The organism is Pseudomonas fluorescens NCIMB 11764, from assembly GCF_000293885.2.
In the GTDB taxonomy this organism is placed as follows: Bacteria; Pseudomonadota; Gammaproteobacteria; order Pseudomonadales; family Pseudomonadaceae; genus Aquipseudomonas; species Aquipseudomonas fluorescens_B.
On sequence record NZ_CP010945.1, the window covers coordinates 2,524,198 to 2,580,231 of the forward strand.

The following is a 56,034-nucleotide window of genomic DNA, read 5'->3' on the forward strand; positions in this document are numbered from 1 at the left end:
CGCCGAAGTCAGTGAATTGAAAAAAGGCATGGAGACCGTTGAAGAGCGGGCTCGCCATGAGCTGGGCATGGTCAAGGACGGTGAAACCCTTTACCAGTTGGCTCAATGAATTCCCCGTTACCGGCCTTCTGGGCCGTGATTCCTGCCGCGGGCGTCGGTGCCCGTATGGCCGCGGACCGTCCCAAGCAATACTTGCAACTGGGCGGGCGCACTATTCTCGAACACAGCCTTGGTTGTTTCCTTGATCATCCTTCCCTGAAGGGGTTGGTGGTCAGTCTTGCTGTGGATGATCCTTATTGGCCGAATCTGGCGTGCGCTGGCGATTCGCGTATACAGCGGGTTGACGGCGGCGCCGAGCGTTCCGGGTCGGTGCTCAACGCCTTGCTGCATTTGCATGCGCAGGGTGCTGACGATGAGGATTGGGTGTTGGTGCACGATGCTGCACGGCCCAATCTGAGTCGTGATGATCTGGACAAGTTGCTGGTTGAACTGGCTGACGACCCGGTCGGCGGACTGCTGGCGGTTCCGGCTCGCGATACCCTGAAGCGGGTCGACAAACTCGGGCGTGTCGTTGAAACCGTGGATCGCAGTGTGATCTGGCAGGCTTACACGCCGCAGATGTTTCGCCTGGGTGCGCTGCATCGGGCATTGGCTGACAGCCTGGTGGCTGACGCGGTTATCACCGACGAGGCTTCGGCCATGGAATGGGCCGGGCTGGCGCCACGCTTGATAGAAGGGCGTGCCGATAATCTCAAGGTCACCCGGCCTGAAGACCTCGACTGGCTGCGGCAGCGCTGGGCTAATCGTCGCTAAAAGATCGCAGCCTGCGGCAGTTCCAACAGCAGACCGCATTTCCAATGCAGGAGCTGCGGCAGGCTGCGCTCTTTTGATCTTAAATTCGATACTCCGGCCGCTCGGCCAACCCTTCCTTCAAATAATCCACCAACTTGCGAACCTTCGGCGACAGGTGTCGTTGCTGTGGATAAAGCGCCCACACCGCAGTGTTCGGCGGTTGGTGGGCATCCAGCAGCGAAATCAGTTCGCCGCTTTTCAGGTATTCCAGCACGTAGTAATCCGGCAACTGACACAACCCGACACCCTGTAACGCCGCATCCAGCACCGCTTGCCCACTGTTGCAGCGCCAGTTTCCCTGTACGCGCTGGGAAAATTCCCGCCCGTTCTGTTCCAGTTGCCAGAGATCCGAGCTGCCAATGAGGCAGTTGTGGCGGCTCAGTTCCGACAAGCTGTGTGGGCGTCCGTACCGTTTCAGGTAGGAAGGCGACGCGCACAGATACATGCGCCGCGGCGCCAATCGCGCTGCCACCAGCCGCGAGTCCTGAAGGCGGCCGAGGCGGATCGCCAGGTCCAGGCCTTCATGCACCAGGTCCAGTTGCCGGTTGCTCAGTTCGATATCGATTCGAAGTTGCGGATAAATCCCCATGAATCGCGTTACCAGCGGCACGATGAACCGTTCGCCGTATGCCACGGCGCAGGTCATGCGCAGCATGCCTTTGGGTTCGCTGGTCAGGTCGCCGACCGCTCTTAGCGCTTCTTCACGACCGTCCTGCAAACGCTGGCAATGCTGCAAAAAGGTCTGGCCCGCTTCGGTCAGCGTGACGCGACGGGTGCTGCGGTACAGCAGTCGCGTCTGAAGGCGCTCTTCGAGGCGTACTATCTGTCGACTGATGTGGGAAGAAGAAACCCCAAGCCGTTCTGCGGCAGCCGTGAACTGGCTGCACTCGGCCACGGCGACGAATTCGTCGATACCTTCCCAACGGTTCTCGGACATCGAGGATTATCCCTGTATGGCAATAATGTTTTGCTTTTGCCCTGATTATTCATCGTAAAGCGCTGTATTACACTCCCTGTCTCGTTTTTATTCACTGGAGAATCCACATGATCAAGTCGCGCGCTGCCGTTGCCTTCGAGGCCAAGAAACCCCTCGAGATCGTTGAAGTCGATGTCGCCATGCCCAAGGCCGGTGAAGTTTTGCTGCGTGTGGTTGCCTCCGGTGTCTGCCATACCGATGCGTACACACTGTCGGGCGCTGATCCGGAAGGTATCTTCCCGTCGATCCTCGGTCACGAAGGTGGCGCGGTGGTTGAAGCCGTCGGCGAGGGCGTGACCTCCGTGGCGGTCGGCGATCACGTCATTCCGCTGTACACCCCGGAATGCCGCCAGTGCAAATTCTGCCTGTCGGGCAAGACCAACCTGTGTCAGGCGATTCGTGCGACCCAGGGCAAAGGTCTGATGCCAGATGGCACTACGCGTTTTTCCTACAAGGGTCAGCCGATTTTCCACTACATGGGCACCTCGACGTTCTCCGAGTACACCGTGTTGCCGGAAATCTCCGTCGCCAAAATTCCTAAAGAAGCACCGCTGGAAAAAGTCTGTCTGCTGGGTTGCGGCGTCACCACCGGCATCGGTGCGGTGCTCAATACTGCCAAGGTAAAACCGGGTGATACCGTGGCCATTTTCGGCCTCGGCGGCATCGGTCTGTCGGCGGTGATCGGCGCAGTAAAAGCCAAGGCGGCGCGGATCATTGCCATCGACATCAACCCGGCCAAATTCGAGATCGCCAAGCAGCTCGGTGCAACCGACTGCGTGAACCCGAAAGACTTCGACCGCCCGATCCAGGAAGTCATCGTCGACATGACCGATGGCGGCGTCGACTTTTCCTTCGAATGCATCGGCAACGTCCAATTGATGCGCGCCGCACTTGAGTGCTGCCACAAAGGTTGGGGCGAGTCGGTGATCATCGGCGTGGCCGGTGCAGGCCAGGAAATTTCGACCCGTCCGTTCCAGTTGGTCACCGGTCGCGTCTGGCGCGGTTCGGCGTTCGGCGGTGTGCGCGGTCGCACCGAATTGCCAAGCTATGTCGAAATGGCTGAATCCGGCGAAATCCCGCTGGATACGTTCATCACCCACACCATGGGCCTGGAAGATATCAACAAGGCTTTCGACCTGATGCATGAAGGAAAAAGCATCCGTTCCGTCATCCATTTCTGAGGTCCGCCATGAGCCTGGAAAATATCTCCTGTCAGAAAAGCTTCGGCGGCTGGCATAAGCGTTATCGGCACCGCTCCGATGTGCTGGGCTGCGACATGGTGTTCGCTGTGTACCTGCCGCCACAAGCGGAGCAGGGCGGCAAACTGCCGGTGCTGTACTGGTTGTCCGGCCTGACCTGCACCGACGAGAACTTCATGCAAAAGGCCGGCGCCCTGCGCATGGCCGCGGAGCTCGGGCTGATCATCGTTGCGCCGGACACCAGCCCACGCGGTCCTGATGTGCCGGGTGACCCGGATGGCGCCTGGGACTTCGGTCTCGGCGCCGGGTTTTATCTGAACGCCACGCAGGAGCCGTGGTCGCGCCACTATCGGATGCATGACTATGTCGTGCAGGAATTGCCGGCATTGGTCGAGGCTCATTTCCCTGCTTCGGACAAGCGCGGCATCAGCGGTCATTCCATGGGCGGCCACGGCGCTCTTGTCTGCGCATTGCGCAATCCGGGTCGGTATCAGTCGGTGTCGGCGTTTTCGCCAATCAACAATCCGATGGACTGCCCTTGGGGCCAGAAGGCCTTTTCCCGTTACCTGGGGGAAGAGCGTTCGAAATGGCGCGAATGGGATGCCTGCGCGTTGATCGCCGAGGCCGAGGAGAAGCTGCCGCTATTGGTCGACCAAGGGGATCGTGATGATTTCCTGGCTACCCAGCTCAAGCCAGAAGCCTTGCTACAAGCAACCAGGCTGGCCGGTCATCCGCTGACGTTGCGCCTGCAACCCGGCTACGACCACAGCTATTTCTTCATTGCCAGCTTCATCGACGACCACTTGCAACATCACGGACGCGCCCTAGGCGTCTAATGCAGGTAGAATCACGCCCTGACAAAAATCGGGGCGTTTTTCTATGCGTATTGGCCACGGCTATGATGTGCACCGTTTCGCTGATGGCGATTTCATTACTCTGGGCGGCGTGCGCATTGCACACGGCTTCGGGCTGCTCGCTCACTCCGACGGTGACGTCCTGCTGCACGCCTTGAGCGATGCCTTGCTCGGCGCCGCTGCGCTGGGTGATATCGGCAAGCACTTCCCGGACACCGACCCAAAATTCAAGGGCGCCGACAGCCGTGTGCTGTTGCGTCACGTCGTCGCACTGGTCCACGCCAAAGGCTGGAAAGTCGGCAACGTCGATAACACCATCGTCGCCCAGGCGCCGAAAATGGCCCCGCATATCGAATCGATGCGCGCGCTGATTGCCGCGGATCTTCAAGTTGAGTTGGATCAAGTGAACGTGAAAGCTACCACCACCGAAAAGCTCGGCTTTGTCGGTCGCGAAGAAGGTATCGCCGTGCATTCCGTTGCCTTGTTGCTGCGCGCATGAACGACCTGCAATTGCTCGGCCCGCGTGCCTACGGTGAAGCCCTCGGCACCGCAGTGTTGAAAGCCACGGCGGAAGACTTCCAGGTCGATGAAGTGCTCGACATCCCGCTCAGTGGCGATGGCGAACATTTGTGGATCTGGGTGGAAAAGCGCGGCCTGAACACCGAAGAAGCGGCACGGCGAATTGCCAAGGCAGCGGGTGTGCCATTGCGCACCGTCAGTTACGCCGGTCTCAAGGATCGTCAGGCGCTGACGCGCCAGTGGTTCAGCGTGCAGCTGCCGGGCAAGGCTGATCCTGATTTGTCGTCGGCGGAAAACGAGACGCTGAAAATCCTCAAGACCGGTCGACATAAACGCAAGCTGCAGCGCGGTGCTCATTCGGCCAACGGTTTCACCTTGCGCCTGACCCAATTCGCGGGCGACAAAGCGGCCATCGAAGCGCGCCTGCAACTGATCGCCAAACAAGGTATCCCCAATTATTTCGGCGCCCAGCGGTTCGGGTTCGATGGCGGCAACGTGGTCGATGCCCGTGGCTGGGCCGCGCGCAAGGCCTTGCCGGAACAGCGCAACGTCCGTTCGCGCTTGCTCTCCACTGCCCGTAGTTTTCTGTTCAACCAAGTGCTGGCGGCGCGTGTCGCCGATGGTACGTGGCAGCGGGCTCAAGTCGGAGATCTGCTGGCGTTCACCGACAGCCGAAGCTTCTTCCCGGCCGGTGAAGCCGAGTGCAGCGACCCGCGACTGGCGATTCTCGACCTGCACCCGACCGGCCCGCAGTGGGGCGAAGGTGACTCGCCGGCGATGGGCGCAGTCCATGAACTGGAGCAGGCAATCGCCGCGCGCGAAGCGGATCTGCGCGATTGGTTGATTAACGCCGGTATGAGCCACGAACGTCGCATCCTGCGACTGCCCATTGGTGGGTTGACGTGGCATTATCCCGAGCCTGACATTCTGCAACTGGAATTCGTCCTGCCGGCCGGATGCTTCGCTACCGTATTGGTGCGTGAGCTCGTTGATCTGGTGCCGGTGGGGCAGACGGACAGCCCATGCGTATTCTGATTTCTAACGACGATGGGGTAGCCGCACCCGGTCTCGCCGCGCTTTATGCTGCGCTGGCGGATTACACCGAATGCGTGGTTATCGCCCCGGACCAGGACAAAAGCGGCGCCAGCAGTTCGCTGACGCTCGACCGTCCCTTGCACCCGCAAACCTTGGCCAACGGCTTTATCAGCCTCAACGGCACACCGACCGATTGCGTGCACCTGGGCCTCAACGGCTTGCTGGAGCGCGAACCGGACATGGTGGTTTCCGGTATAAACCTGGGCGCCAACCTGGGGGACGATGTGTTGTATTCCGGCACCGTGGCCGCGGCCCTTGAAGGGCGTTTCCTGGCGCGTCCTTCGTTCGCCTTTTCGTTGGTCTCGCGGCAAGTCGAGAACCTTCCCACAGCCGCTTACTACGCGCGCAAACTGGTGGAAGCCTACGCCGACCTTGACCTGCCACCGCGTACGGTACTGAACGTGAACATTCCCAATTTGCCGCTGGACCACATTCGCGGAATCCAGCTGACTCGCCTCGGTCATCGCGCCCGCGCGGCGGCACCGATGAAAGTGGTCGACCCGCGTGGCAAGTCCGGTTACTGGATCGCTGCGGCGGGCGATGCCGAAGACGGCGGTCCGGGCACCGATTTCCATGCGGTGATGCAAGGCTATGTGTCCATCACGCCACTGCAACTGGATCGCACCTTCAATGATGCCTTCCGAAGCCTCGATGGCTGGCTGGAGGGATTGCGCTAATGGCTCGTGAACAAGACCCGATGCATCGCGGCATCGGGATGACTTCGCAACGCACCCGCGAGCGTCTGATTCAGCGGTTGTATGAAGAGGGCATTTCCAACGCCAAGGTGCTGGAAGTGATCCGCCGAACGCCGCGTCACCTGTTCGTCGACGAGGCACTGGCGCACCGTGCCTATGAAGACACGGCGTTGCCGATCGGCAACAACCAGACGATCTCCCAGCCTTACATGGTGGCCCGCATGAGCGAGCTGCTGCTGGAAGCGGGTCCGCTGGACAAGGTGATGGAAATCGGCACGGGGTCGGGTTATCAGACTGCAATCCTGTCGCAATTGGTCGAGCGGGTTTTTTCCGTCGAGCGCATCAAGGTTTTGCAGGACCGGGCCAAGGAACGTCTGGTCGACCTCAACCTGCGCAACGTGGTCTTTCGTTGGGGCGATGGTTGGGAAGGCTGGCCGGCGCTGGCACCGTACAACGGCATCATCGTGACGGCGGTGGCGACCGATGTGCCCCAGGCATTACTCGACCAGTTGGCACCCGGAGGGCGACTGGTGATACCGGTCGGGTCGGGTGAGGTTCAGCAGTTGATGCTGATCATCCGTGAAGAACACGGGTTTTCCAGGCGTGTTCTGGGGGCGGTGCGTTTCGTTCCACTGCTCAACGGGCCACTGGCCTGAGCATTTGTTTCGTCCCGGTGAATTCTCTTCGATTGCCCCTGTCTTACAGCGGCGTCGATCAGTTAAACGGGATTCATCGTCAGGTAGCAAACGTGTGCTTCGCTTCATTAAAGGTAAAGCCTGCACCGCTCGTTATACTGACGACACTTCATGCCGGGAGCACGGCAATTCCACATTTCAGCCACCACAAAGGGAGCGGCGGGTGAGTCTCACAGTCATTGCGCAGCGAATGGGTATAACGAGCTTTCAGCGCCTGGTGACTGGCCTTGTCTTAAGCACCTTGCTGGTCGGTTGTTCCAGCACCAAATCGGGCGCGGTGCGCGTCGTCGATCGCAACAACGCCGTCGCCCAGCGTCCGGCAGTAACCACGGGCCAATACGTGGTTCGACCTAAAGACACGCTGTTCTCGATCGCCTTTCGCTACGGCTGGGACTACAAAGCCCTCGCGGCGCGCAACAACATTCCTACGCCGTACACGATACATCCGGGTCAGACGATCCGCTTTGACGGTCGCACCGGTTCAACGCCGACGGCGGTGGTCAGCCCGGCCGATTCGGCGCCTTCTTCGTCGAGTAAAACCACTGTAATCCGGCGCCAGCCAAATGGCGCAACTACGACGACAACGGTGGTTGCACCGTCCGTCGCCAACAAGCCAGCACCCGCTCCGATGCCTCCCGCAGGCCCGGCCCCGACCGGCTGGGGATGGCCTTCTAATGGCATCCTGATTGGAAAATTCTCTTCAAACGGTAGTTTGAATAAAGGAATTGATATCGCCGGAGATTTGGGACAGCCTGTTTTAGCTGCGTCTGATGGGACGGTGGTATACGCCGGGAGTGGCTTAAGGGGCTACGGCGAATTAGTCATCATCAAACACAGCGATACCTACGTCAGTGCCTACGGTCACAACCGCAGGCTGTTGGTTCGGGAGGGGCAGCAGGTCAAGGTCGGACAGACAATTGCCGAAATGGGGTCAACGGGTACAGACCGGGTGAAACTGCATTTTGAGATTCGCCGACAAGGTAAACCTGTAGATCCGCTGCAGTTCCTGCCACGTCGTTGATTTGTTACCAGCCTGTTCCGTCACGTAGAGGGAACAGGCTCCAGCGTTGCCAGGGATAAAGGCGCCGCTCGAGCTTGAGGTCGAACTCACCAAAGGACTATAACAATGGCTCTCAGTAAAGAAGTGCCGGAGTTTGACATCGACGATGAGGTTCTCCTGATGGAGACCGGCATCGGTACGGATTCGATGTCGAATGATGAAGGGGCTGCTCCACCTTCCGTTCGTGCCAAATCCAAACACTCCGCCTCGTTAAAGCAGCACAAATACATTGACTACACGCGTGCACTCGATGCTACGCAGCTGTACCTCAATGAAATCGGCTTTTCCCCTCTGCTGTCCCCCGAAGAAGAAGTTCACTTTGCACGCTTGTCGCAAAGTGGCGATCCGGCCGGGCGCAAACGCATGATTGAAAGCAACCTGCGGCTGGTGGTGAAAATCGCCCGACGCTATGTCAATCGTGGCCTGTCGCTGCTGGACCTGATCGAAGAGGGCAACCTCGGGCTGATCCGGGCGGTAGAGAAGTTCGACCCCGAACGTGGCTTCCGCTTTTCGACCTACGCAACCTGGTGGATTCGTCAAACCATCGAGCGCGCGATCATGAATCAGACCCGGACCATCCGGTTGCCGATCCATGTGGTCAAAGAACTCAACGTGTACCTGAGGGCCGCACGGGAGCTGACGCAAAAACTCGATCACGAACCCTCACCCGAAGAAATCGCCAACCTGCTGGAAAAACCGGTGGGAGAGGTCAAGCGCATGCTCGGCCTGAACGAGCGGGTATCTTCGGTCGACGTCTCGCTGGGTCCGGATTCGGATAAAACCCTGCTGGACACCCTAACCGATGACCGTCCAACCGATCCGTGTGAACTGTTGCAGGATGACGACCTGTCTCAGAGCATCGATCAATGGCTCTCGGAACTGACCGACAAGCAGCGCGAGGTGGTGATACGCCGCTTCGGTCTGCGCGGTCATGAGAGCAGCACGCTGGAAGATGTGGGCCTGGAAATTGGCCTGACCCGTGAGCGCGTCAGACAGATCCAGGTGGAAGGCCTGAAGCGTCTGCGGGAGATTCTGGAGAAAAATGGCTTGTCGAGCGAGTCGCTTTTCCAATAAGCACAGCGCTTGACCAAGTAGCAAAAAACCCCGACTGGTTCGGGGTTTTTTGTGTCTGTAAATCCTGCCGGTCATTCCGCGGCTGTCTGCCTGAGCACAGTGCTGTTCAATCGCGGGTCGGCCCATCGAACGTCGCTTCTGCAATAGAAATGTCATGTTCCTTAACTGGGAACGCCATATTCGCCAAGTAATGTGCTCGTCAATGAGATCGATCTCAAGCGAGTGACAATGACTGATTTAATTGAAGTTGCACGGCTGGCAGGCGTTTCGCGGGCGACCGCGGCCCGGACCTTTTCCTCCCCGGAAGTGGTGCGCCCGGCGACCCGAGAGCAAGTCATGGCGGCGGCGCGTCAACTGGGTTTTCGGCCCAATCGGCTTGGCCGGCAGTTGCGCCTGCAAACCACCAACCTGATCGGGGTCGTGGTGCCCAATCTGCTCAATCCGGTATTCGCTGAGCAAATCCAGGCGATGGAGCGTGCCGCACGTTCACGAGGTTACAACCTGTTGCTGGCGACTACCGACTACAGCAGTGAGCGCGAAAGCTCGGTGGTCGAGGAGTTGTTGCGACAGCGGGTCGACGGTCTTGTTCTCACGGTGACGGACGCCGAGAGCAACCGCGTGTTGCAGAGCCTTGCCAGCGAAGACACCCCGTTTGTGTTGGCCTATCACCAGCCGGGTCATCCGGATTACAGCACCGTGTCGGTCGATAACCGCGCCGGCATGGCGATGGCCACCCGGTATCTGCTCGACGCCGGGCACTCCCGGATCGGCATGGTCGCGGGCCCCGCGCTGCAGTCCGACCGTGCTCGTCTGCGGTATGCCGGGTATTGCGACGCGATGCGCGAGGCCGGCCTCGACAGTTTGCCCGTGATTGAAATGCCTGCTCACACCGAGGCGGAATTCGCCGCCATCGAACCTCTGCTGCGAGGCCCCCAGGCGATCAGCGCGGTGGTCTGCTCCAACGATTTGCTCGCCATCAGCCTGATCGCGCAATTACGGCGCAACGGTTGGTGCGTTCCCGGGCAACTTTCAATCATTGGTTTCGACGGCATCGCCCTTGGCGCTCAGATGCACCCGACGCTATGCAGCGTCGTTCAACCTATTTCGGAACTGGCCTGCACGGTGATCGAGCAACTGTTGGCACAGATCGCCGGTGCAGCGCCGAATTCCCATTGTCTGTCTTGCCATATCAGGCCGGGCGACAGTATCCAACCCTACGAAATCATACCTGGAGATGTCTGATGTTCCCTTTGCGTAAAACACTGGCGACATTGTTGCTCTGCGGATTGGCCAACCTGAGCCAGGCCGCTGACACTGCGATTTGCTACAACTGCCCGCCGGAATGGGCGGACTGGGGCACGCAGCTCAAGGAAATTGCCAACGCGACCGGCGTGCAGGTGCCGCTGGACAACAAGAATTCAGGTCAGGCCCTGGCGCAGTTGGTCGCCGAACAAGCCGCTCCAGTGGCTGACGTGGTGTATTACGGCGTCACCTTCGGTTTGCAGGCTCAAAAAGCCGGCGTGGTCGACACGTATAAACCCAAGGGTTGGGACCAGATTCCCGCTGGCCTGAAGGACCCGGACGGTCACTGGTTCGCGATTCATTCCGGCACGTTAGGCATCATGGTCAACGTCGACGCACTGGGCGGATTGCCGGTGCCGCAAGGCTGGAACGATCTGCTCAAGCCCGAATACAAAGGCATGGTCGGCTACCTCGACCCCTCAAGCGCTTTTGTCGGTTATGTCTCTGCCGTAGCGATCAACCGGGCCATGGGCGGCAGCCTGGATAACTTCGCGCCTGCCATCGATTATTTCCAGAAGCTGGCGAAAAATACGCCGATCGTGCCCAAGCAGACGGCGTACGCCCGAGTGCTGTCAGGCGAACTGCCGATTCTGGTCGATTACGACTTCAACGCTTATCGCGCGCGCTATAAGGACAACGCCAACGTCGCCTTCGTCATTCCCAAGGAAGGTAGCATCAGCGTGCCTTACGTGATGAGCCTGGTGGGCAACGCCCCGCATCGCGACAATGCGCAGAAGGTGTTGGATTTCGTCCTGTCCGATCAAGGCCAGGCACTCTGGGCCAAGGCTTATCTGCGCCCTGTGCGCGCGATAAAAATGCCCGCCGAGGTGGCCGCGCAGTTCTTGCCGGATAGCGATTATGCCCGGGCGGGTGTGGTCGATTACCAGGAAATGGCCGCGGTCCAGGAAGCCTTTTCGGCACGCTACTTGAAAGAGGTCAAGTAAGTGACGACCTCGTTCTTGAAAGTTCGGGAGGTCCGGTCGGGGCGCGCCATTTTTCCGCGCTGGCGCCCGACCGCTGCTTGGGCGCTGGCGCCGGCCGCAGCCCTGTTGTTCGCGTTCTGGCTGCTACCGCTGGCGCACCTGATTGTTCTGGGCGGGCAGGGACGAGATGGCAGTGCAAGCGGTTACTGGCAGGTGCTGAGTAGCGCGCAATACCTGAGTAGCCTGGCGCAAACCTGCCTGCTTGCGCTCGTGGTGACCCTGGCGGCGCTCGTGGTGGGCGGTATCACTGGCGTGTTCCTCGCTCGTCAGCACTTTTTCGGACGCTCGACACTGGTGGCTTTGCTGACCTTTCCACTGGCGTTTCCTGGTGTGGTCGTCGGCTTCCTGGTGATTCTGCTGGCGGGGCGCCAGGGATTGTTCAGTGCCCTGGGCGTCACGCTGGCGGGGGAGCGCTGGGTCTTTGCCTACTCGTTGGCGGGCTTGTGTGTTGGCTACCTGTACTTCTCGATTCCGAGGGTGATCCTGACGGTGATGGCCGCTTGCGAAAGCCTGGATCGCAGCCTTGAGGAAGCCGCCCACTCGCTGGGAGCGGGTTCCTGGCGAGTGGTCATGGACGTCATTATTCCCGGTTTGGCGCCGGCCCTGGTTTCCTGCGCGGCTATCTGCTTTGCGACCTCCATGGGCGCGTTCGGCACGGCGTTCACCCTGGGCACGCGCCTCAACGTAACCCCGGTCGCGATTTATAACGTATTTACCAACTACGCCAATTTTGCCGTGGCCGCAGCGCTGTCGGTGGTGCTTGGCGCGGTGACCTGGATCGCGCTCCTGCTGGGCCGGCGACTGGTCACTCCATCGAGGACAATCTTGTGAAGCGTTCCACACTGTTTGTCGGGCAACTGGTCTTCACCTTGCTGGTGTGCGCCTTCATGTTGGTGCCGGTATTGATGTCGCTGATGGCCGGATTGACGCGCAATTATTTTCAGGGGCTGTCCAGCGGCCTGACGTTCGATTGGCTGGTGCAGGTCTGGCTCGCTTACTCATCCACGGTCTGGTTGTCCCTGCAATTGGCGCTAGCCTGTGCGCTCTGCGTCAGTGTGCTTGGCGTGCCGGCGGCGTATGCGCTGGTGCGAATGAACAACCGCTTCAGCCGCGGGTTCGAGGAACTGATGGTGTTGCCAGTGGCGATGCCGGGACTGGCCAGTGCTTTGGCCTTGCTGCTTACCTACGGCCAGTTCGGTGGGTTTCGCAGCAGCTGGTTATTCATCCTTGTAGGTCATGTGTTGTTCACTCTGCCATTTCTGGTGCGTCCGGTCATGGCGGTGATGCAACGCCAGCATCTGCCGGTATTGGAAGAGGCTGCGGCGAGCCTTGGCGCGGGACCGTTGCGGCGATTCTTCGGCGTGGTGATACCCAACTGCCGAGCAGGGATTCTCGCCGGGGTGCTGATGGTCGTCACGTTGTCGCTGGGCGAGTTCAACCTGACCTGGATGCTGCACACGCCGATGACCAAAACGTTGCCGGTGGGCCTGGCTGACAGTTATGCCTCGGCACGACTGGAGGTCGCCAGTGCTTACACACTTCTATTTCTACTGATGATCGTGCCGCTGCTTATTGCGTTGCAGGCTATCAGTGCCCGTCTGTCCCGCGGAGAAAGTCGATGAGCGGAATCACCATTCGCCTGGAAGGGTGCCGCAAGGCATTTTCCGATGGCACCGTTGCTGTACATGATCTGAACCTGACCATTGAAGCCGGGGAAACGCTGGCGATTCTCGGCCCTTCGGGTTGCGGTAAAACCACCACCCTGCGCCTCATCGCCGGCCTGGAACGGCCGGATGTGGGCCATGTTTTTTTCGCTGACAAGGATGTCACGCGCTTACCGATCGAGCGTCGTGATGTGGGTATGGTGTTTCAAAATTATGCCTTGTTTCCGAATCTGGACGTGGCCGCCAACATTGTTTACGGCCTGAAAATTCGCGGCCTTTCACCCGCCGAGCGCAACAAGCGGTGCTCGGAGTTGCTGGAGCTGGTGGGGCTGCAAGGTCACGAAAAACGCAGTGTTCACGAATTGTCCGGGGGGCAGCGTCAGCGAGTCGCCCTGGCTCGGGCCCTGGCACCCAGACCCAAAGTGCTGCTGCTCGACGAACCTCTGGCGGCGCTGGACGCACAATTGCGTGAACGCCTGCGCAGCGAGCTGGATCAGTTGCTCCGCGGATTGGGGGTGACCTCGGTATTTGTCACCCATGATCAGGGCGAGGCGATGGCGCTGGGCGATCGCATTCTGGTCATGGAGCGCGGTCGGGTCGCGCAATTGGGCACTCCACGGGAAATCTATCGGCAGCCGGCCAACACGTTTGTCGCCAGTTTCGTCGGCAATCTCAACGCTTTTCCGGTGATCGAGCACACGCCCTCGGGCTTGAAAGTCAGCGGCGGTGAATTGCCGTGGAGGGGCGCGCATCCCCCTTCCACCGTATATTGCCGCCCTGAACACTTACGGGTGATGCCCGGCGGCGGTCATCTGTCCGGGCGCCTGGTAGGGCAATTTTTCCAGGGGGCACAAAGCCGCTTGTTGGTCGATGTCGGCGCTGCACAGCCGCTGATGGTGGACAGCGCAGACGGCGTGATCCACGACTTTGGCGCGCTGATTGCTCTGGGCATCGAGCCGCAGCAGCTGTTCACCCTGCAACCGTAATGTTCTGGTCATTAGTGAGTGAATTTTGAATCGTTCGTTTCTCATTGCGCAGCTCAGTGATCTGCACCTGAAAGCTGATCACAAGCTGACCTACGGTGTCGTTGATACCACTGGCGCGCTGCGTCGTGCGGTCGATCAATTGAATGCCAGTCATCCGCGCCCGGATATTGTGGTGATCAGCGGCGATTTGGTGGACTTCGGCCGTCCTGATGAATATGCCGTGCTGCGTTCCGAACTGGAGCGGCTGCACATGCCTTGCTACCTGGTGCCTGGCAACCACGACATTCGCGAGCATTTGCAGGCGGCCTTTACAGATCACGCCTATTTGCCGACATCGACGGGTGCTCCGCTGGACTGGGTGGTGGAGCAGCATCCGGTGCGCCTTATCGGTTTGGATACGACCATTCCCGATGCCCATGGTGGCCGTGTGCTGGACAGTCAATTGCGTTGGCTCGACGAACAATTGGCACGTCGCCCCGACGTCCCGACGCTGTTGATCCTGCATCACCCGCCGTTCATCAGCGGTATTGGCCACATGGATCGTGAACCGTTTATCAACGCCTTGGCGCTGGAGCGGGTCATTGCCCGGCACCCGCAGGTGGAGCGCTTGCTGTGCGGGCATTTACATCGATCAATGCAGCGGCGTTTCGGCGGCAGTCTGAGTTGCGTATGCCCGGGGACCTCACATCAGATCGTGCTGGATCTGCAGCCCACGGCGCCGGCGCATTTCAATCTTGAACCACCCGGTTATCTGCTGCATCGCTGGGATGCACAGGCGCTGACGACCCACAACGTCGTTGTTGGCGAGTATCCCGGCCCGTATCCGTTTTATGACGCTCATGGACTGATCGACTGAAACAAAGGGACTTTCAAGGCGCTTTCCTGACAGGGTTCTTCGGAGGTTTTTAACCACTATTACTTCTGCTGATTCGCAAGTTTTTTGAAGACTATTTAATGCATCGGCCAATCCTTTGATTGGCGGGGTGCTTCCTGCTGCCATTTTAATAGACCCGGAACAGAGTTCCGCGCTGGAGTTCGTCCTGATGAAAACCACGTTAAAAGTACTGAGTTGTTTGACCGGCGTTCTGGGTGTTGCCATGAGTCCGTTGGCGAGTGCTGAATTTATCAAAGACAGCAAAGCCAACTTGAATTTGCGTAACTTCTATTTCAACAACGATAACCGCGACGGTGCCGCCGCTCCTTCGAAGACCGAAGAGTGGGGGCAAGCCTTCATGCTCAATTATCAATCCGGATTTACCGATGGAACCGTGGGATTCGGTCTGGACGCCATAGGCCTGCTGGGTTTGAAGCTCGACAGCGGCGCGGGGCGCCATGTCGGCGGGTCAATGTTTCCCAACGATGGCGACAAAGCGGCAGATCAATGGAGCCGTATGGGCGCGACGGCCAAGATGCGTTTCTCCAAAACCGAACTGCGCTACGGGACCTTGCAGCCCAAGTTGCCCATTCTGGTTTCCAACGACGGGCGTCTCCTGCCTCAAACTTTTGAAGGCGGACAAGTCACTAGCAATGAAATCGACAATCTGACCCTCACCGCCGGTCAACTGGAGCACGCCACCGGGCGTGCTTCCAGTGATCGCGCGGGGCTGGCCGTTGCGGGCGCCACTCAGGAAAGTAATAAATTCAGCTTTGCCGGTGGCGACTACAAACTGACCAAGGATCTGACCGCCCAGTATTACTACGCCAATCTTGAAGACTATTACAATCAGCACTTCGTTGGGTTACTGCATGTTTTGCCCCTGGACGAATACGGTTCATTGAAAACCGACTTGCGTTATTTCAAGACCACCTCCGACGGTAAAAACAGCACCGTGGCCGGTCGCGCCGGTGGCTATAAAATGGGCGGCTACAGCAAAGACCGTAGTGGTGAAATCGACAACGATACCTGGAGCGCGGCGTTCATTTATTCATTGGGCGGGCATGCGATTACCGCGGGCTATCAAAGCGTTTCCGACGACAGCAACTTTGCACAGCTGAATCAGGGTGGGCTGGTGGGCAAAGGTGAAGGCGGCGCGAGTCTTTATCTCTATACCGACCGTACCATTCAAACATTCATCCAGGCCGGTGAGCGCACCGCATTCGCACAATACGCATATGACTTTTCCGCGCTGGGCGTTCCTGGGTTGAAGGCGTCCGTGATGTACCTCAAAGGCGACAATATCAAGACTGTCAGCGGCAATGATGCCAGCGAATGGGAGCGCGATATCTCGCTGGACTATGTGATTCAGAGTGGCGCACTGAAAAATGTGGGGTTTGGCTGGCGTAACGGCATGGCCCGAAGCGATATCGCTCGCGATCAGGATCAGAATCGTCTGATCGTGAGCTATACGATTCCATTGATGTAGGTATGGAGGCGTGTAAGCGATAGAGCATAACGGTTGGTGACCTTCCTAAAGCGTTGTAGGTCTTGGCTTACTCTTCCGTAAGTGTTCGTTGTGTTTACACCCGGCCAAAGTGCCCAAGGGAGGCGGGTATGAGACCTGCCTCCCCGATTTAACGGGGTGTTGGTCAACGTTAACGCTACACGGCCACGTTTTTTTCGCCGCGGGTCCCGATTGCGTTACGCCATTAACCCTCTAGTATCGGTGCTGTGTCGACGGACAGACACGCCCTTCAAGGATGAGGGGAAAGGACATTGCAGGACGCGATTCATCAGGACGATGAAAAGGAACACAGGGAATAGGGAAAAAATGTGGGCGGGTCAAACCGCCCCTTTTTTTGCCTGCAGAAAAGCAAAAAAGGCCCGCAAGGGGCCTTTTCGGGAACGCGGGGGAAATCAGCGTTCGAGATCTTTGATCTTGCCTTTGACGCCATCCCACTCTTCGGCATCGGGCAGCGATTCTTTCTTCTCGGTGATGTTGGGCCAGATTTCGGCCAGCTCAACGTTCAGCTGAATGAATTCCTGCATCTCTTCCGGGACTTCATCTTCAGAGAAGATGGCCACGGCAGGGCATTCTGGTTCGCACAGTGCGCAGTCGATGCACTCATCCGGGTGAATCACCAGGAAGTTCGGGCCTTCGTAAAAGCAGTCCACCGGACAGACTTCTACGCAGTCGGTGTACTTGCACTTGATGCAGTTGTCGGTGACGACGAAGGTCATTTCTAATTTTCTCCTCAGGCGGCGGCAGCGGAGCCCCTTCACGTTGGGGTCGCCAGGTTTGGGAGCGATAGTCTGCAGGCCAGGCTATTGGCCTGCAGCATCCCAAACCGCGCGAGATTCTAACAGCTTGCAGGCAAGTGCGTTAGATCCGTGTCTTTAGTGTATAGAGCATTTCGAGCGCGCGACGCGGCGTCAGGTCATCCAGATCCAGTTTGGCCAGTTCATCGAGCACCGGATGGGGCAGGCTGGCGAACATGTCGCTCTGTTGCGGCGCGGCCGTTTTGCCTTTGGCAGCCTTGGGCACTTCATGGGGCAGCGCGGTGGCTTCCAGGCGACCCAGGTGCTCGCGAGCGCGCACGATCACTTCACTCGGCACGCCGGCCAGCTGCGCAACGGCCAGGCCATAGCTCTGGCTGGCAGGCCCGGGCAGCACATGGTGCAGGAACACGATGCGCTCGTTGTGCTCGGTGGCATTGAGGTGCACGTTGGCCACCAGCGGTTGCGCTTCCGGTAGCACCGTCAGTTCGAAGTAGTGGGTGGCGAACAGCGTGTAAGCCCGCAGGTGCGCCAGGCGTTCGGCCGCAGCCCACGCCAGGGAAAGACCGTCGAAGGTGCTGGTGCCGCGACCGACTTCGTCCATCAGCACCAGGCTGCGCTCGGTGGCATTGTGCAGAATGTTGGCGGTTTCGCTCATTTCGACCATGAAGGTCGAACGTCCACCGGCCAGGTCATCGCTGGAACCGATCCGGGTGAAGATGCGGTCCACCAGCGACAGTTCGCAACTGGCCGCCGGCACGAAACTGCCGATGTGTGCCAGCAACACGATCAGTGCGGTCTGGCGCATGTAGGTGGATTTACCGCCCATGTTCGGACCGGTGATCACCAGCATGCGGGTATTGTCGTCGAGGCTCAGGTCGTTGGCCACGAACGGCGTGGTCAGCACTTGCTCGACCACCGGGTGACGGCCCTGGCTGATGCGCATGCAGGGCTCGTCGACGAAGCGCGGGCAATTCAGATCGAGATTCAATGCGCGTTCGGCGAGGTTGCTCAGTACATCCAGTTCGGCCAATGCCGCGGCGGTGTCTTGCAGCGGTGGCAACTGGGCGATCAGGTCTTCGAGCAGCGCTTCGTAAAGCATCTTTTCGCGAGCCAGGGCGCGGCTCTTGGCCGACAGTGCCTTGTCCTCGAACGCCTTGAGTTCCGGCGTGATAAAACGCTCTGCGCCCTTCAGCGTCTGGCGACGAATGTAGTCGGCCGGCGCCGATTCGGCCTGCTTGCTCGGCAACTCGATGAAGTAACCGTGAATGCGGTTGTAACCGACTTTCAGGTGCGACAGGCCGGTGCGGGCCTTTTCGCGTGCTTCCAGATCGATCAGGAACTGTCCGGCGTTTTCGCTCAGCGATTGCAGGTCGTCGAGCTCGCTGTCGTAACCGGTTTTCAACACGCCGCCATCGCGGATCACCGCAGGCGGGTTGTCGATGATGGCTTTTTCCAGCAGTGCCGCCAGTTCCGGGTAGGTGCTGGTGGTCTTGGCCAGTTGAATGATGTGCGGCGCTTCCAGCTCGGTCATCGCCACTTGCAACTCAGGCAGTGCACCGAGTGCATCGCGCAGACGAGCGAGGTCGCGAGGACGGGCGTTACGCAGACCGATCCGCGCCAGAATCCGCTCGATGTCACCGATTTCCTTGAGCTGCGGTTGCAGCTTTTCGAAACGGTAGCCGTCGAGCAGGCAAGTGATCGAGGTCTGGCGTGACAGCAAAACCTTCAGGTCGCGCAACGGCCGGTTCAACCAGCGGGTCAGCAGGCGACTGCCCATCGCGGTCTGGCAGCGATCAACCACCGATTGCAGCGTATTGTCGCGACCACCGGCGAGGTTGGTATCGAGTTCCAGGTTGCGGCGGCTCGCGCCATCCAGCACCACGGTGTCGTCCAGGCGTTCATGCCGCAGGCTGCGCAAATGGGGCAGGGCGGTGCGCTGGGTTTCCTTGGCGTAGCTGAGCAGGCAACCGGCGGCGCCGATGGCCAGGGTCAGGTTCTCGCAACCGAAACCTTTCAGGTCCTGGGTCGAGAATTGCTGGCAGAGACTTTTCAGCGCCGAGTCACGCTCGAAATCCCACGGCGCACGGCGACGTACCCCACGGCGTTTTTCCGCCGGCAAATCCTTCGGCCAGTCATCCGGGATCATCAGCTCCACCGGATTGACCCGCTCCAGTTCCGCCAGCAGGTTTTCCCAGCCCTTGATCTCCAGCACAGTGAAGTTGCCGCTGGTGATGTCCAGCACTGCCAGTCCGAACAGGCGCTCGTCACCCAGTACCGCCGCGATCAGGTTATCCCGACGCTCATCCAGCAGCGCTTCATCACTGACCGTACCCGGCGTGATGATCCGCACCACCTGGCGATCCACTGGCCCCTTGCTGGTCGCCGGATCGCCGACCTGCTCACAGATCACCACCGATTCGCCAAGCTTCACCAGTTTCGCCAGGTAACCTTCCGCGGCATGGTAAGGAATCCCGCACATCGGAATCGCCTGACCGGCCGACTGCCCACGGGCGGTCAGGGTGATGTCCAGCAACTTGGCGGCCTTCTTCGCGTCTTCATAGAAGATCTCGTAGAAGTCACCCATGCGGTAGAACATAAGCTGGTCGGGGTGCTGGTTCTTCAGGCGCCAGTACTGCTGCATCATTGGCGTGTGAGAGGACAGATCGGTGAGTGCTTTATTCATCGGATATCAGGCAAATTCGTTGAAAGGTGTAGGGCAAAGGAGGGACATCGGCCCGGCTTTTCCGCGATGGGCGCAAGGTTAACATGGGCGGTCCACCCGACGCAGGCATGAAAGCGGCGGGATACCTGTCTGCCGTCCATACACAATTTATGCGCTGTTTATGCAATTCTGCATTTGCCTACGAAAAAAAGATCAAGCACTATGCGCGTTATGCAAAAACGCAATGTTTCTACCGTATTAAGAGCGCTGCTCGATCAGCACGGGATCTCCCCCACGGAGCTTCACCGTCGCACGGGCGTGCCTCAATCCACTCTCTCGCGCATCCTCAGCGGGAAGATCGTCGATCCTTCGGACAAACACATTTCGAAGATCGCCGAATACTTCGCCGTGAGCACCGACCAGTTGCGGGGCCGTGCGGATGTCGCGCCTACCGTCAATTCCAGTCGCGATGAACTGCATTCGGAACTCAAGGACATAAGCCTGTGGGATGACGATACGCCCGTCGATGACGACGAGGTGTCCGTCCCCTTTCTTCGCGAGGTTGAATTGGCTGCTGGATCAGGAAGATTCGTCATCGAAGAAAGCGAGCGCTCTAGCCTGCGCTTCGGCAAACGCAGCCTGCGCCACAACGGTGTGCAGTTCGACCAGGCCAAATGCGTGACGGTGCGTGGCAACAGTATGTTGCCGGTACTGCGCGACGGCGCCACCGTGGGGGTCAATGCCGGCAAATGCGGGATTGGCGACATCGTCGATGGCGACCTGTATGCCATCAACCATAACGGCCAGTTGCGGGTTAAACAGCTTTATCGCCTGCCGACGGGAATTCGCCTGCGCAGCTTCAATCGCGATGAGCATCCGGACGAGGACTACACCTTCCAGGAGATCCAGGAAGAACAGATTGTCATCCTCGGCCACGTCTTCTGGTGGGGCATGTACGCCCGTTAACCTCATCGCTGTCAGATAAAACCCGCCACTGCGCGGGTTTTTTTTCGCCTGCTGAAAACCGTCAACGCCTTTGTCTGTGGGGCTTTCATGCGTAAATGCATTTAAAGCGCATAAATAAATGCATTTGTGCATTGACTGTATATGCATCCATGCATATTCTTTGTCTCAAGCCGCTCAACAAAGCAGCTCGAAACGAAGTTCTTTAGTTCCACCACAAAGGCAGCGATGAACCGGCCTCAACGGTTCAGAGGGTTGGCAACTGACCCGGGTGTGCAGCGTAAAGCACCAGAAGCAGTTATCCGGCGGGCAGGGACCGCGGTCGGAAAAACAATCTGAATGGACCCGTACCGCGCCAGTAGCGCCGAAAGGTCAACGCGAAGGATCGCATTACTGAAAAGCCCGGTTAGCGCCGCAATGCTGTTCACTTAAGCGCGCTCTTGGATCGTGCATACCTTTGTGGCGAGCGAGCTTGCTCGCGCTGGGCTGCGTAGCGGCCCCAAAAATCTGACAACTATTGCCGAGTTTTGTGAGTGCTACGCACTCAAGCGGGAGCAAGCTCCCTCGCCACAAGTTTCCTTTGATTCAAGACACTCTTAAGTGAACAACATTGCGGCAGCGCCGGGCTTTTTGAAATGCCTACCTCGTACGAGGCTTATAAACCTCAACGACAGAAAGGATTCGACAGAAGCCAGGAGGCCTCTCGATGTTGAAAGATTACAGATGTGGACAGTGCAAACGACTGCTCGCCCGGGTGGGTGAGTACACCGAGCTCCAGATCAAATGCTCCCGATGCGGAACATTGAATCATGTGAAGGCCGCGAGCCTTGAGCGATCGCCGTTGAGCGACATGAACGCGCAATTCAGCGCACAAAATCATTCGACTCAATAGGTGAACAACATGGCAGGACGCACACGTATTCCATTTCAAGGCAGCGGCACCTCGATTCTCCCAGCCTACCAAACCATGACGCCGGGTCAGTTCCTTCTGTCCCCAAATGGCCGGTTCAAGCTATTGCTTCAGGCTGACGGTAATTTGGTGCTGCTGGATAACGGCGCGGTGGCATGGGTCGCTAACGAGGCTCAGCCTTACAGTTCAACCATTCCCTTGCGTAACAATGAGGCGACGCAATTCTTCATTCAGTACGGCGCCTTTCTTTATGACCCGGCCCGAGCGCGTGCCTGGTTGTCGAACAACAGCACGTTTACCAGTGAAGATCAGTGGAACCGGACCCACCTGATTCTGCAGGACGACGGCAACATCGTGCTGGTTGACTCTCAGGCAATCTGGAGCGGCACCCCGTCGATTCCGCCGATTGCCGGTTCTAACGCTTCGGTGGTCATCAGTGGTCCCGCCGAGCTTGCCAGGGGCATGCCGTATTTTTCCGGTGATAGCGCGCTGATTTTCCAGGGTGACGGGAACGTAGTGGTCTACGGTCCGAACTGGAGCGTTCGCTGGGCCAGCTATACGCAGAACAAGGGGGCGGTCAAAGCCGTCATGCAGGCGGATGGCAACTTCGTTGTGTATGCCGCCAACGATGTGCCTTTGTGGAACTCCGGCACAGCGGGTCATTCCGGCGTCGTGCTGCGACTGCAACCGAATGGCGGCTTTTCCGTCGTGAAAGAGACGCCTGTCTGGGCTCGATTCGGGTACAAGCCGACCTACCGTCCAATCCGCCTGATCGATGGCTCTTCCTTCAAAACCTTTGATATCTGGACCTGGGCTGTCTGAGCCGCAGGGCGCTATGCGCCACTGCGTTGCTCAAATAAAGCAGCGACTGCATCCAGCTCGGCCTTCGCAGGGCTGGATGTGCTTGCCAGTAGAAAGCACATCACTCATCAATCACCCCGCAGGAGGCGTGACATGACAAACGAGCAACAAGCGTTGCTGGACATGCCGATCTGGCTGGTCATCGTGCTCGCCGTGATGGGCGGGGTGTCTGGCGAAATGTGGCGTGCCGACAAGGAGGGCGCCCGGGGCTGGTCATTGCTGCGGCGCCTGGCCTTGCGTTCCGGGGCGTGCATGATCTGCGGGGTCTCGGCCATCATGCTGCTGTACGCCGCCGGCATGTCGATCTGGGCGGCTGGCGCGTTCGGTTGCCTCACGGCAATGGCCGGCGCCGACGTCGCCATCGGCCTTTATGAGCGCTGGGCAGCCAAGCGGATCGGCGTGTGCGAAGTACCGCCGCGTGATTCCCGCCCGGATCAATAAAACCAATCCCCGTTGCCGTTCTGGCAACGCCGACACGCTGCATCCCCCGCGCAGCCGAACGCTTCAATCTTTGAACTGGAAACCCCCTATGTCCCTCGACATCGATAAGCCGTCGCGGCTGTTGTTTGCCATTGCCGAAGCGCTGCGCTCGGCTGACCCGGGTTTGAACGTCGGAGCTCGTCAGGACTTCGACGGCACGTTCGATCAGGCGTGGATCCTGATCGCCCTCGAACGCAATGCAAGCGGCGAGCGCGCACAGGACGGACGCATCGCTCATGTCCTGACGTTCTCGCTGCAAATCGTTGTTTCCCCAACGCTGGATAACCCTGGGTTGGCCGCTTGCGATCTGGCAGCCGTCCTCAAGGGATGGGTGACGGATAACCGATGGGGGCTGCCAGGTAGCCAATGCGATTTGCCCGTGAACATCGATGCCTTGCCGTCGACGCTCATCAGCGGTTCGCAGGAGTACCTCGCCTGGACCCTTTCCTTCACCCAGACGATTTACCTCGGCGCATTACTGCTGGACGACCCGCTGGGCATCCCGAAATTCGCCAAAACCTGGGAAGTCTCGAACATCGACGACCCGGACCAATACACCGCACTCGAGGGCTGAGCCATGTTCGATGCGCTTTTACGTCAGCAGCTCGGCCCCATCATCGAGCGCCTGGCCGAGATGGAGGCTGAACTTGAAGACTTGCACCGGCGAACCGACAGCTTGTGTCGCATCGGCGTGTGCCAGGAAGTCGATGCGGCCAGTAACACGTGCCGGGTCAGTCATGGTGAGTTACTGAGCCCGGCCATCCGTTTTTTCAACCCCAGCGCCGGGGCGCAAAGCGAGTCGCGGATCCCCTCGGTCGGCGAGCAATGCCTGCTGCTGAACCATGGCGGCGGCGAGGGCGGCGCTCAGTCCGTGGCGTTGTTCGGGCTTAACGGCAATCAGTTTCCACCCGCTTCGACACAGGCGTCGCTGACGCGTCGCCTCTATCTGGATGGCACTGAAAGCGGTTACGACGATGCCCGTCACGTCTTGCACTGGAAGAACGGCCCGGCGGCGTTCAGTGGCTCTCGCGAAGCGCTCGAGTTGAATCTCGGCCCGGCGAGGCTTGCGATTACGCCTGAGGCCATCGAACTGCAACTGGGCGCGGTCGGCTTGCGACTCGACGCTTCCGGTGTGCACCTGAGCGGCCCGGTGGTGGATCACCAGGGACGCGTCATCAGTACCGCATAAAGAGTTTCCCATGATCGGAATCGATAGAAACACCGGGGCGGCGGTCGACGACTGGCCGCAATTCGTGCAGCGCGCCACCCGGGCGCTGACCACGCCGTTGGGCACCCGTCAGAAGCGTCCTTTGTATGGCTCGCTGATCCCGGATCTGCTCGGCCGCAACCTTGGCGACGACCTGCTGATCCTTGCCCAGAGTCATGCGGCGCAGGCGTTCTACAACGAACAGAACGGCATCGGTGATTTTCAGCCGCAGGTCATTGTCGCCGGCCGGCGAGGCGCCGGGCTGGTGTTGCGATTCGCCGGCATCTGGAAAAACCGCAACCAGACCTTCGAGGTGGTGACATGAGCATGTTGATCCCTGGCCAGAACCAGTTGGCCGAACCGTCGATCGTCACCGTCGACGCGTTCGAAGACCTGCTCGCCGAGTTCAAGACGTTTGTCGTCGAGTACGTCGGCGCCCGGTCTCCCGAGACGGCGGCGAAACTCAAGGCCAGTCTTGAAAACGAAAGCGAGTTACTGACCCTGGCGCTTGAGGCGTTTTGTGTGCGCCTGCAAATCCACGAACGGAAATACAACGCCCGCATCAAGCAGATGCTGGCCTGGTGGGCGACCGGCAGCAATCTGGATGCCCGTCTCGCGGACATGGGCCTTGAGCGTCAGTTGCTCGACCCGGGCGATCCGGCAGCGTACCCGCCGGTAGCGCCCGTGTATGAAAGCGACGATGACGCCCGGTTGCGTTACTACCTGGCGCCGCACGCACCGGCCGCCGGTTCGCGCATGCAGTATCGCCGCGAGGTGTTCACCCTCGGCGAGCGTCCTGCGGTGAAGGTGGAAAGCGCGGCGGCGGGCGAGGTGACGGTCACGTACACCTTCGATCCGGACGGCCATGCGGCGCAGGTCAAGGATGGCAACGGACGTCGCACGGCACCGGGCGAGGTGATGGTCACGGTGCTGGCACGGGAAGGCGATGGCACCGCGTCAGAGGAACTGCTCGAAGGTGTGCGCGAACACTTCGCCCGACCTGATGTGCGACCGGAAACGGATCGGGTCACGGTGCAGGGCGCCCACATCAAGAACTACAAAATCCGCGTCGTCGCGAGGATCAACGCCGGCCCTGATTCGGGGCTGACCAAGGTCGCCGCACAACAGCAACTGCAAGCGTATGCCCAGAGTTGTCATCGGCTGGAAGGGCGGGTCGACCCGAGCTGGATCGACTACACGCTGCACAACGCTGGCGCGGTTCAGCTCGAGATTCTCGAACCGGTCGAACCGATTGTCACGACCGCCTTCGAAGCGCCTTGGTGCACGGGGGTCGAGGTCGAGGTGCTCACGCTATGAGTGACCCAAAACCTCGTCCGAGCCTGTTGCCGTCCAACAGCTCAGCGCTGGAAAAAGCCCTGGACCTCGGTTTCGGCACGTTGCTTGATCGCATCACGCCGCCGTTTCCCGAGCTGATGAACCCGACGGTGACGCCCTTGGCGTTTCTGCCGTATCTCGCCGCCGATCGAGGTGTCAGTGAATGGAGCTCCGAGGCGGCCGAGGCGGAAAAGCGCCTGACGGTCGAACTCGCCTGGCCCACGGCGCGGCAGGCCGGGACGCGACTGGCGCTGGAAAACGCCGCGAAAGGATTGCGCTTGATGCCTGAAGTGCGGGCCTGGTACGAGCAGACGCCACCGGGCCAGCCCTACAGCTTTTCCGTCAGGGCGTTTACCGAGCAACCCTACAGCGAAGAAATCGACGCCCGTCTCGACCGACGCCTGGCGGACGCCAAAAGCGAACGCGACATCCTGTCGGTGTCCGTTGGGTTGAGCGCATTCGGCAGTCACGTCATCGGCGCGGCGACGGTGTGCGGCGAACTCACCACGGTGTATCCGATTGTCATCGAAGGGCTCGAAGCCTCGGGTCAGGCCTTCATGGCTGCCGGGATCTACGCCGTTGAAACATCCACTATTTATCCTCAGGGGGCCTGAATGGCTGACTATTACACCCTGCTCACGAATGCAGGGATTGCCTACGAAACCGCCTGCAAGGCGGCGGGCGTGCCGATCAAGTTGTCACAGATTTCGGTCGGTGACGGCGGCGGCACGGTCTACAACCCGGCGGCGACCGCCACTGCGCTTAAACGAGAAGTGTGGCGCGGGCCACTGAATGCGCTGTTCCAGGACGAGAAGAATCCGAGCTGGTTGTTGGCCGAAGTGACCATCCCGCCAGAAGAGGGCGGTTGGTATGTGCGCGAAGCGGGGCTCTGGACTGACACCGGGATTTTGTACGCCATCGTCAAATACCCGGAGTCGTTCAAGCCGGTGCTGGCGACGTCGGGCTCGGGGAAAGAGTTCTACATTCGCTCGATTTTCGAGACCAGCAATGCGTCGAACGTCACGCTGCTGATCGACGACACCGTGGTCAAGGCGACACGGGCCTGGGTGATGGGGTATCTCGCCGATGAACTGGCGAAGCTGGATGGCAAACAGTCGGTGCGCGTGGTCTCCACCGGGAACATCGTACTAAGCGGAGCGCAGCAGATTGATGGTGTCGCGGTGGTGGCGGGTCAGCGGGTGCTGGTGGCGGCGCAAACGGCGGCGAAGGATAACGGCATTTACGTTGCTGCCAATGGTGACTGGGTGCGTTCGGTTGACTCGAACACCAGCGCCAAGGTGACGCCGGGTCTGAGCGTGATGGTTGAAGAGGGCACGGCGAACGGCGATTCGCTTTGGCACCTGGTCACGAATGGTCCGATCACGCTGGGCACTACGGCGCTGAGCTTTGAAATGCTGGCGGGTAGGACGGGGATTCAGGCGGGGACTTACAAGAGTCTGACGGTTGATAAATATGGCCGTGCTACTGCGGGTGACAACCCCACAACCGTGGCGGGTTACGGATTGACCGATGTTTACACCAAAGCACAGGTCGAGGCATTTGCATTGGGTGTCGCGGGGGACCGGGTTGGCGAGGTCACGCACTTTGCAATGGTCACGCCGCCTGCCGGCTTTTTGAAGCGCAATGGGGCGGCGGTATCGCGCACGACCTATGCCGCACTGTTCGCCAGAATAGGCACTTATTACGGCGTGGGGGATGGTGCAACCACGTTCAATTTGCCGGATTCCCGGGCTCATTTCGATCGAGGATTCGATGACGGGCGAAACGTCGACCCGGGTCGCGTTTTCGGTAGTGTCCAGGCGAGTCAGAACGCCGCCCACGTGCATACCGCCAGTGCGGCGGTCGCCGGCGCCCATACACACGGTGTCTGGATCAATCTGGATCGGGGGCCAGGTACCGAAGGCAATGCTGTGTGGGGTGACGAGCCTTGGTACGGGTCAGCAGGAACCACCACCAGCTCAAACGGAGATCACACTCACGCGATCACTATTGCCAGTTCCGGTGGCACTGAAGCCCGGCCACTCAACACGGCGTATCTCGCCTGCATTAAATATTGATCAGATCCCTATTGGAGTTTTTGAGAATGTCAGACGAACGCATTGCCTCGAAAGGCGAGGTGTCCTGGTGGCTCGCTGATGAGGTCACGCCACCGACCATCTGCAATGTGCACCCCATTACTGGAGAGTTCATCGGCATAGGAGTGGCGGACCCCAGCCCATTGGAACCTTTTACCTGGTTGATTCCCGCGCATGCCTATCAATGTGAGCCACCTGCAGCGCAGGCTGGTCACGCGGCCGTCAAGTTGGCAGGCGAGGACTGGAAGCTGGTTGCGGACCACCGCGGATTGCGGGTCTACAGCACCGAGACCGGAGAGTCTCAAGTCTGGGAGCGGTTGGGCGACTTGCCTGAAGGTTTTACGCTTGAAGCTCCGGAGACCCGTTTCGACAAATGGCAGGACGATCACTGGATCGTCGATGAGGCAGCGACCGTACGCGCTTTGAAGAGTAAGGCCGCCAAGAAGAAAACGCTGTTGACGCAATTCAGCGCAAACATGATTTCCACTTTGCAGAACGCGTTGGACCTGGAGATCGCCAATGAACGCGAGATTGCAGATCTCAAGTTCTGGAAAATCTACGGCGTCGAGCTGAATCGTGTCGATGTCGTTGGGCAGGCACCGCAGGACAGCGAATGGCCGACCAGCCCCAATGAAGCCTTGGCGGCTGCCTGGCTTGTGTCTCAGGGATTTGATGATCCCCCTCTGGAAACCTTCATTACTTCCGATTAACGCCCCGCACCGCCGGGGCGTTTTCTTTCCCGCAATACAACACCCGACAGCCCCTTCCCCAAGGGGCTTTTTCGTTCAAGGAGAAACAGAAATGGCAGAACGCCAAACGTACACCGTGCTCCTCCCATTCCCCACCGGGGGTGGTCACTGGTCGAGCATCGGCCAGGAATTGCAACTGCTCGATGTGGAGGCCAGTGCGTTGCGCAGCGCTGGTCGTCTGGAGCTGAAAAATACCGCGGTTGCCGAGTCGGCCGCATCCTCCACCCCGGCCAAGAAGGCCGCTGCCAAGAAGGCTGAATAACCATGGCTGAGGTTCTGAACTTCGAGCACAACGGCATTACCGTCAATGCCACCGAATCCCCCGAGGCCATGGGTGGCCTGGGCGACAACGTCATCGGTCTGATCGGCACCGCGCCGAAGGCGGATCCGTTGATTCCACGCAATGCGCCGTTTCGCATCAACAGCTTCACCACCCAGGCGCTGCTCGATCCGACGGGCACCGAGGCGGGCACGCTGTATCACGCGGTCTTCCAGATCCTGAAAGTGGTCAAGGTGCCGGTCTACGTGGTCATCGTCGAAGAGGGCGCGACCCCGGCGGACACGCTGAATAACGTCATCGGCGGCATCGATCCGCTGACCGGTCGCAAGCTCGGCCTCGCGGCGTTGGGCAGCGTGCCTGAGGACCTGACCATCATCGGCGCGCCGGGCTTCACCAGCACCAAAGCCGTGGCCGGTGAGTTCGCGTCTTTCGGCAAGCGCATCAAGGCCCGTGTGGTGCTCGACGGCAAGGACGCCGCGGTCGCCGACCAAGTGACTTACAGCCAGGAACTGGGCGGCGCGGAGCTGGGTTTCGACCGCTGCCTGCTGGTGCACAACATGCCGTCGGTGTACTCCAAGGCCGCCAAGAAAAACGTGTTCCTGTCGCCGTCGAGCCTAGCCATCGCAGCGCTGGCCAAGGTCAAGCAATGGGAAAGCCCGGGCAATCAGGTGACCTTTGCCGAGGACGTTTCGCGGGTCGTGGAATACAACATCCTCGACACCTCCACCGAGGGCGATCTGCTCAACCGCTACGGCATCAGCTACTACGCCCGCACCATCCTCGGCGGCTTCTCGCTGCTGGGTAACCGCTCGATCACCGGCAAGTTCATCAGCTACGTCGGCCTCGAAGATGCGATCAGCCGCAAGCTGGTCAAGGCCGGCCAGAAAGCCATGGCCAAGAACCTGACCAAGTCGTTCATGGACCAGGAGGTCAAGCGCATCAATGACTGGCTGCAAACCCTGGTCGCCGACGAAACCATTCCAGGCGGCAGCGTGTACCTGCACCCGGAATTGAACAGCGTCGAGAAGTACAAGAACGGCACCTGGTACGTGGTCATCGACTACGGCCGCTACGCGCCGAACGAACACATGGTTTATCAACTCAATGCCCGCGATGAAATCATCGAGCAGTTCCTGGAGGACGTTCTCTAATGTTTACCAACCGCGTAAGACAGGCCATCGCGGCCACCCTGCAAGGCCTGCCGTTGTCGGCGACGGTGGAAGAGTTCACCCCGCCGAAGATCGAGTTCGAGATGGAGAACATGACCGGCGGGCGCTTCATCGGCGAGGAAATGGCCAAGAGCGGCAAAGCCCTCACCGCCACGCTCAAGCTGCAAGGCGTGGGCGCAGAAGTCATGCTCGCCCTGGGTGTGAAACTGGGCGACGACATTTTGCTGAACGTCCGTGAGGCCGGTCAGGATCAGGATGGCAACACCTGGTTCACCTACCACACCGTCGGCGGCAAGTTGAAGTCCCTGGCCGAGACGGCGCTCAAAATGAATGACAAACCGACCACCACGCTTGAGCTCTCCTGCCGCACCTACAACCGTCTGGAAAACGGCATCCCGGTGATCGACATCGACGTGCGCACCCAGAAGTTCGTGCTCAACGGCGTCGACATTCTCGGCGACGCCCGCCGCGCAGTGCTGATCCCTTGAACCTGTGGGAGCGAGCCCACCCCGGTTCGCTCCCACAAGGTTTGCTCGTCTCATGATTCACCAAGGAATTCATTTCATGTCCTGGACACCTCCTGTTCACGCCTTGTTGTCGCCGATCGCGGCCGACGATCAGTCGTCGATCGAGCAGATTCAGCTCAAACCGTTGTACTACGCCGCACAGAAAGAAGCCCTGACCCGTGCCGGCGACGATGAGGACGATCAGTTCTTCGAACTGGCGCTGCTGGCCACCGGCCTGTCGGTCAAGGAACTCGATCAACTCAAGCGCCCGGACTACGTGAGCATCGCGCAATACGTGCACGAGATGTCGACGTTGCCGACGTCGCATTTCCTTGAGCAAGCGGACGAGGGTGAACCACCGTCGGCCGATCCCGACGACGTGACCTTGTTGCAACCGCTCGCCGTGGCGGGTCGAACCCTCACCACGCTGACTCTGGAAATGCCGGTGCTGCGCGCGACCAAAGCGATGAAAAAACTCAAGACGCCCAAGGAACGCGCCGAGTTCATCACCGCCCATTGCACCGGGCTGATGATTCCCGATCTGGCCCTGCTGACCGTGCCCGACTGGACACAGCTTCAGGTACGCATCGATGATTTTTTAAACAAACCGGCGGCCTTCTTTCGGAGCGCGACATCGAAGTAATCCTCGATGTGGTGCCGCTCATTTACCCGGTAAGTGAAGCGGACATTCTGGAGTGGGACGTCGGCAAGGCATTGCGCCGCTACGACATCGCGATCACTCGCCTTGGCGTGAAACAGGAGTAGAGCGGGATGGCAGACAGTCAATATTCGCTGGCCAGTGCGGCGATCAATAGCATGGGGTCGCCGGCAATGGGCGGCGGGTCAGCAACCCTCGGGCTGGCCGGTTTCATCGCCCCGCTGGCGCAGCTCAACCAGGCACTGAACACGGTCAGCCTGGACATACGCTTACTGACGGCAGGGCAGAACAAGCTGGGTGAAGCGCTGACGTCGCTGACAGCGGTAGTGTCTTCAGCACGCTCGGCATTCAAACGGCTCGGAGTGGGACCTGCCGCTGACAGCCCATCGCCATCGAACCTCGATGGCATGGCGGCGACTGAAACGCCCGATCAATTGGGCGCCCCCAACCTGAATGTCGATGGGGCAGGCCTGCGCTCCACTCTGCGCAGCAGTGGCGAGGCCGGTGTGGTGGCGGTGACGGCGCCCGAGCGGACGGCTGCAATCGCCGCCACGCCTCAGAACCCCGTTGTGCGCAAGGACGCGTCCGATAAAGCCGCCACTGCGACGTCAACGGTCGAAAGCAATGGCTCGACAGGGCAGACCGTCAAAGACGAAGGGCGCAATTCGACACCCGGCAGGGACGTGCTGGATGCGAGTCTCAGTCGCCTGGGGCGCGCAGTAACGCCAGACATGTCCGGCCCGCTGACGTCTCTTTCTGCTCAGGTCGACAAGCTCAGTTCGGTTGCCGAGCAACATCCCGTAATTGCCACAGGGCTGGCGGCTGTTGCGGTCACGCTCTCTTCCATCGCGTCCGTCGTGGGTGCCGCCGTCGCCACCGAAGCGTTGACCAACGTTGCCAAGAAAATCCTGAAGCGAACGGCGCCACGCCTGCCCTGGGGCCTGGGGGATCTGATCGGCGAGGACAATCGCGGCGCCGACCAGGACAACAAGCCTCCTCCACCGAAAAAGAGGACGGAAAGCAGCCTGGGTTACACGGGTGATCAGGCACGCAAGAAACGCAGGAACGCAAAACCGGACAAAGCCAAGGGGCAGGGCAATCCGAAGGGTCAATCGCAATTTGATGTCACTGTGCAGCCTCGGGTCGATAGACCGGCGGTGGCCCCGATTCTGGCTCAGGCTCAAACTCTGGCTCCAGCTCCAGCTCCAGCTCCAGCTCAGCGTCTGGTGCAATTTGCTGGCTCCAGTCCGGCCAGCCCGTTGCTCGGCAAAGCCGCCAAGGTCGGCTCCTTCCTCCCTAAAAGAGCACCAGGGCTGAACTTGCTCAGCGCCGGGGTCGATATCGCACAAGGTGTCGCCACTGGAGACACCAAAGCCGTCGCGTCCTCTGCCGGGATGGTGGCCGGTTCTTATGCGGGCGCAGCGCTCGGTACGATGATATTTCCAGGCGTGGGCACGGCCATCGGCGGCTTTCTCGGCGGCATCGCCGGATCCTGGCTGGGCGAAAAACTGGCCACACCTTCCGACCAGCTCGGTGCCCCTGATCAAGTCAGCAAAGACCTGACCAGCGCCTCGACACAGACACAAACACAGCAGATCAATTATTCACCGTCCATCCAGGTCACCTGCACGGGGGCGGATAACTCCGAGCACATCCGAACAATCGTGGCGCAGCAACTGCAGACGCAGTTCCACGGTGAATTTGTCCCCCTGATAACCACTAACGCCCTCGCCACTCGACGAGGTGCGGCCCTGACCGATGGAGGTCTGTAATGCGCCAGCAAATGGCATTGGGCAGTTTCATTTTCGGCCTGTCCCGTCACTTCGCGTACAGCGGCATCGTGCACAGCTCGGACGGAGGCTGGGTGGAGCTGGACATTGTGACCGGCAAGCCGAAATCCAGTCAGACCGGGCAAAAGGCCCAGACATTGAGGATTACGGGGACGTCGATGTACGCGGTGGCCATGGACCGGCTCAATGAGCTGCGCACGCTACAGGAACAGCGAAAACCGGTGCCGTTGGTGGATGGCATCGGACGCAGCTGGGGGCTTTGGCGAATCAACACGGTGACGGAAACCCAGAGCATGATCATCGATGACGGCACGGCGATGGTCGTCAGTTGGGCAGTAGACCTGTCGGAGTTCATCCATGCGTAGAGTTCGAAGTCTGGCCGGTGATTCGGTGAACCTGTTGCTGTACCGCGAACTGGGTCGCTGTGACGATGCCGTCGAAGAAGCACTGTGGCGGCTCAACCCCACACTGGCGGAACCGGGGCCGGTATTGCCTGCGGGCGTCTGGGTGGTACTGCCGGAAATTGACGCAAAACCCGTTGTGACCACGCCGGTTACCGCGTGGGATTAAGGAGGCTCCATGGCATTGGGTTTCACGCCAGCGGTATACATTTATGGGGCCAATGAGGCCCTGATCAATAAGCGCCTGATCAGCTGGGAGCACATCGATGCCGCCGGTATCGAGTCCGATCAATTGACCTTGACGCTCGACCTGGAAGGGCTCGAAGGCCTGCCGATCCTGGGCGGCAAGGTGGGCTTGCGGGTTGGTTACGTGGAGTCCGGGTGGGTGGACAAGGGCCAGTTCATGGTGTCTCGCCTGACACCGACGCTGTTCCCGCTTCGCTTGACACTGGTGGCCACCGCGGCGCCGTTCAGTGTCGCGGACAAGACCGGGTTCCTGCTGCGTCGATCCGCCAGTCACGGCCCGACCACCCTGGGTGCGCTGTTTCGCGAGATAGCTTCCCGGCACGGCTTTTCGCCACGTGTGGCTCCCCAACTGGCACTGAAAAAAATCGATCACATCGATCAGTCCAACGAAAGCGACATGGCGTTCCTGACACGCCTTGCCCTCAGGCATCACGCAATCGCCAAACCGGTGAATGAACTGTATGTGCTGGCGCTTCCCGGTCAGATCAAGTCGCTGTCGGGCAAGGTGTTGCCCGAGGTGAAATTGTCGGTGACCACGGACAATCGTCCAGGCGATCGCGCCTTCATCTCCGCCACGCTCGATGACACTGCCCGGGCGAAAAACCAGGGCTGCAAGACGAGTTGGTGGGACGCGGCGGCCGGGATGGTGCGGGTGGTTGAAACCGGTAGCGCGCCGTTCAAGGTCATCGGCCGGCTTTGTCAGAATGAAGAAGAGGCCAGGGACGTCGGTGAGGGTGAGGTGCGCAAATTGTTGCGTGAAAAACTCAAGGTAAAAATCGCCTGTCCTGGCAATCCGGCCCTGTCCGCCGAGGGCGTTTTGCTGCTGGACCCTTCCTGGCCGGATTTCATGCGCGGTTACTGGTCAATCGACAAGGTCACTGCCAGCGGCGACAAATTTCAAAGCTATCGCTGCGTGATCGACGCGACCTGCCTGGACGCCACCCAATAACGCATTGGCGCGGTCTGGCTAATCAAATGGCGAAGGGAACACGACTCATGCCGCTGACGGTTCTGCAATTACAGCAAATACTTCCAGACGCCCGCAGCCAAGCGGGCGTTTTCATTTCCGCCCTCAATGGCGCCATGGATGGCCATTCCATAAACACGCCCAAACGCCGCGCCGCTTTCCTTGCGCAAGTGGGTCACGAATCGGGGCAGTTGCAGTATGTGCGCGAACTCGGCAGTGACCGGTATCTGAGCAAATACGACACCGGCCTGTTAGCCGCTCGTTTGGGTAATACAGCAGCGCTCGACGGCGACGGTCAAAAGTACCGCGGTCGTGGCTTGATTCAGATCACTGGCCGCCACAACTATCAACAGTGCAGTGTCGGTGTATTCGGCGACGAGCGACTGCTCCAATGGCCGGAACTGCTGGAGCTACCGCAATGGGCCGCTGAATCTGCCGCCTGGTTCTGGGCACAAAACGGCCTCAACGAACTGGCTGATCGTGACCAGTTCAACAGCATCACCCGCCGGATCAATGGTGGGCTGAACGGGCTGCAAGACCGTTTGCAACTGTGGGCGCGGGCGAGGGCGGTGTTATGCCAGCCTTCGGTTTGATCCCTTTATCGTGGCGGGTTGCTGGAATTGTTGTGTTACTGGCCGTGTTGGCCGGTGGCTCGGCGGCGGTGGCCTGGCGATTTCAGGATGGACGTTACGGGCGCCAACTGGCGGAGCTCGACAGGCAGCACGCGGCGACGCTCAACCAGCTAACCCTGGCGGCCGCCGCCCGGCAACAGGCCGAGCAGGACAAGCGCCTGGCGCTGGAGCAACGGCTGTCGGTCAGCGAACACACCCATTATCGAGCGCTTAGCGATGCCCAACGTGATCAAGGTCGCTTGCGCGACCGTCTTGCCACTGCTGATGTGCGGCTGTCAGTCCTCCTCGATGCCAGCGACACTGCCACTGGCTGCGCAGTGCCAACCGCCTCCGGCACCGGCGGCGTGGATCATGGCCCCCTACGCGCCCGACTTGACCCGGCGCATGCTCAACGAATTATCGCCATCACCGACACCGGCGACCGTGCACTGATTGCCTTGCAGGCGTGTCAGGCCTATATCCGGGCGCTGCGGCGCTAACATTTTGATCGATCCTGTAACTTGCAAGCGCGATCCGCTCGTGTACGGTAGTTCCCATTCCGCTCGCTCAGGAGATGACCGTGAAAGAAATCACCCAACTGGCCGCTGAACTTGGCAGGCGCCTTCAGGTTCTCAATGCTCACGTCACGGCGGCCGAGTCCTGTACCGGCGGTGGGATTTCCGAGGCCATCACGCGCATTCCCGGGAGTTCGGCATGGTTCGAGGCGGGTTATGTCACGTACTCCAACCGTCAGAAAACCGAGCAATTGAATGTCCCAGCCGAGTTGTTTGCGACGGTGGGGGCGGTCAGTCGCGAGGTGGTCGAGGCCATGGTGCGAGGTGCGCAGGAAAAAAGCCGGGCGTCTTTTGCCGTGGCGGTCAGCGGTGTAGCAGGGCCGGACGGTGGTTCGCCGAACAAGCCGGTAGGCACGGTCTGGCTGGCGTGGGGGGTGGGTGAGCGGGTCTTCAGCGAGGTGCAGCACTTCCCCGGTAACCGCGACGAGGTCCGCCGACAAACGGTGAAGGCCGCGCTAGAGGGGCTGCTGCGCCATGCCTCTGGAGAAATCTCAAATCAGGGGTAGGCGATACTGAATCGCTGTGGAATAATACTGTCTACTTATACAGGTGTTGGCCGTCAGGCCTTATTGATTACGTGAGGACTTTAATGGACGACAACAAGAAGAAAGCCTTGGCTGCGGCCCTGGGTCAGATCGAACGTCAATTCGGCAAGGGTGCCGTAATGCGTATGGGCGATCAGGACCGTCAGGCGATCCCGGCTATCTCCACGGGCTCTCTGGGGCTGGACATCGCGCTCGGCATTGGCGGTCTGCCAAAAGGCCGTATCGTTGAAATCTACGGTCCTGAATCCTCCGGTAAAACCACACTGACCCTGTCGGTGATCGCCCAGGCTCAGAAAGCCGGCGCGACCTGCGCATTCGTCGACGCCGAACACGCTCTCGACCCTGAGTACGCCGGCAAACTCGGCGTCAACGTCGACGACCTGCTGGTTTCCCAGCCGGACACTGGCGAGCAGGCCCTGGAAATCACCGACATGCTGGTGCGTTCCAACGCGGTTGACGTGATCATCGTCGACTCCGTGGCTGCCCTGGTACCCAAGGCTGAAATCGAAGGCGAAATGGGTGACATGCACGTGGGCCTGCAAGCCCGTCTGATGTCCCAGGCGCTGCGTAAAATCACCGGTAACATCAAGAACGCCAACTGCCTGGTGATCTTCATCAACCAGATCCGTATGAAAATCGGCGTGATGTTCGGCAGCCCGGAAACCACCACCGGTGGTAACGCGCTGAAGTTCTATGCGTCGGTTCGTCTGGACATCCGCCGTACTGGCGCGGTGAAAGAAGGTGATGAAGTCGTCGGTAGTGAAACCCGCGTCAAGGTTGTGAAGAATAAGGTCGCTTCGCCGTTCCGCCAGGCCGAGTTCCAGATTCTTTACGGCAAGGGCATCTACCTCAACGGTGAGATGATCGACCTGGGTGTTCTGCACGGTTTCGTAGAGAAGTCCGGTGCCTGGTATGCCTACGAAGGCACCAAGATCGGTCAGGGCAAGGCCAACTCGGCCAAGTTCCTGGCGGACAACCCGGAAATCGCCGCGAAACTTGAGAAGCAGCTGCGCGACAAACTGCTGACTCCAGCGCCGGACGTCAAAGCATCGCCAGTCAAAGAGACTGAAGATGACCTGGCTGACGCTGATATCTGATTGATCCGATGACCGCCGTACTCGATACACTCGTCGCAGTGCGGCGAACCGCAATGGACCTGCTCGCACGCCGCGAGCATGGTCGAGTCGAGCTGACGCGTAAACTGCGTCAGCGCGGCGCCCTCCCTGAAATGATCGACACTGCACTCGACCGCTTGACGGAAGAAGGCCTGCTGTCCGAATCCCGTTACCTCGAAAGCTTCGTTTCCTACCGTGCCCGTTCCGGCTATGGCCCTTTGCGTATCCGCGAAGAGTTGAGCCAGCGTGGCCTGCAACGCAGCGACATCGAACTCGCGTTACGTGAGAGCGGTATCAATTGGCAGGAACAACTGGAAGACACCTGGCGGCGCAAGTTTTCCGGGCATTTACCGATCGACGCCCGGGAACGTGCCAAACAAGGGCGGTTCCTGAGTTATCGGGGCTATTCCATGGAAATGATCAGCCGCTTGTTCAGCGGCCGAGGGATGGACGATTGACTGAAACGGCTCGCTATTTCGATAGCGGGCCGTTTTTTTTGCCTCACGTAACCTTCGAGGGTTCCCGCGTGCGTTGTTGTGCCTGAGGTTTGGGCTGCGCCCAGTTTTCCGGCAGGTTGATGTAATCCACCAGTTCCCGCAGGCGTCCATGGTCACGCGCGTTGAAGGTAAAGGCCAGGCGTGCAAGGTGGCTGAACTGCGGCTCGTCGTGCTCCTCACCGCTGTAGACATGCTGATGGAAGTGATCGCTCAGGCACAGGTCGGCGAAGGCGTGCTGCATGTGTTCCAGCGCATCGTCACTGAGCTGGTGATTCATGCGGATCACGAACTGATGCTTGAGCCAGCGGCTGGAGTGGAAGTTGCTGTAGAACTGATTGATCTGTTCCACCGCCTCTTCGGCGCTATAGACCAGACTCACCAGCTTCATGTCGGTGGGCAGGATGTAGCGGTTTTCCTCCAGTTGATGGTGAATGAAGTCCAGGGCTCCTTGCCAGAACTTGCCTCCCGGAGCGTCCAGCAGTACCACCGGCACCAGCGGGCTTTTACCGGTCTGGATCAGCGTCAGCACTTCAAGTGCCTCGTCCAGAGTACCGAAACCGCCGGGGCACAGGACCAGCGCATCGGCTTCCTTGACGAAGAACAGCTTGCGGGTAAAGAAGAAGTGGAACGGCAGCAGGTTGGCGGTGCCGTTCACAGTGGGATTGGCATGTTGCTCGAAGGGCAGGGTGATGTTGAACCCCAGGCTGTGTTCCAGGCCGGCACCTTCGTGGGCGGCCGCCATGATGCCGCCGCCGGCACCGGTGATCACCATCAGGTCCGAGCGCGCCAGTGCCGCGCCGAGTTCTCGGGCCAGACCGTATAACGGGTGTTCTATCGGCGTTCGGGCCGAGCCGAACACAGTAACTTTACGCCGCCCCCGGAACTGTTCGAGCACGCGGAAGGCATGTTCCAGTTCGCGCAGGGCTTGCAGGGTGATCTTGGCATTCCAGCGATTGTGATCTTCCTGGGCCATGCGCAGCACGGTCAGGATCATGTCTCGGTAGATCGGGATGTTCGGGCTGTTGGGCGAAACCAGGTTGAGTTGTTCTTCGACCTTGCTGGTGAGGTCGTGGCCGCTTTCTTCGAAATGACGGCTCAGGAGGTCATTCGGTTGGTAAGGCATCAACTTCTCCTTCCATACAGGCTCTGTTGTTCCTTTGGATGAAGGAAACATTCGCATCAAACATCGCAAACCAGGCAGCCCCTTTTCTGCCCTGAAAAGTGAACGGGAATACTATGAATCTAGACCCTCGCGGTGATTTGCGCTGGCCTGATCATTGCGCTGCAAAGTCTTTCCTGGCAACCGCTTAATGACGATTTGCAAGGTGATTTCACCGCTCGTCTGAACGCACGCCGAGTGAGCTGTACTCTGATTTACTGAATAACAGGCGTGACATGACAACTTTGCGTCAATGGCAGGGCGCACGATACAAGCGGTTCAAGGATTTTGTCGCTCAAGCAAGGGCGAAGTGCAAGGAGGCGGGATGCTATGGCCAGAGTCATTCTGGAGATCGATACGCAACTGTATCGATTATTGAAGTCATCGGCCGAGACCAATCATTTGAGTCTTGAAGAGGAGTGCTGCCGGCGTCTGGAGGGAGCCGACCGGCGCTCACGCTATTTGCAGGCGCTTCTGGCAGAACTGCGCGCCGAGGATGAACAGCGGCGCGCCAATTCCCATTCCCCTTGAATTACTTTTTCTTCGCCGGTGTCGCTTTCGGGCAATCCGATTCCTGATAGCTGGCGGAGCCGACCGAGCGGTTGGTCTTCACCTCGGTGAAGTCGTAACGCATGACCGCGCCCTTGGCCATCAGTTTGCGGAACGACGGGTTGTTGCACACAGAGGCGCCCAGTTGGAAATACACGGCTTTGGGGTCAGCGCGCATCTTGTTGGCATGGCTGCTTTGCACGCTCAAGTGGTTGATCAACACATTGCCTTCGGCGGTGTAGCCCTGATCGAGAATGTCTTCGTTGATCGCCCGTGGCGTGCCGACGCTGCTTTGGGCGGCGACGTTGCGCAGCTCTCTGTTGAGATTCTGCTCACTCAAGGACGCAGCCTGAGCGTTGAAGGACGACGCCAGCAGAATGGCAGCGGTGGGAACGATAAGGCGCAACATGAAACTCTCCTGGTTCAGTGACTGGTGCTTCGACCCGTCACATGACTGTGCGTTCAGTGGTGACGAATTATAGGGGAGCCTGTCTGGACGGTACAGGCTTGCGCCGGCCGCTCTGGTAAACTGCCGGCCTTTATGGCCCCCTGAGTGTTATTCGTGCCGAGTTTTCCTGTCTGCCGGTGTTTCCTGCGATGAACCACGCCCCCAACGCCGTAGCCCGCTTGCGTGATCAGCGCGAAGAGGAGGGCATCAAGCCGATTCAGGCCCGTGGCTGGCGGGCACCCCGTTGCCGTGCCTGTCGCGTGATCGAGAGCCATTGCCTGTGCGCGTGGCGTCCGCAGGTCGAGACCCGCTCTGGCGTGTGCCTGATCATGACCAACAAGGAAGTGTTCAAACCGAGCAACACGGGGTGGCTGATCGCTGACGTGGTGCGCGACAACCATGCGTTCATCTGGTCGCGTACGGAAACCGATCCGCAGTTGCTGGCATTGCTCGCCGACCCGCAATGGCAACCGTATCTGGTCTTTCCCGGCGAGTACGTTGCGCCCGAACGAGTGACGAACACGGTCGAAGTCGATAGCGCCAAGCGGCCGCTGTTCATTCTGCTGGACGCGACCTGGACCGAAGCCCGGAAGATATTCCGCAAAAGTCCTTATTTCGATGCGCTGCCGATCCTGAGCCTGTTGCCCGAGAAGCTTTCACGTTATCGGCTGCGCCGGTCGACCCGCAGCGAGCATTTGTGCACGGCCGAAGTGGCGGCGTTGTGCCTCGATCTGGCGGGAGATGGCGCTGCCGCGTCGGCACTGGACGCTTATTTCGATGTGTTCAGCCAGCATTACCTCGATGCCAAACGCCAGCTGGAAATGGACGTCACGACACCGGCACATGCCGAGCTGATGCCTTTCGTGCAGAAAACGGCTGCTGTCTCGGCCTGATTGTCGCCCATACTGCAAAGAACTGTACCGGCCAGACACCTTGACCACCCCGGTTTCGCTGGGCATGCTTGGCGCCGATTAGGGCGCGGCCAAAGTTTGATACGCCGTTTCTTTACGTGAATTGCCACGTGATTGGCGTTGAACGTGCCCTGTTGGTGCAGCTCCGTGGCTGTACCTCGAGTTGTTAGAAAAACAGGATCATTTGAAAAATGGCCACATACGAAATCCTGATTGCCGATGACCACCCTCTTTTTCGTAGCGCCCTGCATCAGGCGTTGACCCTTGGCCTTGGCCCGGACGTCCGTCTGGTGGAAGTGGCTAGCATTGCCGAGCTGGAAACCCGTCTGGACGAAAAGTCCGACTGGGATCTGGTGCTGCTGGACCTGAACATGCCGGGAGCCTACGGTTTTTCCGGGCTGGTGCTGTTGCGCGGTCAGTACCCGCAAATTCCAGTGGTGATGGTGTCGGCCCAGGAAGAGGCCTCGATCATGGTCAAGTCCCGTGAGTTCGGGGCCAGCGGTTTCATTCCCAAATCGAGTGACCTGAGCGTTATCCAGAAAGCCGTACGTGCGGTGCTGGATGGCGATGTGTTCTGGCCGCCCCAGGCGTTTGAAGCAGTCAGCGTTTCCGACGAAGCCAAGGCCGCCAGCGAAGGCCTTGCCAGCCTGACGCCGCAGCAGTTCCGGGTGTTGACCATGGTCTGCGAAGGTTTGTTGAACAAGCAGATTGCCTACGAACTGAGCGTGTCCGAAGCAACAATCAAGGCACACGTCACGGCGATTTTCCGTAAGCTGAATGTGCGCACCCGGACCCAGGCGGCGTTGCTCCTGCAACAACTTGAGTCAATTTCAAGCCACTAAAGGTTGGCCCCTTCACGCTTTTTTGACTTCGGTTGATCTAGCTTTCCCACTCCTTTTTTGGTCAGTTGCCACTTTATGTCCCCTTTCAAAGGCCAGACCGGCCTGAAACGCATCCTCAACGCTTCCGGTTACTCCCTGGACGGCCTGCGCGCAGCCTTCACCGGCGAAGCGGCTTTTCGGCAACTGGTGTTGCTCAATGTCATCCTGATCCCGATTTCGTTCTTTTTGAACGTCAGCCGCGTCGAGCAGGCGCTGTTGATTGCCGTCTGTTTGTTGGCATTGATCGTCGAGTTGCTCAACTCTGCGGTGGAAGCGGCCATTGACCGCATCTCCCTTGAGCTTCACCCGCTGTCCAAGAACGCCAAGGACATGGGCAGCGCCGCCCAGTTCGTAGCGTTGACCATGATCGGGCTGGTGTGGGCGGTGATCCTGCTTTAAGCGATGGTGGGCAGCACGATCTCGTCGCTGCGCTGCACCCCGGCGGTGAAGGCGCGGCACAGGTCGAGGAATTCGCGCATCGCTGACGTCTGATATTTCTGTTTGTGCCAGATGAAGTAGAACTGCCGCGCCAGGTCCAGGTCCGGTGTCTCCACCGGCACCAGGCTGCCGCGGCGGAATGCATCGCGCAGGGCCAGCCGTGAAATGCAGCCAATGCCCAATCCCGACTCTACCGCGCGCTTGATCGCTTCAGTGTGTTCCAGCTCCAGGCGGATATTCAACGCGCTGCGATGGTGACGCATGGCCTGATCAAAGGTCAGCCGCGTACCAGAGCCCTGTTCCCGCAGGATCCACGCCTCATGGCTCAGTTCTTCCATGGTCGCCGTGCCGCGAATGGCCAGCGGGTGCTGGGGCGCGCAGAACACCACCAGCTCATCCTCGACCCAACTCTGTACTTCGATGTCCGGATGGCTGCAGTCGCCTTCGATTAGACCCAGATCAATTTCATAGTGGGCAACTTGCTGCACGATGTTGGCAGTGTTTTGCACGTGCAGCTTCACCTGGCTTTCCGGGTGGAGTTGCATGAAGCTGCCGATCAGCAGCGTGGCGAGGTAATTACCGATGGTCAGCGTCGCGCCGACAGCCAAAGAGCCGAAGCCGGACTTGCCGTTGAGCAGGTCTTCGATTTCCTTGGACTGGTCGAGCAGCGCCACCGCTTGCGGCAACAGCTGTTTGCCGAGGGCGTTGAGACTCAACCGTTTGCCCGCGCGATCGAACAGCTGACAGCTCGACTGGCGTTCCAGTTCGGTGATGGAGGTGCTCGCCGCCGATTGCGACAGGTTGAGCAAGCCCGCAGCACGGGATACGCTTTCCTGCTGGGCGACGGCGACGAAGACTTGAAGTTGACGGAGAGTAAATCGCATATCTATATAACCGATAACCCTTATCTTAATAATCCATTTAACAGATATTGTCGCTGCCATTAGAATGCTATGCAATTGCGCACATCATAGGCGCAGGCAAAATCTCCAGGAGTCCCACGTACATGAGCAACATGAACCACGAGCGTGTCCTCAGTGTTCACCACTGGAACGACACTCTGTTCAGCTTCAAGTGCACCCGCGATCCGGGCCTGCGCTTCGAGAACGGTCAGTTCGTGATGATCGGCCTGCAACAGCCCAACGGCCGGCCGCTCATGCGCGCCTACTCGATTGCCAGCCCGAACTGGGAAGAGCATCTCGAGTTCTTCAGCATCAAGGTGCCTGATGGCCCGTTGACTTCCCAGTTGCAGCATCTGAAGGAAGGCGACGAGATCATCATCAGCAAGAAGCCTACCGGCACGCTGGTGCTGGATGACTTGAAGCCTGGCAAACATTTGTACCTGCTCAGCACCGGTACCGGCCTGGCGCCGTTCATGAGCGTCATCCAGGACCCGGAAACGTACGAGCGTTTCGAAAAAGTGATCCTGTGCCACGGCGTACGTTACGTCAACGAAGTCGCTTACCGCGAATTCATCACCGAGCACTTGCCGCAGAACGAGTTCTTCGGCGAGGCCCTGCGTGACAAGTTGATCTACTACCCGACCGTGACCCGTGAGCCGTTCGAGAACGAAGGTCGCCTGACCGACCTGATGCGCAGCGGCAAGCTGTTCAGCGACATCGGTCTGCCACCGATCAACCCGCAGGACGACCGTGCCATGCTGTGCGGCAGCCCGAGCATGCTCGACGAGACCAGCGAAGTGTTGAACAGCTTCGGCCTGAAAGTTTCGCCGCGGATGCGCGAGCCGGGTGATTACCTGATCGAGCGTGCGTTCGTCGAGAAGTAAGCACAACGCCTGACGGCTTTGCTTTCCCTGTGGGAGCGAGCCTGCTCGCGATAGCGGTGTATCAGTCAGCATTATTGCCGACTGCCACACCGCTATCGCGAGCAGGCTCGCTCCCACAGTGGTTTCTGGCGTTCAGGTTTTTGCGGGAATGACTTCCAGGACGCGGATGACGCCCGCCTCGGGATAATGCCAGCGCACATCCAGATCCCAGAACTGCGCTCCATATTCCCGCTCAGGCGCAGGCGTCTGATACGCCGGCCGTGGATCTTGCGCTAGGCACTGTTCAATCAACTCCACCAGCGGCTCTTCAAGACGCTGAGCGTGGCCATGAGCCTGCTGCAGCGCCGAGTCCGTCCACTGCACGGCAATCAACGGCGGCGCAGCGCTGGCGATGCTGTTGGAGGCTGTGTCGATGATGTCGGCGTAAGGCACGTAGGGTTTTATGTCGAGAATCGGCGTGCCGTCGAGCAGGTCGATGCCGGATATCCACAGGCGATTGGCTTCGACCTTGTCCAGCTTCACCACGGATTGGCCTATGCCATTGGGTCGGTGCGTCGCGCGGGTGGCGAACACGCCCATGGACTTGTTGCCGCCGAGGCGAGGAGGGCGGACTTTAAGGCGGGGTTTTTCTTCCAGGGCCTGGTGGAACAGAAACAGCAGCCAGATATGACTCACTTGCTCCAGGCCTTGCACCGCATCGCCCTGATCGAACGGCGCCACCAGTTCCAGCACGCCGCGAGCGGCCGGGGCCAGTTGTGGCTGGCGCGGGATGGCGAACTTCTCCTTGAAGCAGGAGCGAACGAAGCCGATGGGGGAAACGCTGTAGGTCATGGTTTGCGATCGAGGCGGGAATGAGGGCGAACATGATAGCCCATGCGCACCCTGTGGCGAGGGAGCTTGCTCCCGCTGGGGCGCGAAGCGCCCCCAACCACCTTCACTGGTTTTATCCAGGGGAAACTCGGTGCTGTAGGCGGTTGCTTCGCAACCGAGCGGGAGCACGCTCCCTCGCCACAAAAGCGGGTATCAGAGACTGAACCCACCATCCAGCGGAATAATATTCCCGGTCATATAAGCCCCGGCCGTACTCGCCAGACTGATCGCCAACGCCGCCATCTCTTCCTCGCGCCCCCAGCGCTTCATCGGAATCAGCGCCGTATCGTCCGCCAGCGCCTGTTCATCGTTGCCTATGTGCTGCGTCATCTTGCTCGGAAAACGTCCCGGCGCGATCACGTTGACGTTGATGTGCTGGCTCACCAGCTCCCGCGCCAGAATCCGCGACAATTGGTGCAAGGCCGCTTTGCTCGGCCCATAGGCATACGCCTGTTCGCCGAAGGAAGAAATTCCCGCCACCGAGCCGATGTTGATGATCCGCGCCGGATTGGCTTCTGAACCGGCCTTGCGCAACAGCGGCAAGAACTGCTGGATACAGTTGAACACCGACGTCACGTTGAGCTGCATGACCTTTTCCCAGCCCTTGACCGGGTAGCTTTCCAGGGGCGCGCCCCAGGTGGTGCCAGCGTTGTTCACCAGAATATCCAGATGGTTGATCTGTTCGCCCAGTCGCGTGGCGAGCTGAAGCACACCTTCTTCGGTGGCCAGATTGGCCGCCACGCCGTGGCAGTGACCGAGGGCACTCAGCTCCTCGGCGGTTTGCAGGCAGGCTTCGGCGTCCCGCGAGCAGACGTACACGGTGGCGCCGGCCTCGACATAGGCCTTTGCGATCATTTTGCCGATACCACGGGTGCCGCCGGTCACCAGAGCGGTGCGGCCTTGCAGGGAAAAGTACGGGTGCATGGCGAATCCTGAGAGCTGAGGGTCAATACACCCTAGTCGTCAGCCGCCCGAAGCGGAGCCACTATTTTTGCGAGGAATGAAGCTCTATACAGCCTTGTAGGCGCTGCCGAAGGCTGCGATCTTTTGATCTTGATTTCGAAAATCAAAAGATCGCAGCCTTCGGCAGCGCCTACACAGAAGATCCGCGGGGCGCGCTTACTGCGGGCGAACGCGCAGGGTCAGGCCCTTGAGGAAGTTGCGCAGCAACTGGTCGCCGCACGGGCGATAGTTGGTGTGGCCGAACTTGCGGAACAGCGCGCTCAGTTCTGGCTTGGAGACCGGGAACTCGGCGGCCTTGAGGATCGCGTGCATGTCGTCTTCTTTCAGTTCGAAGGCCACGCGCAGTTTCTTCAGGATGATGTTGTTGGTCACCGGCACTTCGATCGGCTGCGGCGGACGGCTTTCGTCCTTGCCGCGCTTGAAGATCACCAGACCGTCGAGGAAATGCGCCATGACTTCGTCCGGGCAGCGTACGAAACCTTCTTCGTCTTCTTCTTTCTTGTCGAGGTAGGTCAACAGGTCTTCCAGGGACACGTCCATGCCGCCGAGCTTGATGATCTCGATGACTTTCTTGTCGCTGATGTCGAGCATGTAGCGCACGCTGCGCAGTACGTCGTTATGAATCATGGTGTGCAATCCTGATATTCAGCAGTGGGCGCCGCACAAGCCGCGGCGCCGAAATGTATGGCGGCGTGAAAAGCCTTAGAACTTCTCTTTGCCGGACAGGTAGCGCCATTGACCCAACGGCACTTTGCCGATGGACACGCCGCCGATGCGGATGCGGCGGATGGCGACGACCTTCAGGCCGACGGCCTGGCAGAACAGGGCGATCACGCCCGGTTGTGGGTTCTTCATCGCAAAACGCAGGCGGTTTTCGTTCTGCCAGCTGGCTTTGACCGGCGGCAGTTCCTTGCCCTTGTAGGTCAGGCCGTGGTTCAGGCGGTTGAGGCCGTGGGCCACCATGTCGCCTTCAACCTCGACCACATACTCTTGCTCGATTTTCGCGGAGTCGGCGGTGAGCTTGCGCAGGATCTTCCAGTCCTGGGTGAACACCAGCAGCCCGCTGGCGTTGGCCTGCAGGTCAGTGCTGGCGGTCAGGCGCAGGAAATGGCCCTTGAGCGGACGTTTGCTGAAGCGGTGTTCCTCGCTCAGGGTGTCGGCGCTGATGGTCGCCATGGCGGTGTCCGCGTCCATGCCGGCCGGCACGTTGAACAGGATGGTCACCGGCTCCGGCGCGGTGGCCTTGGCCTCCGGGTCGAGCTCGACTTTCTGGGTGTCGACCTTGAACTGCGGCTCGTCGATGACTTCGCCGTCCACGGTGACCCAGCCGCCCTCGATGAACAGCTCAGCCTCCCGACGGGAACAGCCGACGAGTTCGATGAGGCGTTTGGAGAGACGAATCGGGTCAGTCATGACAGGGCCGTAACAAAAAAGGGGTGAGCATTGTACCTGCTGGGCGCCGGTTAATCCCGGCTCCATTTCAGTACGGTTGAATTTCCTGTGGGAGCTGGCCTGCCCGCGATTCAGACGCTACGGTTTGTCGGATACACCGAGGTGATGCAATCGCTGGCAGGCCAGCTCCCACTGGGGTTCTATGGTGTCAGCCATTGCGCGTCCGTTGTTGCGCCTGGCGCAGCCGCATGTGCAACAGCGGATAAGGCTGGCCCATGCCGTCGACCTCCGAGCGGCCGATCACCTCGAACCCTTGTTTGAAGTAGAACCCCAGCGCCTGCGGGTTCTGCTCGTTGACGTCCAGTTCATCGGCGTTCAGGTGTTCCATGGCGTAACGCAGCAACTGTTTGCCCAGGCCCTGGCCGCGATGAGCGGGGTCGATGAAGAGCATTTCGATCTTGCCCGCCGCGACGCCGGCGAACCCGGTGATGCGCTGGCGCGCGTCCTTGGTGCAGATCAGCATGACCGCGTCGAGGTAGCGGGTCAGCACCAGGTTCTTCAACAGTTCGATGTAGCTGTCCGGCAGAAAGTCATGGGTGGCGCGCACCGAGGCCTCCCAGACTTGCGTCAGTTCCTGATAATCGCTCTGTTTCGGTGTGTGAATGACCGAATGTTGGCGCATGGCCGAATGCCCCTTTTCACCGATGGTTGTGCGAGTCCTTTCTTCCACAAAACGATAGACGTAAAAAAGCCCCGCATCTCGTCAAGAGAGCAGGGCTTTTCGTATTTTTTGCGTTTAGATCTGTTCAGCCCACAGGTCGTATTCGTCGGCGTCGGTCACTTTGCACCAGACCTTGTCACCTGGCTTGAGGTTGCTGCCGTTGTCGATGAACACGTTGCCGTCGATTTCCGGGGCATCGAAGAAGCAGCGGCCAACGGCGCCTTGCTCGTCGACTTCATCGACCAGCACTTCGATTTCACGGCCGACGCGCATTTGCAGACGCGCCGAGCTGATGGCCTGCTGGTGCGCCATGAAGCGGTCCCAGCGGTCTTGCTTGACGTCGTCCGGAACGATGGCCGCGTCCAGCAGATTGGCCGGTGCGCCTTCGACCGGCGAGTACTGGAAGCAGCCGACGCGGTCGAGCTGGGCTTCGGTCAGCCAGTTCAGCAGGTACTGGAAGTCTTCTTCGGTTTCGCCGGGGAAACCGACGATGAAGGTCGAACGGATGATCAGGTCCGGGCAGATCTCGCGCCAGTTCTTGATGCGCGCCAGGGTCTTGTCTTCGAACGCCGGGCGTTTCATGGCTTTCAGGACTTTCGGGCTGGCGTGCTGGAACGGGATGTCCAGGTACGGCAGGATCTTGCCGGCAGCCATCAGCGGGATCAGCTCGTCGACGTGCGGGTACGGGTAGACGTAGTGCAAGCGCACCCAGACGCCGAGGGTGCTCAGGGCTTCGCAGAGTTCGGTCATGCGGGTTTTCACCGGCGCACCATTCCAGAAACCGGTGCGGTATTTCACGTCGACGCCGTAGGCGCTGGTGTCCTGCGAGATCACCAACAGCTCTTTGACGCCGGCCTTGACCAGGCGCTGGGCCTCGTCGAGCACGTCACCGACCGGACGGCTGACCAGTTTGCCGCGCATCGACGGGATGATGCAGAAGCTGCAGCTGTGGTTGCAGCCTTCGGAAATCTTCAGGTACGCGTAGTGGCGCGGGGTCAGCTTGATGCCTTGCGGCGGTACCAGGTCGATCAGCGGGTTGTGATCCTGACGCGGCGGCACGACGTCGTGCACGGCATTGACCACTTGCTCGTACTGCTGCGGACCGGTCACGGCCAGCACGCTTGGGTGCACGTTGCGGATAGTGCCTTCTTCGACACCCATGCAGCCGGTCACGATGACCTTGCCGTTTTCCTTGATGGCTTCGCCGATCACTTCCAGGGATTCGGCCTTGGCCGAGTCGATGAAGCCGCAGGTGTTGACCACCACGACATCGGCGTCCTGGTAGGTGGACACAACGTCATAACCTTCCATGCGCAGCTGGGTAAGGATGCGCTCGGAGTCGACCAGTGCTTTGGGGCAACCCAGGGATACGAAGCCAACCTTTGGATTGGCCGGCGCAGGAGTGGTGGACATGTCTAACCTCGGTATTTGTGACGCCTCCAGCCGAAGACGGCAAGGCGACAAACGGGCGCTTGCTGCGCCTCTGATCAAAAAGTGCGCAATTCTAGCGATGAGACGTTCAATTGACCAGCTTTATGGAGGGAAATACGACGAGTGCTGCGCTATGCTTCGCGCCGTTACGCTTTACCGATTTTTTACAGTCAACAAAACGTCTGTAACCATAAGTAAAACAGCGCATGCTGCATGACAAAGCATAGTGCTTCTTTAAAGAAGTCCGGTCTGGGTAGTGGGAGTGTTGGATGGGTCAGGCAAGTAGTCAGGCAGCGAGCGCCGGGCATTCGGCGGCAAAGCCGATCGGCATGCTGGTCGCGGCGGTCGGGGTGGTTTATGGCGACATCGGCACGAGCCCGCTGTACACCCTCAAAGAAGTGTTTTCCGGTGGCTACGGTGTGCCGGTCAACCATGACGGCGTGTTGGGCATCCTGGCACTGATCTTCTGGTCGCTGATCTGGGTCGTCTCGATCAAGTACATGATGTTTGTGCTGCGTGCCGACAACCAGGGCGAAGGCGGGATCATGGCGTTGACCGCGCTGGCCCGGCGGGCGGCGTCGGGGCATAAGAAATTGCGGACGTTGCTGGTGGTCTGCGGGCTGATCGGCGCGGCGCTGTTTTATGGCGACAGCATGATCACCCCGGCGATTTCCGTGCTCTCGGCGATTGAAGGCCTCGGACTGGCCTTCGAAGGCATCGATCATTGGGTGGTGCCGCTGTCGTTGATCGTGCTGGTGGCGCTGTTTTTGATCCAGAGCCACGGCACCGCGCGTATCGGCATTCTGTTCGGGCCGATCATGGTCACCTGGTTCCTGGTCCTGGGCGCGCTGGGCATCTACGGCATCGTGCAGCACCCGGAAGTGTTGCAAGCGATGAACCCGGTCTGGGGTGTACGTTTCTTCACCCAGCATCCGGGCATGGGCGTGGCGATCCTCGGCGCGGTGGTGCTGGCATTGACCGGCGCCGAAGCGCTGTACGCCGACATGGGCCACTTCGGGCGCAAGCCGATTGCCCGCGCCTGGTTCATCCTCGTGCTGCCGGCGCTGGTGCTTAACTACTTCGGCCAGGGTGCGTTGCTGCTCGGTGATCCGGAAGCGGCGCGTAACCCGTTCTATCTGTTGGCGCCAAGCTGGGCGTTGATTCCATTGGTGGGGTTGTCGACCCTGGCCACGGTGATTGCCTCGCAGGCGGTGATTTCCGGTGCGTTCTCCCTGACTCGTCAGGCGATCCAGCTTGGCTACATTCCGCGCATGCACATCCGACACACCTCCAGCGCCGAACAGGGCCAGATCTACATCGGTGCGGTGAACTGGGCGCTGATGGTCGGCGTGATCCTGTTGGTGCTCGGCTTCGAATCCTCTGGCGCCCTGGCTTCGGCCTATGGCGTGGCGGTGACGGGTACGATGCTGATGACCACCATCCTGGTGTCGGCGGTGATGTTGCTGCTGTGGAAATGGCCGCCAGTCCTTGCCGTGCCGGTGTTGATTGGTTTCCTGCTGGTGGACGGTCTGTACTTCGCGGCCAACGTGCCGAAAATCGTTCAGGGCGGGGCCTTCCCGGTGATCGCCGGTATTGCGCTGTTCGTGCTGATGACCACCTGGAAACGCGGCAAGCAGTTGCTGGTAGAGCGCATGGACGAAGGCGGGCTGCCGCTGCCGATTTTCATCAGCAGTATTGCGGTACAACCGCCGCATCGTGTTCAGGGCACCGCCGTGTTCCTGACTGCGCGCCCGGATGCTGTGCCTCATGCGCTGTTGCACAACCTGCTGCATAACCAGGTACTGCACGAGCAAGTGGTGCTGTTGACCGTGGTGTACGAAGACATCCCGCGAGTACCGCCGACGCGGCGCTTCGAGGTCGATTCCTACGGCGAAGGGTTCTTCCGGGTGATCCTGCACTTTGGCTTCGTCGACGAACCGGACGTGCCGCAAGCGCTCAAGCTGTGTCATCTCGATGACCTCGACTTCAGCCCGATGCGCACCACCTACTTCCTCAGCCGCGAGACGGTCATCGCCTCCAAACTCGAAGGCATGGCGCGTTGGCGCGAGGCGTTGTTTGCGTTCATGTTGAAGAATGCCAATGGCAATCTGCGGTTCTTCAATCTGCCGTTGAACCGGGTGATTGAGTTGGGGACGCAGGTCGAGATGTAAGCCCGCGACATCAAAAAGCCCCCGTTGCCAGTGCGGCAGCGGGGGCTTTTTTGTGTCTTGCACTTGATCCGAGCTTCGCGCAGCCCCCTGTGGGAGCCTGCTCGCGAAAGCATTCTGTCAGTCACAGGTATATTGGATGTACCGCCGTCATCGCGAGCAGGCTCGCTCCCACAAGGAATCTTGGCGCCTGCTGATTTGGGCTCATGCCATCATTTTTTAGATTCGGTTTTCGTCGCAGCCGGTCGCTCCAACACTTTCACCGCATCATCCACCACGGCCTTGCTCATCGCCGTCAGATAATGTGCGGCCCAGATATGGCGGTCGGTATCACGATTAAAGGCAGCATCTCGGGTCAGTTCCTTGGCCAGGAACAGAAAATCGGAGGCCATGGCTAGCGCATCGCCGAGGGGAACGTCTCGCGTGACATGGAACAGCGGTTGGTTTGAACAGTAGATGAAGGGGGTGAGGCCAATGGTTTTTAATTCTGAGGCTTCGGACTGTTTTGTATTTGTCATGGTTTTACTCCAGGGTTCGAGGAGCTGCCACATTCGTTTCCAAGCGAATGGGTGGCAGCTGTACGCAGGTTGGAAAACCGGGAACCAAGGAACCGGCACGCCCGAGGGCGTCCCACGCACAGCCGCCATTACTCTAGATTGCAGCCATAAAATCGGTTGCATTCATGCAGGGGGCTCTAGCGCTTTGATTCGACGGGTTTCCAAGCCCGATCGCTGAATGGTCAGCGACGTCCGGAGACTATCCCGTCAAAGAAAAGCGCAACAAGGCATCAAAGTGCCCACAAAACACGATTCGGAGTTTGCCTACAAGGTCTGCGGGCGTCATCTGATATTGCGTCACCTTAAGTAAACAAAACTAAACGCGAAGCGCGATTTCACACGCCGCTGGAGAAGACGGTGGAGATCCAATGTGGGAGCGGGCTTGCTCGCGAATGCGGACTGACATTCAAGACTGATATCGACTGACCCACCGCTTTCGCGAGCAAGCCCGCACAGGGGCAGTGTGTCTGCTGGAATTAAAAAGCCCCCGCTACCGTAAGGCAACGAGGGCTTTTTTGTGGGCGGGTTCAGATCACTCCTGCGCCGCTGTCTCCTTCGCCTGACGCTTCTCAATCACCTCCACCAACCGCTGGGCCAGTTTCGGGTAGTTCTCGTCGAAGTGGTGGCCACCGGGCAGTTTGATCGCTTCGCCCACGGCGGTCTTGTCGGTGCAGCCGCTTTCGTCGGTTTCTTCTTCACCGTAGATGCACACCACTTTCTCGGCGGGCAGCTTGGCCATTTCCGGGCCGGTGGCGGCTTCTTTGCCGGCGTTGCCGAGCCAGCCTTCGACTTCGATCTCGAAGCTGCCAGTGCGGGCGAAGGCCAGCAGGATGATTGCGTCGACGCGTTGCTGTTCCGAGGCTTCCAGGCGGTTGTAGATCGCCGGCAATACGTCAGCACCGAACGAGTAGCCGGTCAGGATGAAGCGCTTGGTGCCCCATTTCTGCCGGTAGTGCTGCATCAGTTCGGCGAGGTCCAGGGCGCTTTGCTCCGGGCTCTTGTGCTGCCAGTAGTAGCGCAGGGTGTCGATGCCGACCACCGGGTAGCCGATCTTGGCCATCTCGCCCGCCACGTCGCGGTCGAGGTCGCGCCAGCCACCGTCGCCGGAGAGGAACAGGGTGACCGTATCCTTGGCCTGGCCGGCCGGCACTTCAACCACTGGAATCTGCAGGCCGCCAGCAGCTTTGTCGCCGCCGACGAGGAGTTTGCGCAGTTCGTTGTTCAGCACTTGCGGCAGGTTGATGTCGTAGTCGCTGATGCTGGTTTCGGCGTTGGGTTGGTCGCGTACGAAACCGGCGCTGGTGTCGTCCGGGTTGTCGTTCCACGCCACCAGCCAGTGGCCGTGAGCGGCGCTTTTCGGCAGCAGGTGGGTGCAGCCGGGTTTTTCCAGGGCCAGGTCCACCGAAACGGCCTGGGACTTGTCGTCCTTCTGCTCGGACAACCAGCGCCACGCCAGCACGGCGCCAGGGCCGATGCCGCTGACCAGGGTCGCCGGGCCTTTGAGTTCTCTCAGGCCCGCTTGCAGGGCGCGGCTTTGCAGCAGGCATTCCTTGGGCAGGATCACCTGAACGATCTGCGCCGAACCGCTGCGGCTGAGGGTCATCAATTGCTTGTCGCTGAGTTTCTGGTCTTCATTGACCGCCACCAGCACCTGGGCGCGGGGCGTGTTGCCGGGAATGACACGGGTCATCGCCGCGCCGCCGGCCGGTGTCAGCTGTTCCAGGGTCGGTTCTGGCGCCGGACGTTTGAGGTACCAGTAACCGCCACCGAGAATCAGGGCCAGCACTACCAGTGTGGCCAGTACGTACCGCAGGGAGCGTTGAATCATCAGCGTTTCACCAATCCAGTCAAGCCGCCCGCAATCAGGGCAGCAGTGTCGGCCAGGGCAACCAGCGGATCGAGTCCGGCGGGCACGGCCATATAACGGGGTTCCCAGTCAGGCTGGAACTTGTCTTTGAAGCGGCGCAAACCTTGGAAGTTGTAAAGCTGCTCACCACGGCGGAAGACCATCGAGCCCAGGCGCTGGGTCAGTGGTGCACCGCGACGGGGTTGCAACCCCGACAGCGGCACCATGCCCAGGCTGAAACGCGCGTATCCATGATTTTTATAATGTTGAATCAGGCCGACCATCATGAACTCCATGGTCAGCTTGGGGGCATCCGGGTGCGCGCGCATCAGGTCGAGGCTGGCCAGGTCGTGGCCGTAAGTCTCGAGCAAGTTGGCGAACGCTACCGGACGCCCTTCGAAACGAATCACCGCGACGCGGAAATGCTTGAGGTAGTCATCGCTGAAACGACCGAGGGAGAAACCTTTCTCGCGCACGTTCTTGCCGGTCAGCCAGGCATCGGAAATCACCTTGAGCTCATCCATTGGCGCATGCCCTGGCTCATGGATCTCCAGCGACAGGCCATCGCGGGTGCCACGGTTCCAGGTGTAGCGCAGGTCTTTCATCTCCTTGCCCTTGGCTTCGAGATCAAAGCGCTGCAGATCGACCCGGGCTTCTTCGCCGAGCTTGATCGCGGTCAGGCCGATGTCCATGTAGTACGGCAGGTTTTCCGCGCGGACCTGATAGAACACCGGCCGGGCGTGGTGGATGTCGCAGAGGTCGCGGAACTGCCAGATCATCTCGGCCCGTTGCTGGGTCGGGCCGATCGGGTCGTACAAGGCCACGAGGCTACGCCCACGGCGGGCGTACATCAGGAACGCCTCGTCGTTGGGGTGGAACAGTAGCGCCTTGTCACCGGTCAGGGCGAGGCCACCATCCGGTTGTGCGGAAGCCATCAGGATTTTTACCGCGCGGTCCAGCTCATCCGGCGTCGGCAGGTGAATCACCGGGCGCGCAGTGCGCAGCAGCCAGGTCAGGGACACCACCACCAGCAGCACGGCGGCGCCCAGCAACGAGCGCAGGCCACGCGGGGCGTCGGCGTCGAGGGTGAACTGCCACCAGAGTTGATGGCTGTACGGAACGTCCTGATAAGCGAACAGCAGCAACCAGATCGACGCACCGAGCACGCACAGGCTCGACACCAGATACAGCGGCGAAAACGGCAATTCAGTCAATCGGCTCGGGCGATAGAACGAGCGGCGGAAAACCCCCAGCAGGCTCGCGGTCAGGGTCATCAGGCAGGCTTCTTCCCAGTCGAAACCTTTGAGCAGCGAGAGCACGGCACCGACCAGCAACAGAATGGTGGTGAGCATCCAGGCGGCCGACAGTCTGCGGCGCAGGCCCTGAGCCAATAGCAGGCAGAGCACGCCGACGAGGCTGGCGCCGAAGTGCGAGGCGTCGACCAGTCGATGGGGAATCAGAAAACCGATGTGTTCCAGGCGCGTGTCGATTTCCGGAGTTACGCCGGAGAACAGCAGCACCACGCCAGACAGGAACACCAGCACCGCCAGAATCGGCGCGGCCAGGCCGGACGCGGCGCGCAAAGACTGACGCGTCTGAAACAGGCGCTGGCCTTCGTTGATCAGCAGCAGCAGACAAGCCACCAGCAGCGGCAGCACCACGTAGATCAGGCGATAGAGCAGCAGTGCGGCGGCCAGTGGTGCAGCGCCGAGTTTGTCGGCGAAGGCGGCCAGCAGAATCGCTTCGAATACCCCGACACCGCCGGGCACATGACTGAGCACGCCTGCGGCCAACGCCAGCAGGTACACCAGCAAGAACGCACCGAAGGGCGGCGCTTCCGGCAACAACAGATACAGCACCGTTGCGGCGGCGGCCACGTCAAGGGCGGTAATGATCAGTTGCAGGAACGTCAGGCGGCGGCCCGGAAGGCGCAAGGTGCGACGACCGACCTTGACCAGCAGGTTGTCCGCATAAGGCTGCTCCGGCAGGCGACGACGGTAGATCCCGACCGCCAGCACGATAAACAGCAGCAGCACGGCGGCAGCGATCACACCCAGCAATATCTCGGAGAGACCGAGGGCGGCGGACGCGGCTGGCAGGTTGCTCAGTGTCGCGAGGGCGGCCAGCGGGGGCAGGGCGCAGCCAAGCGAGAGACTGGCGAACAGCGTCATGTGCGCGAC

The 56,034-nt window shown here is 59.8% G+C and carries 61 protein-coding genes and 1 pseudogene (2 of these 62 cut by a window edge); 47 read left to right on the plus strand and 15 right to left on the minus strand.

From position 1 onward, the window contains the following. Together ftsB and ispD are read left to right on the plus strand one after the other, a co-directional pair. Positions 1–109: the end of a cell division protein FtsB gene (gene ftsB, locus B723_RS11425; protein ID WP_008028992.1), read on the plus strand. Its footprint begins 170 nt before the window's first position; 109 of the gene's 279 nt are visible here — the last part of the coding sequence; its start codon lies beyond the left edge, outside the window; it ends in the stop codon at positions 107–109. Then, positions 106–813 carry a 2-C-methyl-D-erythritol 4-phosphate cytidylyltransferase gene (gene ispD, locus B723_RS11430; protein WP_017336718.1) on the plus strand — a complete coding sequence of 236 codons (708 nt, stop codon included), beginning with the start codon at positions 106–108 and terminating at the stop codon, positions 811–813. The genes ftsB and ispD overlap by 4 nt, the downstream gene beginning before the upstream one ends. 79 nt (positions 814–892) lie before the next feature. Here ispD and B723_RS11435 read toward each other — a convergent pair whose 3' ends face one another. Next, positions 893–1,789 carry a LysR substrate-binding domain-containing protein gene (locus B723_RS11435; RefSeq protein WP_017336719.1) on the minus strand — a complete coding sequence of 299 codons (897 nt, stop codon included), beginning with the start codon at positions 1,787–1,789 and terminating at the stop codon, positions 893–895. Between the two features lie 107 nt (positions 1,790–1,896). Between B723_RS11435 and B723_RS11440 the strand changes: the two genes are divergently transcribed. The 15 genes from B723_RS11440 to B723_RS11510 all read left to right on the plus strand — a co-directional run bounded on the left by B723_RS11440 (position 1,897) and on the right by B723_RS11510 (position 16,317). Beyond that, positions 1,897–3,009: an S-(hydroxymethyl)glutathione dehydrogenase/class III alcohol dehydrogenase gene (locus B723_RS11440; protein WP_017336720.1), complete on the plus strand. Its 1,113-nt coding sequence runs from the start codon at positions 1,897–1,899 to the stop codon at positions 3,007–3,009. 8 nt (positions 3,010–3,017) lie between these two features. Beyond that, entirely contained in the window at positions 3,018–3,863 is an 846-nt protein-coding gene (gene fghA, locus B723_RS11445) for an S-formylglutathione hydrolase (protein ID WP_017336721.1), read from the plus strand. A gap of 43 nt (positions 3,864–3,906) precedes the next feature. Next, the gene (gene ispF, locus B723_RS11450) at positions 3,907–4,380 is read left to right on the plus strand and encodes a 2-C-methyl-D-erythritol 2,4-cyclodiphosphate synthase (protein WP_017336722.1); all 474 of its coding nucleotides are present in this window, start codon (positions 3,907–3,909) and stop codon (positions 4,378–4,380) included. Further along, positions 4,377–5,435 carry a tRNA pseudouridine(13) synthase TruD gene (gene truD / locus B723_RS11455; RefSeq protein WP_017336723.1) on the plus strand — a complete coding sequence of 353 codons (1,059 nt, stop codon included), beginning with the start codon at positions 4,377–4,379 and terminating at the stop codon, positions 5,433–5,435. Before ispF ends, truD begins: the two co-directional genes overlap by 4 nt. Next, complete coding sequence (surE, locus tag B723_RS11460) at positions 5,423–6,172, plus strand: 5'/3'-nucleotidase SurE (RefSeq protein WP_017336724.1); 750 nt, start codon at positions 5,423–5,425, stop codon at positions 6,170–6,172. The genes truD and surE overlap by 13 nt, the downstream gene beginning before the upstream one ends. A gap of 38 nt (positions 6,173–6,210) precedes the next feature. Then, a complete protein-coding gene (locus B723_RS11465; RefSeq protein WP_174602683.1) occupies positions 6,211–6,846 on the plus strand; it encodes a protein-L-isoaspartate(D-aspartate) O-methyltransferase in 636 nt (211 codons plus the stop codon). 202 nt (positions 6,847–7,048) lie between these two features. Next, positions 7,049–7,906, plus strand: a complete 858-nt coding sequence (locus B723_RS11470) for a peptidoglycan DD-metalloendopeptidase family protein (protein WP_017336726.1) — start codon at positions 7,049–7,051, stop codon at positions 7,904–7,906. Between the two features lie 105 nt (positions 7,907–8,011). Then, on the plus strand, positions 8,012–9,019 hold the full coding sequence (rpoS, locus tag B723_RS11475; protein WP_008154012.1) for an RNA polymerase sigma factor RpoS: 1,008 nt from the start codon (positions 8,012–8,014) through the stop codon (positions 9,017–9,019). Between the two features lie 228 nt (positions 9,020–9,247). Next, positions 9,248–10,261 (plus strand): LacI family DNA-binding transcriptional regulator, encoded by a 1,014-nt coding sequence (locus tag B723_RS11480; protein WP_017336727.1) that lies wholly within the window; start codon positions 9,248–9,250, stop codon positions 10,259–10,261. Next, on the plus strand, positions 10,261–11,265 hold the full coding sequence (locus tag B723_RS11485; RefSeq protein ID WP_017336728.1) for an ABC transporter substrate-binding protein: 1,005 nt from the start codon (positions 10,261–10,263) through the stop codon (positions 11,263–11,265). The genes B723_RS11480 and B723_RS11485 overlap by 1 nt, the downstream gene beginning before the upstream one ends. Next, entirely contained in the window at positions 11,266–12,135 is an 870-nt protein-coding gene (locus B723_RS11490; RefSeq protein WP_017336729.1) for an ABC transporter permease, read from the plus strand. It begins immediately after the preceding gene. After that, entirely contained in the window at positions 12,132–12,926 is a 795-nt protein-coding gene (locus B723_RS11495; protein WP_017336730.1) for an ABC transporter permease, read from the plus strand. Before B723_RS11490 ends, B723_RS11495 begins: the two co-directional genes overlap by 4 nt. Next, complete coding sequence (locus B723_RS11500; RefSeq protein ID WP_017336731.1) at positions 12,923–13,954, plus strand: ABC transporter ATP-binding protein; 1,032 nt, start codon at positions 12,923–12,925, stop codon at positions 13,952–13,954. Before B723_RS11495 ends, B723_RS11500 begins: the two co-directional genes overlap by 4 nt. A 25-nt stretch (positions 13,955–13,979) precedes the next feature. Further along, positions 13,980–14,810 (plus strand): phosphodiesterase, encoded by an 831-nt coding sequence (locus B723_RS11505; protein WP_017336732.1) that lies wholly within the window; start codon positions 13,980–13,982, stop codon positions 14,808–14,810. A gap of 187 nt (positions 14,811–14,997) precedes the next feature. Next, positions 14,998–16,317 (plus strand): OprD family porin, encoded by a 1,320-nt coding sequence (locus tag B723_RS11510; RefSeq protein WP_017336733.1) that lies wholly within the window; start codon positions 14,998–15,000, stop codon positions 16,315–16,317. A 431-nt stretch (positions 16,318–16,748) separates the two neighbouring features. Here B723_RS11510 and fdxA read toward each other — a convergent pair whose 3' ends face one another. Both fdxA and mutS read right to left on the minus strand, forming a co-directional pair. Then, a complete protein-coding gene (gene fdxA / locus B723_RS11515) occupies positions 16,749–17,072 on the minus strand; it encodes a ferredoxin FdxA (protein ID WP_007908827.1) in 324 nt (107 codons plus the stop codon). A gap of 142 nt (positions 17,073–17,214) precedes the next feature. Then, complete coding sequence (gene mutS / locus B723_RS11520; protein ID WP_017336734.1) at positions 17,215–19,794, minus strand: DNA mismatch repair protein MutS; 2,580 nt, start codon at positions 19,792–19,794, stop codon at positions 17,215–17,217. Between the two features lie 210 nt (positions 19,795–20,004). Between mutS and B723_RS11525 the strand changes: the two genes are divergently transcribed. From B723_RS11525 to recX, 24 genes and pseudogenes are all read left to right on the plus strand, one after another. Then, positions 20,005–20,739 carry a LexA family transcriptional regulator gene (locus tag B723_RS11525; RefSeq protein WP_031318438.1) on the plus strand — a complete coding sequence of 245 codons (735 nt, stop codon included), beginning with the start codon at positions 20,005–20,007 and terminating at the stop codon, positions 20,737–20,739. A gap of 703 nt (positions 20,740–21,442) precedes the next feature. Then, on the plus strand, positions 21,443–21,628 hold the full coding sequence (locus B723_RS32145; protein WP_080995116.1) for a Com family DNA-binding transcriptional regulator: 186 nt from the start codon (positions 21,443–21,445) through the stop codon (positions 21,626–21,628). A gap of 9 nt (positions 21,629–21,637) precedes the next feature. After that, positions 21,638–22,468 (plus strand): putidacin L1 family lectin-like bacteriocin, encoded by an 831-nt coding sequence (locus tag B723_RS11530; protein WP_017336737.1) that lies wholly within the window; start codon positions 21,638–21,640, stop codon positions 22,466–22,468. A 132-nt stretch (positions 22,469–22,600) separates the two neighbouring features. Next, positions 22,601–22,948: a phage holin family protein gene (locus B723_RS11535; RefSeq protein ID WP_017336738.1), complete on the plus strand. Its 348-nt coding sequence runs from the start codon at positions 22,601–22,603 to the stop codon at positions 22,946–22,948. Between the two features lie 88 nt (positions 22,949–23,036). Continuing rightward, on the plus strand, positions 23,037–23,561 hold the full coding sequence (locus B723_RS11540; protein WP_017336739.1) for a hypothetical protein: 525 nt from the start codon (positions 23,037–23,039) through the stop codon (positions 23,559–23,561). 3 nt (positions 23,562–23,564) lie between these two features. Further along, positions 23,565–24,176, plus strand: a complete 612-nt coding sequence (locus B723_RS11545) for a phage baseplate assembly protein V (protein ID WP_017336740.1) — start codon at positions 23,565–23,567, stop codon at positions 24,174–24,176. A gap of 10 nt (positions 24,177–24,186) precedes the next feature. After that, positions 24,187–24,519 carry a phage baseplate protein gene (locus B723_RS11550; protein ID WP_017336741.1) on the plus strand — a complete coding sequence of 111 codons (333 nt, stop codon included), beginning with the start codon at positions 24,187–24,189 and terminating at the stop codon, positions 24,517–24,519. After that, on the plus strand, positions 24,516–25,511 hold the full coding sequence (locus B723_RS11555) for a baseplate J/gp47 family protein (RefSeq protein ID WP_017336742.1): 996 nt from the start codon (positions 24,516–24,518) through the stop codon (positions 25,509–25,511). Before B723_RS11550 ends, B723_RS11555 begins: the two co-directional genes overlap by 4 nt. After that, positions 25,508–26,143 (plus strand): phage tail protein I, encoded by a 636-nt coding sequence (locus B723_RS11560; RefSeq protein WP_017336743.1) that lies wholly within the window; start codon positions 25,508–25,510, stop codon positions 26,141–26,143. The genes B723_RS11555 and B723_RS11560 overlap by 4 nt, the downstream gene beginning before the upstream one ends. Next, positions 26,144–27,355 (plus strand): annotated as a pseudogene (locus B723_RS11565) (phage tail protein); the annotation flags it as partial. Between the two features lie 278 nt (positions 27,356–27,633). Beyond that, on the plus strand, positions 27,634–28,335 hold the full coding sequence (locus tag B723_RS11570) for a tail fiber assembly protein (RefSeq protein ID WP_017336745.1): 702 nt from the start codon (positions 27,634–27,636) through the stop codon (positions 28,333–28,335). A gap of 91 nt (positions 28,336–28,426) precedes the next feature. Further along, entirely contained in the window at positions 28,427–28,636 is a 210-nt protein-coding gene (locus B723_RS11575) for a hypothetical protein (protein ID WP_017336746.1), read from the plus strand. A 2-nt stretch (positions 28,637–28,638) separates the two neighbouring features. Continuing rightward, positions 28,639–29,805, plus strand: coding sequence for a tail protein (locus B723_RS11580; RefSeq protein WP_017336747.1), 1,167 nt, complete (start codon positions 28,639–28,641; stop codon positions 29,803–29,805). After that, the gene (locus tag B723_RS11585; protein ID WP_017336748.1) at positions 29,805–30,311 is read left to right on the plus strand and encodes a phage major tail tube protein; all 507 of its coding nucleotides are present in this window, start codon (positions 29,805–29,807) and stop codon (positions 30,309–30,311) included. The genes B723_RS11580 and B723_RS11585 overlap by 1 nt, the downstream gene beginning before the upstream one ends. Positions 30,312–30,387: 76 nt before the next feature. Then, positions 30,388–30,972: a phage tail assembly protein gene (locus B723_RS11590; protein ID WP_017336749.1), complete on the plus strand. Its 585-nt coding sequence runs from the start codon at positions 30,388–30,390 to the stop codon at positions 30,970–30,972. 128 nt (positions 30,973–31,100) lie between these two features. Further along, positions 31,101–32,759, plus strand: coding sequence for a hypothetical protein (locus B723_RS11595; protein WP_017336751.1), 1,659 nt, complete (start codon positions 31,101–31,103; stop codon positions 32,757–32,759). Then, positions 32,759–33,142, plus strand: a complete 384-nt coding sequence (locus tag B723_RS11600; protein ID WP_017336752.1) for a phage tail protein — start codon at positions 32,759–32,761, stop codon at positions 33,140–33,142. The genes B723_RS11595 and B723_RS11600 overlap by 1 nt, the downstream gene beginning before the upstream one ends. Beyond that, complete coding sequence (locus tag B723_RS11605) at positions 33,135–33,347, plus strand: tail protein X (RefSeq protein ID WP_017336753.1); 213 nt, start codon at positions 33,135–33,137, stop codon at positions 33,345–33,347. The genes B723_RS11600 and B723_RS11605 overlap by 8 nt, the downstream gene beginning before the upstream one ends. A gap of 9 nt (positions 33,348–33,356) precedes the next feature. Further along, complete coding sequence (locus tag B723_RS11610) at positions 33,357–34,373, plus strand: hypothetical protein (protein WP_017336754.1); 1,017 nt, start codon at positions 33,357–33,359, stop codon at positions 34,371–34,373. 47 nt (positions 34,374–34,420) lie between these two features. Beyond that, the gene (locus B723_RS11615) at positions 34,421–34,984 is read left to right on the plus strand and encodes a glycoside hydrolase family 19 protein (protein WP_017336755.1); all 564 of its coding nucleotides are present in this window, start codon (positions 34,421–34,423) and stop codon (positions 34,982–34,984) included. Further along, complete coding sequence (locus tag B723_RS11620; protein WP_031318440.1) at positions 34,966–35,502, plus strand: lysis system i-spanin subunit Rz; 537 nt, start codon at positions 34,966–34,968, stop codon at positions 35,500–35,502. The genes B723_RS11615 and B723_RS11620 overlap by 19 nt, the downstream gene beginning before the upstream one ends. 80 nt (positions 35,503–35,582) lie before the next feature. Continuing rightward, complete coding sequence (locus B723_RS11625; protein WP_031318442.1) at positions 35,583–36,083, plus strand: CinA family protein; 501 nt, start codon at positions 35,583–35,585, stop codon at positions 36,081–36,083. A gap of 83 nt (positions 36,084–36,166) precedes the next feature. Further along, a complete protein-coding gene (gene recA / locus B723_RS11630; protein WP_017336758.1) occupies positions 36,167–37,219 on the plus strand; it encodes a recombinase RecA in 1,053 nt (350 codons plus the stop codon). A gap of 8 nt (positions 37,220–37,227) precedes the next feature. Next, positions 37,228–37,695, plus strand: coding sequence for a recombination regulator RecX (gene recX, locus B723_RS11635; RefSeq protein ID WP_017336759.1), 468 nt, complete (start codon positions 37,228–37,230; stop codon positions 37,693–37,695). A gap of 43 nt (positions 37,696–37,738) precedes the next feature. On the opposite strand, the gene B723_RS11640 is transcribed toward recX, so the two are convergent. Beyond that, entirely contained in the window at positions 37,739–38,857 is a 1,119-nt protein-coding gene (locus B723_RS11640; protein WP_017336760.1) for a TIGR00730 family Rossman fold protein, read from the minus strand. 366 nt (positions 38,858–39,223) lie between these two features. On the opposite strand from B723_RS11640, the gene B723_RS11645 reads away from it, so the two are divergent. Next, positions 39,224–39,424, plus strand: coding sequence for a hypothetical protein (locus B723_RS11645; RefSeq protein ID WP_017336761.1), 201 nt, complete (start codon positions 39,224–39,226; stop codon positions 39,422–39,424). A gap of 1 nt (position 39,425) precedes the next feature. On the opposite strand, the gene B723_RS11650 is transcribed toward B723_RS11645, so the two are convergent. Beyond that, on the minus strand, positions 39,426–39,851 hold the full coding sequence (locus B723_RS11650) for a PA3611 family quorum-sensing-regulated virulence factor (protein ID WP_017336762.1): 426 nt from the start codon (positions 39,849–39,851) through the stop codon (positions 39,426–39,428). A gap of 188 nt (positions 39,852–40,039) precedes the next feature. Here B723_RS11650 and B723_RS11655 point away from each other — a divergent pair, with 188 nt between their 5' ends. The 3 genes from B723_RS11655 (at position 40,040) to B723_RS11665 (ending at position 42,081) form a co-directional block, all read left to right on the plus strand. Continuing rightward, on the plus strand, positions 40,040–40,783 hold the full coding sequence (locus tag B723_RS11655; RefSeq protein ID WP_017336763.1) for a tRNA-uridine aminocarboxypropyltransferase: 744 nt from the start codon (positions 40,040–40,042) through the stop codon (positions 40,781–40,783). A gap of 209 nt (positions 40,784–40,992) precedes the next feature. Further along, positions 40,993–41,643, plus strand: coding sequence for a response regulator transcription factor ErdR (gene erdR / locus B723_RS11660; protein ID WP_017336764.1), 651 nt, complete (start codon positions 40,993–40,995; stop codon positions 41,641–41,643). A gap of 75 nt (positions 41,644–41,718) precedes the next feature. Then, positions 41,719–42,081: a diacylglycerol kinase gene (locus tag B723_RS11665; RefSeq protein WP_017336765.1), complete on the plus strand. Its 363-nt coding sequence runs from the start codon at positions 41,719–41,721 to the stop codon at positions 42,079–42,081. On the opposite strand, the gene B723_RS11670 is transcribed toward B723_RS11665, so the two are convergent. Beyond that, positions 42,078–43,004, minus strand: coding sequence for a LysR family transcriptional regulator (locus B723_RS11670; protein WP_031318445.1), 927 nt, complete (start codon positions 43,002–43,004; stop codon positions 42,078–42,080). The two genes, B723_RS11665 and B723_RS11670, sit on opposite strands and share 4 nt — an antisense overlap. A gap of 122 nt (positions 43,005–43,126) precedes the next feature. On the opposite strand from B723_RS11670, the gene fpr reads away from it, so the two are divergent. Further along, a complete protein-coding gene (gene fpr / locus B723_RS11675; RefSeq protein ID WP_003443014.1) occupies positions 43,127–43,906 on the plus strand; it encodes a ferredoxin-NADP reductase in 780 nt (259 codons plus the stop codon). Between the two features lie 132 nt (positions 43,907–44,038). On the opposite strand, the gene tsaA is transcribed toward fpr, so the two are convergent. From tsaA to rimO, 6 genes are all read right to left on the minus strand, one after another. Continuing rightward, on the minus strand, positions 44,039–44,737 hold the full coding sequence (gene tsaA, locus B723_RS11680) for a tRNA (N6-threonylcarbamoyladenosine(37)-N6)-methyltransferase TrmO (protein WP_017336767.1): 699 nt from the start codon (positions 44,735–44,737) through the stop codon (positions 44,039–44,041). Positions 44,738–44,929: 192 nt separating this feature from the next. After that, positions 44,930–45,700, minus strand: a complete 771-nt coding sequence (locus B723_RS11685) for an SDR family oxidoreductase (RefSeq protein ID WP_017336768.1) — start codon at positions 45,698–45,700, stop codon at positions 44,930–44,932. A gap of 195 nt (positions 45,701–45,895) precedes the next feature. Next, positions 45,896–46,366: a DUF1456 family protein gene (locus tag B723_RS11690; protein WP_017336769.1), complete on the minus strand. Its 471-nt coding sequence runs from the start codon at positions 46,364–46,366 to the stop codon at positions 45,896–45,898. Positions 46,367–46,441: 75 nt separating this feature from the next. Continuing rightward, complete coding sequence (locus tag B723_RS11695) at positions 46,442–47,152, minus strand: rRNA pseudouridine synthase (RefSeq protein WP_017336770.1); 711 nt, start codon at positions 47,150–47,152, stop codon at positions 46,442–46,444. 187 nt (positions 47,153–47,339) lie between these two features. Continuing rightward, positions 47,340–47,813, minus strand: a complete 474-nt coding sequence (locus B723_RS11700) for a GNAT family N-acetyltransferase (protein ID WP_017336771.1) — start codon at positions 47,811–47,813, stop codon at positions 47,340–47,342. A gap of 114 nt (positions 47,814–47,927) precedes the next feature. After that, entirely contained in the window at positions 47,928–49,265 is a 1,338-nt protein-coding gene (gene rimO / locus B723_RS11705; RefSeq protein WP_017336772.1) for a 30S ribosomal protein S12 methylthiotransferase RimO, read from the minus strand. A gap of 287 nt (positions 49,266–49,552) precedes the next feature. On the opposite strand from rimO, the gene B723_RS11715 reads away from it, so the two are divergent. After that, a complete protein-coding gene (locus B723_RS11715; protein WP_017336774.1) occupies positions 49,553–51,454 on the plus strand; it encodes a potassium transporter Kup in 1,902 nt (633 codons plus the stop codon). Positions 51,455–51,663: 209 nt separating this feature from the next. On the opposite strand, the gene B723_RS11720 is transcribed toward B723_RS11715, so the two are convergent. From B723_RS11720 to mprF, 3 genes are all read right to left on the minus strand, one after another. After that, positions 51,664–51,969 carry a DUF3077 domain-containing protein gene (locus B723_RS11720; protein WP_017336775.1) on the minus strand — a complete coding sequence of 102 codons (306 nt, stop codon included), beginning with the start codon at positions 51,967–51,969 and terminating at the stop codon, positions 51,664–51,666. Positions 51,970–52,540: 571 nt separating this feature from the next. After that, positions 52,541–53,836, minus strand: coding sequence for a virulence factor family protein (locus tag B723_RS11725; protein ID WP_017336776.1), 1,296 nt, complete (start codon positions 53,834–53,836; stop codon positions 52,541–52,543). Then, positions 53,836–56,034 carry the 3' portion of a bifunctional lysylphosphatidylglycerol flippase/synthetase MprF gene (gene mprF, locus B723_RS11730; RefSeq protein ID WP_017336777.1) on the minus strand. It continues 444 nt past the right edge of the window, so the window shows 2,199 of its 2,643 coding nt (coding positions 445–2,643); its start codon lies off the right edge, out of view — the gene reads right to left on this strand; its stop codon occupies positions 53,836–53,838. The genes B723_RS11725 and mprF overlap by 1 nt, the downstream gene beginning before the upstream one ends.

Coding starts and splice junctions, on each gene's coding strand:
- ispD (WP_017336718.1), top strand. CDS start 106: ATGAATTCCCCGTTACCGGCCTTCTGGGCCGTGATTCCTGCCGCGGGC.
- B723_RS11435 (WP_017336719.1), bottom strand. CDS start 1,789: ATGTCCGAGAACCGTTGGGAAGGTATCGACGAATTCGTCGCCGTGGCC.
- B723_RS11440 (WP_017336720.1), top strand. CDS start 1,897: ATGATCAAGTCGCGCGCTGCCGTTGCCTTCGAGGCCAAGAAACCCCTC.
- fghA (WP_017336721.1), top strand. CDS start 3,018: ATGAGCCTGGAAAATATCTCCTGTCAGAAAAGCTTCGGCGGCTGGCAT.
- ispF (WP_017336722.1), top strand. CDS start 3,907: ATGCGTATTGGCCACGGCTATGATGTGCACCGTTTCGCTGATGGCGAT.
- truD (WP_017336723.1), top strand. CDS start 4,377: ATGAACGACCTGCAATTGCTCGGCCCGCGTGCCTACGGTGAAGCCCTC.
- surE (WP_017336724.1), top strand. CDS start 5,423: ATGCGTATTCTGATTTCTAACGACGATGGGGTAGCCGCACCCGGTCTC.
- B723_RS11465 (WP_174602683.1), top strand. CDS start 6,211: ATGACTTCGCAACGCACCCGCGAGCGTCTGATTCAGCGGTTGTATGAA.
- rpoS (WP_008154012.1), top strand. CDS start 8,012: ATGGCTCTCAGTAAAGAAGTGCCGGAGTTTGACATCGACGATGAGGTT.
- B723_RS11480 (WP_017336727.1), top strand. CDS start 9,248: ATGACTGATTTAATTGAAGTTGCACGGCTGGCAGGCGTTTCGCGGGCG.
- B723_RS11485 (WP_017336728.1), top strand. CDS start 10,261: ATGTTCCCTTTGCGTAAAACACTGGCGACATTGTTGCTCTGCGGATTG.
- B723_RS11500 (WP_017336731.1), top strand. CDS start 12,923: ATGAGCGGAATCACCATTCGCCTGGAAGGGTGCCGCAAGGCATTTTCC.
- B723_RS11510 (WP_017336733.1), top strand. CDS start 14,998: ATGAAAACCACGTTAAAAGTACTGAGTTGTTTGACCGGCGTTCTGGGT.
- fdxA (WP_007908827.1), bottom strand. CDS start 17,072: ATGACCTTCGTCGTCACCGACAACTGCATCAAGTGCAAGTACACCGAC.
- mutS (WP_017336734.1), bottom strand. CDS start 19,794: ATGAATAAAGCACTCACCGATCTGTCCTCTCACACGCCAATGATGCAG.
- B723_RS11525 (WP_031318438.1), top strand. CDS start 20,005: ATGCAAAAACGCAATGTTTCTACCGTATTAAGAGCGCTGCTCGATCAG.
- B723_RS32145 (WP_080995116.1), top strand. CDS start 21,443: ATGTTGAAAGATTACAGATGTGGACAGTGCAAACGACTGCTCGCCCGG.
- B723_RS11530 (WP_017336737.1), top strand. CDS start 21,638: ATGGCAGGACGCACACGTATTCCATTTCAAGGCAGCGGCACCTCGATT.
- B723_RS11535 (WP_017336738.1), top strand. CDS start 22,601: ATGACAAACGAGCAACAAGCGTTGCTGGACATGCCGATCTGGCTGGTC.
- B723_RS11540 (WP_017336739.1), top strand. CDS start 23,037: ATGTCCCTCGACATCGATAAGCCGTCGCGGCTGTTGTTTGCCATTGCC.
- B723_RS11545 (WP_017336740.1), top strand. CDS start 23,565: ATGTTCGATGCGCTTTTACGTCAGCAGCTCGGCCCCATCATCGAGCGC.
- B723_RS11550 (WP_017336741.1), top strand. CDS start 24,187: ATGATCGGAATCGATAGAAACACCGGGGCGGCGGTCGACGACTGGCCG.
- B723_RS11555 (WP_017336742.1), top strand. CDS start 24,516: ATGAGCATGTTGATCCCTGGCCAGAACCAGTTGGCCGAACCGTCGATC.
- B723_RS11560 (WP_017336743.1), top strand. CDS start 25,508: ATGAGTGACCCAAAACCTCGTCCGAGCCTGTTGCCGTCCAACAGCTCA.
- B723_RS11570 (WP_017336745.1), top strand. CDS start 27,634: ATGTCAGACGAACGCATTGCCTCGAAAGGCGAGGTGTCCTGGTGGCTC.
- B723_RS11575 (WP_017336746.1), top strand. CDS start 28,427: ATGGCAGAACGCCAAACGTACACCGTGCTCCTCCCATTCCCCACCGGG.
- B723_RS11580 (WP_017336747.1), top strand. CDS start 28,639: ATGGCTGAGGTTCTGAACTTCGAGCACAACGGCATTACCGTCAATGCC.
- B723_RS11585 (WP_017336748.1), top strand. CDS start 29,805: ATGTTTACCAACCGCGTAAGACAGGCCATCGCGGCCACCCTGCAAGGC.
- B723_RS11590 (WP_017336749.1), top strand. CDS start 30,388: ATGTCCTGGACACCTCCTGTTCACGCCTTGTTGTCGCCGATCGCGGCC.
- B723_RS11595 (WP_017336751.1), top strand. CDS start 31,101: ATGGCAGACAGTCAATATTCGCTGGCCAGTGCGGCGATCAATAGCATG.
- B723_RS11600 (WP_017336752.1), top strand. CDS start 32,759: ATGCGCCAGCAAATGGCATTGGGCAGTTTCATTTTCGGCCTGTCCCGT.
- B723_RS11605 (WP_017336753.1), top strand. CDS start 33,135: ATGCGTAGAGTTCGAAGTCTGGCCGGTGATTCGGTGAACCTGTTGCTG.
- B723_RS11610 (WP_017336754.1), top strand. CDS start 33,357: ATGGCATTGGGTTTCACGCCAGCGGTATACATTTATGGGGCCAATGAG.
- B723_RS11615 (WP_017336755.1), top strand. CDS start 34,421: ATGCCGCTGACGGTTCTGCAATTACAGCAAATACTTCCAGACGCCCGC.
- B723_RS11620 (WP_031318440.1), top strand. CDS start 34,966: ATGCCAGCCTTCGGTTTGATCCCTTTATCGTGGCGGGTTGCTGGAATT.
- recA (WP_017336758.1), top strand. CDS start 36,167: ATGGACGACAACAAGAAGAAAGCCTTGGCTGCGGCCCTGGGTCAGATC.
- recX (WP_017336759.1), top strand. CDS start 37,228: ATGACCGCCGTACTCGATACACTCGTCGCAGTGCGGCGAACCGCAATG.
- B723_RS11640 (WP_017336760.1), bottom strand. CDS start 38,857: ATGCCTTACCAACCGAATGACCTCCTGAGCCGTCATTTCGAAGAAAGC.
- B723_RS11645 (WP_017336761.1), top strand. CDS start 39,224: ATGGCCAGAGTCATTCTGGAGATCGATACGCAACTGTATCGATTATTG.
- B723_RS11650 (WP_017336762.1), bottom strand. CDS start 39,851: ATGTTGCGCCTTATCGTTCCCACCGCTGCCATTCTGCTGGCGTCGTCC.
- B723_RS11655 (WP_017336763.1), top strand. CDS start 40,040: ATGAACCACGCCCCCAACGCCGTAGCCCGCTTGCGTGATCAGCGCGAA.
- erdR (WP_017336764.1), top strand. CDS start 40,993: ATGGCCACATACGAAATCCTGATTGCCGATGACCACCCTCTTTTTCGT.
- B723_RS11665 (WP_017336765.1), top strand. CDS start 41,719: ATGTCCCCTTTCAAAGGCCAGACCGGCCTGAAACGCATCCTCAACGCT.
- B723_RS11670 (WP_031318445.1), bottom strand. CDS start 43,004: ATGCGATTTACTCTCCGTCAACTTCAAGTCTTCGTCGCCGTCGCCCAG.
- fpr (WP_003443014.1), top strand. CDS start 43,127: ATGAGCAACATGAACCACGAGCGTGTCCTCAGTGTTCACCACTGGAAC.
- tsaA (WP_017336767.1), bottom strand. CDS start 44,737: ATGACCTACAGCGTTTCCCCCATCGGCTTCGTTCGCTCCTGCTTCAAG.
- B723_RS11685 (WP_017336768.1), bottom strand. CDS start 45,700: ATGCACCCGTACTTTTCCCTGCAAGGCCGCACCGCTCTGGTGACCGGC.
- B723_RS11690 (WP_017336769.1), bottom strand. CDS start 46,366: ATGATTCATAACGACGTACTGCGCAGCGTGCGCTACATGCTCGACATC.
- B723_RS11695 (WP_017336770.1), bottom strand. CDS start 47,152: ATGACTGACCCGATTCGTCTCTCCAAACGCCTCATCGAACTCGTCGGC.
- B723_RS11700 (WP_017336771.1), bottom strand. CDS start 47,813: ATGCGCCAACATTCGGTCATTCACACACCGAAACAGAGCGATTATCAG.
- rimO (WP_017336772.1), bottom strand. CDS start 49,265: ATGTCCACCACTCCTGCGCCGGCCAATCCAAAGGTTGGCTTCGTATCC.
- B723_RS11715 (WP_017336774.1), top strand. CDS start 49,553: ATGGGTCAGGCAAGTAGTCAGGCAGCGAGCGCCGGGCATTCGGCGGCA.
- B723_RS11720 (WP_017336775.1), bottom strand. CDS start 51,969: ATGACAAATACAAAACAGTCCGAAGCCTCAGAATTAAAAACCATTGGC.
- B723_RS11725 (WP_017336776.1), bottom strand. CDS start 53,836: ATGATTCAACGCTCCCTGCGGTACGTACTGGCCACACTGGTAGTGCTG.